The sequence below is a fragment of the Sphingobacterium thalpophilum genome, assembly GCF_038396785.1.
Lineage (GTDB): Bacteria > Bacteroidota > Bacteroidia > Sphingobacteriales > Sphingobacteriaceae > Sphingobacterium > Sphingobacterium thalpophilum_A.
The window spans coordinates 4,152,350-4,210,020 of the sequence record NZ_CP151087.1; the positions used below are offsets into that span (position 1 = coordinate 4,152,350).

The window sequence follows — 57,671 nt, forward strand, 5'->3', positions numbered from 1 at the left end:
TTGTGACAATGTGCGGAAATAATTGCCTGATCGATATTGCGCACATTCTCCTTGAGATACTTGATTTTTGACCCATACTGATCCGGCAAACAATAACCGTTTGTATCAGGAATGTTGACCACCGTAGCACCAGCCGCAATCACCGACTCAACCATTTTAGCTAGAAATTCCAAGTCTGCGCGACCAGCATCTTCTGCATAAAACTCGACATCTTCCACATAGGATTTGGCATGTTTTACAGCCGCAACAGCACGTTCTAAAATTTCTTCTCTTGTGCTGTTGAATTTATATTTGATATGCATGTCCGAAGAACCAATGCCGGTATGGATACGTGGGCGTTTGGCATATTTTAATGCCTCGGCAGCTACGTCAATATCGTTTTGATTGGCACGGGTCAATGCACATATAATAACATCGTTCACCGCTTTAGATAATTCTACCACCGATTGAAAATCACCAGGGCTAGACACTGGGAAACCGGCTTCGATAATATCTACCCCTAGTTTTTCCAAGTCTTTAGCAATCTCAATTTTCTCTGGAGTAGTTAATTGGCAGCCTGGTACCTGTTCGCCATCACGTAAGGTGGTGTCGAAAATGTAAAGATGATTAGGATCGTGTAACATAATTTCTTAATTCAAAAGATTTACAAATTAAAAAGGGTATACTATTTAATAAACTCCAATACTTTTTCACCCATTTCCTGAGTACCTAAGATTTTTGAAGATTCAGTGCTGCTGTTGGCAATATCACCGGTTCTCCAACCAGCTTTTAATGTTTCAGCAACAGCATTGGTAACAGCTTTAGCTTCGTCCTGTAGACCAAAGCTAATATCAAGCATCAAGGCTGCAGATAAAATTGAAGCAAGTGGATTTGCTTTATTTTGACCAGCGATATCGTGTGCTGAGCCGTGGATAGGTTCGAAGAAGCCTGTGCCATCACCTACGGAAGCAGAAGCCAACATACCCATTGAGCCCGCGATCTGTGAGGCTTCGTCTGTCAAGATATCACCAAAAAGATTTGCCGTCAATACCACATCGAATTTCTTCGGATTTTTAACCAATTGCATGGCTGCATTATCGATAAACATGTGCTCAGTTTCAACATCCGGATATTCTTTTGCGATTTCCTGTACCACTTCTCTCCATAGGCGGGATGTTTCCAATACATTGGCTTTATCAACAGAGCATAATCTTTTGTTACGTGTGCGTGCTGCATCATAAGCTTTACGTGCGATACGTTCAACCTCGTAACGGTGGTAGTTCATCAGATCTGACGCAAAGGTGTTGTCCTCATTACGGTTTTTTTCACCAAAATACACATCACCTGTCAATTCACGGAAGAAAAGGATATCTGTACCTTGAAGAATTTCAGGTTTTAAACTCGAAGCATCCAATAACTCGTCGAATAAAAGGATTGGACGAAGATTTGCATAAAGACCTAGTTCTTTACGGATTTTCAACAAGCCTTGTTCAGGTCTTACTTTAGCAGAAGGATCATTATCATACTTGATATGGCCAATGGCGCCGAAAAGGATCGCATCAGAAGCTTTTGCTTTCGCTAATGTTTCATCAGGAAGAGGGTTGCCCGTAGCTTCAATTGCAGTATGGCCCATGATAGCTTCATCAAAGCTGAATTCATGACCATAATTTTCACCGATTTTTTCTAAAACTTTTTTACCCCAAGTTGTTACTTCTTGACCGATGCCATCTCCAGGTATGATTAAAATATTTTTCTTCATTGTATTTTTAGTATTGAGCTATCAGTGATATGTATATTGAAACTTTGGAAGATAGGCCTAAGCCCTATTGTAATGTCTTTATTTTTGACTTTTGATTTCCAGTGTTTTGTCGATAGCTTGATTCTTTTTTTATTTTTTTGTTCTTGTTTTCGAATTAATTGAAGTTATCCACATTTTTTATGTGGATAAAGCTTCTTTTTTGTGGATAACTTCGGATACAGCCTTTACTTCTCCTTTTTCCAACACGATTTTATTGTCAATGCAGGTTGGTAGTTGTGTCTGGAAGTGCCCTACATAAATGAGCGTCTGGCCACTTTTACTGAGGTCATCAATGACATCGTTGAAATACTGGGTCTGCTCTTTATCTAAGCCCTGACAAGGTTCGTCCAAAATCAGCAATTCTGGATGTTTCACGATCGTGCGAGCCAATAGGACCAAACGTTGTTGGCCTAATGGTAACGACCCCAAGGTTTTGTGTTTAACCTCTTTAAGGTCAAAAAAATGGAGAATTTGCTCGAGCTTTTGCTGTTGTTCAAATCCTAATCGCTGGTATAGGCTCATGGAATCAAAAAATCCAGAAGCAATAGTCTGCCCAACGTTGGCATTCATATCATAGTACCAATGCAATTCTGGCGATATAATACCCAAATGTTCTTTGATATCCCAAATGCTTTCTCCAGATCCTCTTTTTTTGCCAAAAAGATGGATGTCGTTGGCATAGGCCTGTGGATGATCGCCGTTGATTAAACTGAGCAACGTGGATTTTCCTGAACCATTATGCCCTTGTAACAACCATTTTTCGCCGGCTTTTACTTCCCAGTCAATATTCTTTAAGACTTGTTTTTCGCCATAGGAGATATTGATCTTGTTCATTTTTACCATGATCGGAGAAGTTACTTCAGGGGCTCGTTGCAGAAAATAGGGGAGTGCCTTTCTTGTGCGGGGCAATCCTCTGGATAACGCATTGCTATTTTGGCGAATAACAATCTTACCATGCTGGATTTCCGCAAAACGATTGATGCAGCTTGGTTGTTCATCATCATTGCTAATGAGCAACAAAGAAACGCCTTTATCTGCAAGCTGATCAAAAATCTGATTGAGATCTTTCCGAGACTGTGCATCTAGTCCTGTATAAGGCTGGTCGATAATGAGCACCTGAGGTTGAAGCCACAGCGCTTTGATCAATTGTAGTCTTTTGTGTTCGCCACTTGAAAGTTCAATCAACTGCTGATCTTTGAAATTTTCGAATCCAAAAATGTTCAGGTAAGAACGTACGTTTTCAAAAGAAAGCTGTTCTTCTTGCGCAAAATGTTTCAACTCAGCAAAAACCGTTAATGTATCGTTTTTTGCAAATTTGTTGTAGCGCTGTTGGTAATAGAAATTGCGATCGCCTTCAAGATTGGTAAACTGAAACCAATTGGAAACGTAGTGAATTTTCGCTGGCAGTGGGCTTGTTGGATTAAGGTGGAATGTGATCTCGCCTTCATACTTCAATTGCCCGGCAATCGCTTTTGCAAGTGTGGTTTTTCCTGTACCGCTAGGACCGCCTAAGATCCATTGTTCGCCAGGAAAAATTTGCCAATTTAAGTCTTGCAGTACGGTATCTTTACCGTACTGAATGGTTAAATTGGCAATATGGACGACAGGATCTACCATTGTCTGTTTGCTTCAAATGCTTCGATTGAATCTTTCTGGTTAAGGATAAAATCAATGTCATCATATCCATTGATCAAACATGATTTTTTGTATGGATTGATTTCAAACTCAAATTGATCACCTGTCTCTGTCAACATGACTGTTTGTTTTTCAAGATCAACGATAATCGCTGTTGTCGGATTTTGGTGCACCAATTCGAAAATTTTTGCCAAAAACTCTTCGGGTACCTGAATCGGTAATACACCATTGTTAAGGGCATTTCCTTTGAATATATCGGCAAAGAATGAGCTGATGACCACATCAAAACCATAGTCTTGAATAGCCCATGCGGCATGTTCGCGGCTTGAACCACAACCAAAATTCTTACCGGCAACCAATATTTTCCCTGTATAGGTCGGATTGTTCAGTACAAAGTCAGTTTTGGGCTGATTGTCTGTATCAAAACGCCAGTCGCGGAATAAATTATCACCAAAACCTTCACGCGTGGTTGCTTTTAGAAAGCGTGCTGGAATAATTTGATCGGTATCAATATTTTCGATAGGTAGAGGGACTACCTGTGACGTTAAAGTTTCAAATTTTTTCATTTTTTTCTGCTTAGATCAACTCTCTTACATCGGTTACTTTACCTGTTACTGCCGCAGCTGCTGCTGTCAAAGGAGATACCAGCATGGTGCGGGCATTCGGTCCCTGACGCCCTTCGAAATTTCTATTTGAAGTCGAAACACAATATTTACCAGCAGGGATTTTATCTTCGTTCATACCTAAACATGCCGAGCATCCGGGTTCACGTAACTGGAATCCTGCCGCTTCAAATATTTTATCCAAGCCTTCTTCTTTAGCTTGTTTTTCTACTTGTTTTGAGCCCGGTACAATCCATACTTCAACGTCTTGTGCTTTTTGCTTGCCTTTAACGAATGAAGCTACTTCACGTAAATCTTCAATACGGGAATTGGTACAACTTCCGATGAACACATAATCAACACGGTTGCCTAAGACTGTTGAGTCATCTTTGAAGCCCATGTAATCCAATGCTTTTTGGTACGATGGTCTTTCTGATTCCGCTTGTGCGCTAGTTGCTGGAATATGCTCAGCGATACCCATACCCATGCCTGGGTTAGTACCATAAGTAATCATTGGCGCAATGTCTGCAGCATCAAAAGTCAACACTTTATCAAAGATGGCATCTTCGTCAGAATACAATGTTTTCCAGTACGCTAGGGCTTTATCCCATTCCTCACCTTTCGGCGCGAATTCACGGCCTTCTACATAGTCGAAAGTGATCTGATCCGGAGCAATTAAGCCTCCACGTGCACCCATTTCGATACTCATGTTACAAATGGTCATACGTGCTTCCATGCTTAATGAACGGATTGCTGAACCGGCATATTCAATAAAGTAACCTGTACCGCCCGCAGCAGAGATTTTGGAGATGATATATAGGATGATATCTTTTGCCCCAACACAGTTTTGAAGGGGACCGTTGACTTCAATTTTCATTGTTTTTGGCTTCGACTGCAATAAACATTGTGTTGCGAAGACCTGTTCAACTTGAGAGGTTCCAATACCAAAAGCAATAGCTCCAAAAGCACCATGTGTTGAGGTATGACTATCGCCACAGACCATCGTTTTACCTGGTAGGGTGATACCCAGCTCCGGACCAATAACGTGTACAATCCCTTGGTATGGATGCCCCAAACCATATAATTCAATACCAAATTCAGCACAATTTTTGGTGAGCATATCAACTTGATAACGGGATAGCTCTTCTTTGATCGGTAAATGTTGATTGAGTGTCGGTACGTTGTGGTCGGCAGTAGCTACCGTTTGCTTTGGACGAAAAACTGGGATTCCTCTTTTACGCAAACCATCGAAAGCTTGAGGTGAAGTAACTTCATGAATCAAGTGGGTGTCGATATATATAATATCCGGAAACCCTTCTTCACGCTTGACGACGTGCGCATCCCAAATCTTTTCTACTAATGTTTTTGACATTTTTTATTCTCTCTTATGTTATTTTTATATGAACCAAGGTGATATTGTAAATGTCTCAATATCACCTTGATTTCAATATACTAAATTACGAAATATTCATGATTTTTGGAGCATGTATAATTTCGTATGAACTTTTAAACAGTTTTGATCGCTTTCATTGCAGTCATCGCTTTACGCAATTTGCGACCAACGATTTCTACAGGGTGATCACGCAAAATTTCATTGATGACAACCAATTGTGCGTTATCAACTGCAGCATCTTTGTTGTCGTTAAAGTTTTTACCGACTAAATCCGTATCAACAGTTTTCATGAAGTCTGCCAACAAAGGTTTACAAGCTTGGTCGAATAGGTAACAACCGTATTCTGCTGTATCAGAGATAACACGGTTCATTTCGAACAACTTCTTGCGAGCGATTGTGTTAGCGATCAATGGTGTTTCGTGCAATGATTCGTAGTATGCTGATTCTGGTTTGATACCTGCTTCAACCATTGTTTCGAATGCCAATTCAACACCTGCACGGATGAAAGCAACCATTAGCGTATAGTTGTCGAAGTATTCTTGTTCGTTGATTTTAACATCACCAGCAGGTGTTTTTTCGAATGCAGTTTCACCTGTTTCGGCTCTCCATTTCAATAAATTTGCATCACCATTTGCCCAATCTTCCATCATGGTCTTGCTAAAGTGACCTGACATGATATCATCTTGGTGTTTTTGGAATAAAGGACGCATGATATCCTTCAATTCTTCTGAGATCTCAAATGCTTTTACTTTTGCAGGGTTGCTCAAACGGTCCATCATTCCGCTTACACCACCATGTTTCAAGGCTTCCGTAATCACTTCTACACCGTATTGTACCAATTTCGATGCGTAACCAGCTTCGATACCTTTCTCGATCATTTTGTCGAAAGACAAGATCGATCCTGTTTGCAACAATCCACAAAGAATTGTTTGCTCACCCATCAAATCTGATTTTACCTCAGCTACGAATGAAGATTTCAATACACCAGCCTTGTGTCCACCTGTCCCTACACAGTACGCTTTTGCTTCAGCCCAGCCTTTTCCTTGTGGATCATTTTCCGGGTGAACAGCGATTAAAGTAGGAACACCAAAACCACGAAGGTACTCTGCACGAACCTCAGAACCTGGACATTTTGGAGCAACCATGATGACAGTAATATCTTTACGGATTTGCATACCTTCTTCAACGATGTTGAAACCGTGTGAATACGATAACGTAGCGCCTTCTTTCATCAAGGGCATTACAGCGTTGATTACTGAAGTATGTTGTTTATCTGGAGTCAAGTTGATAACTAAATCCGCAGATGGGATCAATTCTTCGTAAGTGCCTACGTTAAAGTTGTTGTCCGTAGCGTTTTTCCAAGAATCTCTTTTTTGTTCAATAGCTTCTTTACGCAAAGCATAAGAAACGTCCAGTCCGCTATCTCTTAAGTTTAAACCTTGGTTCAAGCCTTGCGCACCACATCCTACGATTACGATTTTTTTACCTTTTAAAGCATTTACACCATCCGTGAATTCGGTGTTGTCCATGAATTCAGCGTGACTTAATTGTTCTAACTGCTCTCTAAGCGGTAAGGTGTTGAAATAATTTGCCATTGTTTTACTTTCTTTCTGTTATGGGTTGTTGATTATTTATTTTAATTCTTGTACTAATCTGCGTTGTGCCATGGCGTAACCGAAATGAACGTTGTCGTGTCCTGATGTCAGGGCAATGACCTCTTCGATCGTGTCCATCGGATAACCATAGGTCGCCGTTGAAAAGGAGGTGATTTCTCCGAAAACACCGTTCTCATAGTCAGCAGCAATTTGCTCAATACTGCGGATTGCGATTTCTTTCAATTCATCAACCTCTGCTTGTTCAACAAAGCGGGTTGGCTTGGTGTCTTTTTTATAATCTTCGTTATAGTTCACCCAAGTCGTATCGGCCTTGATTCCCGTACGGACATAGACCAAGGTCTGTGTACTGACGACAATGTGCGCAAAATTCCAGATGATATTGTTGTTAAATCCCGCGGGAATTTTGTTAAGCTGTTCAATGGAAAGACCGTCAAGTAATTCAATGAATTTTTGACGTGACTTTAAGATAAATTTAAATGTCTCTTGCATAATACTATTAAAGCTTACATTGTAAATACATCATCTCTTTTGTCGAGATACTCGTTTTCTACAATTTCTATCGATGGTTCCTTGGCTTCAAACTGAACCAATTTGGAATGGAAACCTGCACTATCTTTAATGATAGCGATACGTGCGCCACGGACAAATTCGATCAAACCATATTTGGTCAATTCTTCTGTCAACTTATCGATCTCCTCGCGGTGACCTGCAGTTTCAAAGACAATATAGTCGTTGCGGATCACAACAACATTGGCACCATATTGACGTAATAAACGTTCTACATATACTTTTTCATTGACCACATCCGCAGGTACTTTATACAGCGCCTGTTCTTGCCAGATCACTTCATCATTGGTGTTGTAATAGGCCTTAAGGATATCAATCTGTTTTTCCAGTTGACGACAAAGCTTACGTAGAACATCTTCAGCCTCCGTGATTACGATGGTAAAACGATGTATTCCTTCTACTTCAGAAGGGGAAGTATTCAAGCTTTCAATATTGATTTTTCTTCTTGAAAAAATTGTTGAGATCCGACCGATAAGACCGATTGAATTCTCTGTATATAAGGTGATGGTATATTCTTGTTTTTCCATGTTAAATTCTACTTTAAACGTATCTCAGATACCGATGTTCCTTGTGCAACCATTGGGAATACATTGTTTTCCTTACCTACCATCACTTCCAATAGATATGCTCCGTCGTGATCAATCATGGTTTTCAGGGCATTACGTAAGTCTTTACGTTCCGAAATCTTCTGACCGTCGATGTAATAGCCTTTCGCTACAGCAACAAAGTCAGGACTCGTGATATTCACGAATGAATAACGTCTGTCATGGAACAATTGCTGCCACTGGCGTACCATGCCCAAGAATTCATTGTTGAGGATCATGATTTTGACTTTTGCGCCAAATTGCATAATCGTTCCGAGCTCTTGGATCGTCATTTGTATACCACCATCACCGATGATTGCTACGACAGTTTTTTCTGGCGCGCCATACCAGGCACCGATTGCTGCTGGAAGACCAAAGCCCATTGTACCTAAGCCTCCTGAGGTTACATTCGATTTGCTGTTGTTGAATTTAGCATAGCGACAGGTTACCATTTGGTGTTGACCGACGTCCGTTGTAATGATCGCATCACCGCCTGTCAATTCATTCAACACATGGATGACCTCACCCATGGTCATAATATCGGTTTGTGGGTGAAGTTCATTTTGGATGACTTCTTTGATTTCTTCTTTTTCAAGTTCACGGAATTGTGCAAGCCAGGCGGAATGATCTGTAGCGTTTACCAATTCCGTCAGCATTGGAAGTGACTCTTTACAGTCGCCCCATACAGGTACGGTTGTCTGTACGTTTTTGTCAATCTCTGCTGGGTCTATATCCAAATGGATTACTTTTGCTTGTTTGGCATATTTGTCCAAACGACCTGTTACACGGTCATCGAAACGCATACCAATGGCTATTAAAACATCACATTCATTGGTCATGACATTTGGCGCATAGTTACCATGCATACCCAACATCCCTACGTGAAGTTTATGATCCGTTGGAAGTGCACTTAAGCCCATGACAGTCGATGCCGATGGAATTCCTGTCTTCTCGATAAAAGCTTTGAACTCTTCCTCTGCTTTTCCAAGAATGATGCCTTGTCCAAAAAGAACAAATGGTTTTTTTGCTTTGTTGATTAACTCGGCTGCCTGCTCAACATATTCTTTACGAACTTGTGGTGCAGGTCTATAGCTACGTACGTGGTTGCATTTTTCATAACCGAAGTAATCGAACAATTGTAGCTGTGCATTTTTAGTGATATCGATCAATACCGGTCCTGGACGACCTGTGCTGGCAATATAAAATGCTTTTGCGAGTGCAGCTGGAATTTCAGTTGCGTCGGTGACTTGGTAGTTCCATTTTGTGACTGGTGCCGTGATATTGATGACATCTGTTTCCTGAAAAGCATCTGTTCCCAAGAGTGAAGCAAAGACCTGACCTGTGACACAGACGATAGGGTTACTATCGATCATGGCATCAGCCAGTCCAGTAACTAGGTTTGTTGCTCCAGGACCACTTGTCGCAAAGACGACGCCTGTACGACCTGAAGTTCTTGCATAACCTTGCGCCGCGTGGATTCCACCTTGTTCATGGCGCACTAAAATATGCTTCAGACGATCCGTATAATCATAAAGGGCATCATAGATCGGCATAATTGCGCCTCCAGGATAACCAAATACGGTATCAACTCCTTCGCTCAATAAGGCCTCCAATACAGCTTTCGATCCCGAAATTTGTGTCGGAGTTTGCTGCGCTGTAGCGGCCTTATTTTCTGTTATTTCCAGTGTACTCATTACGTTGATTTTTTTATTGTTGATTATTCAGTCTTTTAGTATTTAGATATTAGATCTGAGACATTAAGCATCGATTGTTTAGGTCTTTATCTGCTTAATGTCTCTGTTTTTTATTTTCTACTGATCCGTTACGCAGCCTTCTGAGGCATCGGCAACAGTTTTAGCGTATTTGTATAAAACGCCTTTGTTAACTTTTAACGCTGGTTGTACCCAAGCGGCACGTCGTTGCGCGATCTCATCATCGGAAAGCAGCACATTGATGCTGTTATTTACCGCATCGATCTCGATAATGTCATCATCATGTACAAGACCAATTAATCCGCCTTTGTAAGATTCTGGTGTGATATGCCCTACGACAAAACCATGTGTTCCACCTGAGAAACGGCCATCGGTAATTAAAGCAACAGATTTACCAAGACCGGCACCAATAATCAAGGAGGTTGGTTTAAGCATTTCAGGCATGCCTGGCGCTCCAACAGGACCTTCATTTTTGATCACGACAACATCTCCTGGTTTGATTCTACCAGATGCAATACCGGCCACTAAATCATGCTCTCCATCGAATACGCGTGCAGGACCAGTGAATTTTTCACCTTCTTTACCGGAGATCTTGGCAACAGAACCTTTCTCTGCTAAGTTCCCGTAAAGAATCTGTAAGTGTCCTGTAGCCTTGATTGGATCGCTCAAGGGTTTGATAATCGGTTGGTCATATTCCATGATTGATTTAACATCCGCCAAGTTCTCAGCGACTGTTTTTCCTGTTACCGTGATACAGTCACCATGCAATAAACCTTCATTTAAAAGATATTTCATGACAGCAGGAGTTCCTCCGAATTGCTGAAGATCTTGCATCAAGTATTTACCGGATGGTTTGAAGTCAGCTAATACAGGAGTTTCGTCACTCATGCGTTGGAAGTCATCTTGCGTGATATCTACGCCTACGGCTTTGCCTATTGCGATAAAGTGAAGTACAGCATTGGTACTACCACCCAAGATAACAATGGTACGTAGTGCGTTCTCAAATGCTTTACGTGTCATGATATCAGAGGGCTTGATATCTTTCTCAAGCAGCGTGCGGATATGTTGACCTGCCTCTAAACATTCATTTTTCTTTTCTTCCGAGATCGCTGGATTGGAAGATGAGTATGGTAAGCTCATTCCCAAGGCTTCAATTGCCGAAGCCATGGTATTTGCTGTATACATTCCGCCACAAGCACCAGCACCAGGGCAGGTATGTTTGATAATGCCTTCATAGTCTTCATCCGAAAGATTTCCGCAGATGCGTTGTCCCAATGCTTCAAATGCAGACACAATGTTTAATTCTTCACCTTTATAGTGGCCTGGAGCGATAGTACCGCCATACACCATTAAAGAAGGACGGTCCAAACGGGCCATTGCCATAATTGCACCGGGCATGTTTTTGTCACAGCCAGGAATAGAGATCAAGCCATCATAATACTGTCCACCACAGATCGTTTCGATACTATCAGCGATCACATCACGACTTACCAGCGAATAACGCATCCCATCGGTACCATTGCTCATACCATCACTGACGCCAATGGTTCCAAAGGTCAAACCTACTAAATCATTGTTCCAAACGCCCTTCTTGACAATTTGTGCCAAATCATTTAAGTGCATATTACACGTATTACCATCATATCCCATGCTGGCAATACCGACCTGTGCTTTGTCCATGTCGGCATCCGTAAGACCGATACCATAAAGCATTGCTTTTGCAGCAGGTTGCGTTTCGTCTTGTGTAAATGTACGGCTGTATTTGTTCATTGCGTTTTCGCCGTTAGATGATGACTTCATAATTTTCGTTCTCTAATACTAAATTTTTATATCTTCTTTGGATTGATGCACCTATGCTGTGTTCCCAGACTTCTTTGTAGATGACATCATCGACTTGTTTGATTCCGATAATTTCTGCCGCAGTCCCGCATAAAAAAGCGCTGTCAGCAGTGTAAATATCTTCTACCGTCAATTGCTTTTCAATGACTTCAAAGTTTAATTTTTTACAGATGTTTTTTACAGTCTGACGTGTAATGCCCGGGAAGATATTCTTCACTGGCGGCGTATAGATTTTGAAATCCTTTTCGATGAAAATATTTTCACTGGATGCTTGGGCGACGTAGCCTTCGTGGTCGAGCATTAACGCTTCGTCGTAACCCTTCCTGATGGCTTCTGTTGTCGCAAGGATGGAGTTTACATATTGCCCAGAGATCTTCGAGTCAATTTTAAACGACTTTGGATTAGGTCTTTTGATATCAGAGATACATACCTTTAATAGGTTTTGACCAAGATATGGCCCCCATTCCCATGCTGCCATCATGATGGTTGCTTCGGTTGATGAGGTTAGGTGCATATTTGAACCGGTCAATACCAATGGACGTATATAAGCTTCTCTTAGGTTGTTGTTGGCCAAGAGCTCATAACAGATGTCGATCAGCTCTCGGTTGCTCCAACGATAGGGAATATTAACGGCTTCACACGATCTCTTTAAGCGATCGAAATGCATGTCAGCTTTAAAGATACGTGGCCCATTGTGGGTATTATACGCACGTAAACCATCGAACACCGCATACCCATAATGCAGTGACTGTGCAAAGGGATCCAATGCAGCTTCGGAAGCTTTTACAAAAGCTCCATCTAAATAGATCAACGTGTTTTTATCGTAATATTTCATAACCCAAAATTTACCGAAGTATAATAGTTCCCCTTGTTGTAATATTGGTGGTAAATCATGCTATCTCAATCTTCTATAAAAACTTTCGATTTTCATTTCCTCAAGGTAGCAGGAATTACAATAATTGGCAATAGGCAAAGTGCTAATTTTGTATTTAGAATAAAATTTCATTAAATCTGTTTTTGTGAAATTTTATTTTTTAATAATTCGTTTTATTCGGTTTTATATTTTGTCAGTCGTATACCATATTTAAAATTGGTCTACAGGTGTAAAATATTATTTTTTGTTACAATGGCCAATTTTCTTCCTAAAATGAAGAAAATGTCAAAAAAACTTTAAAAAAAAGCTTCCGATATTTCTATCGGAAGCTTTTTAGATTTTATAAAATCGATTTGATTTAATCTCCGATAATTCCTTCAGCAAGCACGGTAATGACATTGTCTTTTGCTTCCACAACACCACCTTTAATGAACACTTCTTGTTCACCTTTACCTTGTTGAATAATTACTTTTCCATCTTCCAAAGTAGAAACAATGGCAGCGTGGTCTTTCAAAATTTGAAAAGAACCCGCAGTGCCCGGTACAGTAACAGAAGTTACTTCGCCTTCGAATGCTAATTTGTCTGGAGTGATAATTGTTAATTTCATTATTCTTAGATATAATCTAGATTAAACTGCTTCTGCTAATAATTTTTTACCTTTTTCGATAGCATCATCGATGTTACCTACTAAGTTGAAGGCAGCTTCAGGGTACTCATCTACTTCCCCGTCAATGATCATATTGAACCCTTTAATGGTATCTTTGATGTCTACCAATACACCTTTTAAACCTGTAAATTGTTCTGCAACGTGGAAAGGTTGAGATAAGAAACGTTGTACACGACGTGCGCGGTGTACAGTTTGTTTATCTTCTTCAGATAATTCGTCCATACCTAAGATGGCGATGATATCTTGCAATTCTTTATAACGTTGAAGAATTTCTTTTACACGTTGTGCAGTATTATAGTGTTCGTTACCTAAAACGGCAGGAGAAAGGATACGTGATGTAGAATCCAAAGGATCCACAGCAGGGTAGATACCTAGCTCAGCGATTTTACGAGACAATACTGTAGTTGCGTCCAAGTGAGCGAAAGTTGTCGCTGGAGCAGGGTCAGTTAAGTCATCGGCAGGTACATATACAGCTTGAACCGAAGTGATTGATCCGTTTTTAGTTGAAGTGATACGCTCTTGCATTAAACCCATTTCAGTTGCCAATGTTGGTTGGTAACCTACGGCTGAAGGCATACGACCCAATAGGGCAGATACTTCAGAACCCGCTTGTGTAAAACGGAAGATATTATCGATGAAGAATAATACGTCACGGCCTTGACCTTCGCCATCACCGTCACGGAAGTATTCCGCAACTGTCAAACCTGATAAAGCAACACGCGCACGTGCACCAGGAGGCTCGTTCATTTGACCGAATACGAAAGTACATTTAGAATCTTTCATCAATTCGTGGTCAACAGTATCCAAAGGCCATTCGCCTTTTTCCATGCCTTCCATAAAGTGCTCACCATATTTGATGATACCAGACTCCAACATCTCGCGCAATAAGTCATTACCTTCACGTGTACGTTCACCTACACCGGCGAATACAGAAAGACCACCGTGACCTTTTGCGATATTGTTGATTAATTCTTGGATTAATACAGTTTTACCTACACCGGCACCACCGAATAAACCAATTTTACCACCTTTAGCATATGGCTCTAAAAGGTCAATAACTTTGATACCAGTAAAAAGTACTTCGGATTCAGTTGACAAATCTTCGAATTTAGGAGGTACGTTGTGGATAGGACGACCATTCTCTTTATTCAAATTTTGGATCCCGTCTATGGCATCACCAACTACATTGAATACACGACCTTTGATTTCTTCACCAACAGGCATTTTGATAGGAGCACCAGTATCGACAACTTCCATTCCGCGAACTAAACCTTCAGTTGCGTCCATGGCAATTGTACGTACACGATCCTGACCTAAGTGTTGTTGAACTTCTAATACAACACGTTGTCCATTTTCTTTTTGAATGTACAATGCATCGTAAATTTTAGGTAGATTTTCACTGTCGGCGAAGTTGACGTCAACAACTGGGCCGATAATCTGCGCTATTTTACCAATCTTGGGCATATTATAGGGACTAAATATTTATTAATCAATTTTATATAAGAGACATAAAAGGCCTCTTTTTTGGTCAGCAAAAATAAGGTTATTCGTTTTTAAAAACAAATAGAATTTGCAATTAAATTACAATTTTATTAATGTAGGTCAAAATGTTATCGATTGTAATTCTGTATGTTTCGATTTCTATACCTGCAAATATAGTTTTTCTCTTTTATCCGGCGATGTATTTTTGAAGTTTACAGCTTTACTTCGCTGAATCTTTTATTCGTTTAGGAATGGAACCTGATTAAATAAAATCGACCTGTAACGGAGTGCCTCTAGGATTCGTTACAGGTCGATCGAAATAAATCTGCTATTTTATGAAAAGCAGGACTAGATTTTTTTGTTTAATTCGTCCTGCAACTGGCGCTTGAGCAGTTGTTCCTTTTCCATCGATTTTTTGCGGAAAGTAGCGAATTCCTCTTGCGATTGCTCGGCTGTTTTTTGGAATTCCACCGTGTCCACTTTCGCTTTCCGGTAAGAAAATAAAAAGATAAATGCTGCTACTGCCAATACCGCAATGATCGTCCAGACAACAGTATTGTAAAAAGTTTTAGATGTATTGATTCCCAAGAAAGAGAAACTTTCTGTTTTTTCCTTCTCCTGTGCCAGCTGATCTTTTAAAACCTGAATTGAATCTTGTAAAGTTTTGGTATTGGATGTATAGTTGCTTGAAGATGATTTTAAAGAGCTGATTTCCTTGTGGAGTTTTGCTACGGTATCAATTACATTTCGTTTCACAATATCAAGATTGGTTTTTCGTACCATCTTGAAATCATAGTTGTTTTTCGAAATATAATTCAGGTGGTCAAATTGATTCGCCAAACTTCCTTTTTTTAATCCATCCGGGCTGTATTTGAAGGCATTATCCTGTTGTGCTGCTGTAGTGGCGGGAGCCGCAGCGGGAGTTTGTGCCTTCAATAGCGTATGTGATGAAATAAATAAAATCGTAAAGAATATAAATGCTAATCTCAATTTGCTCATGTTGTTTATTTTATAAAATGCGTTAATCCAGCCTATCCAAATTGCAAAACCAGGATGTACCTGTGATAAATATAAGGAATTATTGAAAAAACGAAAATGTTAAGTGAAATATATTCCAATACATACCTGATTTTCCGTCACTTTATTATGATTCGATCGACCAACTTGGCAAATACCGTAAAAAGGACATGATCTTTTCCTTATAGATTGCCGTATTTAGTTTGAAATAGTAGGCTCCTTTTTTTGAGTTTTCCTTGTCTTTTTCTTCCAGTTTGATGATGAGGTCTGAAGAAAGCAGTTTTCGGCTGAAATTGCGCTTATCCAACTCGATATTGTAAACACCCTCATAGAGTGCTGCAATCTGGGGAATCGTGAATTTCTCAGGCAGCAATTCAAATAATATCGGATACAAAGCTGCTTTCATGCGTAGACGGTGCTGTGCAGAAGCGATCATCTGATCATGATCGAAGATCAGTGTTGGGTGCTCCTGTAACGGAAACCATTGGGCTTCGTAATCGTCACTGAGGATATGTTGATATTGCTGCGTATCGATCAGCGCAAAATAACAGATACTGACAACCCGGTCGCTAGGTTCACGCTTAGGTTCACCGAATACACTACATTGCTCCATGTATACATTTTCAAGCCCTGTTAACTGTTTGAGCACCCGGCTCGCCGCCTCTTCCGGACTTTCGTCAGATTGAACGAAACCACCCATCAGACTCCATTTATTTCGTTCGGGTTCGAAATCACGTTTAATTAAAAGTACTTCAAGGGATTCGCCGTTAAATCCAAATATGATACAGTCTACTGCCAAAAGGATCCCTGAATCTTTTTTATAATATTCCATCGTCTATCGTTTTATCTTTTTTTATCTGACACCACCCCATTTATTCCACGAGCAAAACTATGTAAAAAAGTAAATAGCTAAAAATAAGTATAATAATTGTCTGATACATCCCTTTAAAAGGCTTTTATACGCCTATGTCAGGAATTCGGGTTAACCATAATTTGCTGCTATGAAGTTAGCTCTATTTTTTAAATATGAAAATTTTCTTTCATATTTAAAAAAATAAATGTTTATTTGACACTAATTATTTTTTCAGTGCGAACTTCAGAAAGGGGGGGATTGAAAAATAAGGCGTTAGAGACAATTATAAGTTATAAACCAAATTCAGCAAAAATGAATAAATCGTATGTCATTGGGGTGGACTATGGAAGTGATTCGGTCCGTTCGGTATTGGTTGATGCTAACAATGGCGAGGAGATCGCTTCTTCTGTATTTTACTACCCGCGATGGAAAAGAGGGGCGTATTGTGATGCTGCTTTAAGTCAGTTTAGGCAGCACCCCTTGGATTATATCGAAGGCTTGGAAGCGACAATTAAAGATTGCTTGCTCAAATCGGAAATCGACAATATTGGCAAAGCTGTAAAAGCAATTTCCGTGGATACGACGGGATCTACTCCAGTTGCTGTCAACGCAGCCGGCGTTCCATTGGCGCTGTTGGACGAGTTTAAAGACAACCCCAATGCCATGTTTGTCTTATGGAAAGATCATACAGCCGTTAGAGAGGCCAAAGAAATTAACCTGCACAATCAAAATAGTTCGGTGGATTATTTGAAGTATGTGGGCGGAGTATACTCTTCGGAATGGTTCTGGGCCAAATTACTTCATATTTTTAGAGCAGATGAAAAAGTCCGTGCCGCCACATATAGCTGGGTTGAGCATTGCGATTATATTCCATTTCTATTGACGGGAGGAAAACAGGTGTCTGCGATGAAGCGTGGGGTTTGTTCAGCGGGGCATAAATCGCTTTGGGCCGAAGAATTTGATGGCCTACCGCCAAATTCTTTCTTTTCAACACTTGATCCATTGCTGGATGGTTTGGTTGATCGTTTGTTTTCCGAAACATACACTGCTGATCAATCTGCTGGTCAGCTTTCGGAAGAATGGGCGCAACGATTAGGTCTTACAACCTCGGTCGTTGTCGGAGTAGGTGCATTTGACTGTCATATGGGGGCAGTAGGGGGACAAATAGAGCCATATTATCTGAGTAAGGTAATGGGGACATCGACCTGCGATATGCTAGTTGCCCCAAAGGAGGAGGTTCAGCATACGTTGGTCAGGGGAATCTGTGGTCAGGTAGACGGTTCGATTATACCGGGAATGATCGGTATGGAAGCTGGGCAATCGGCATTTGGAGATGCTTACGCTTGGCTGAAACAGGTGTTACTGTGGCCAACGAAAAATTTGATACAAGATATTGAAGAGATCGAAGCGCATACGCGTGAACAGTTGATGGCAACCCTGGAGGAGAAACTCTTGTTCAGCCTAAGTGAGCAGGCTGCATTACTTCCCGTAACGGCAACATCTGAATTAGCATTGGACTGGCTCAATGGTCGTCGAACTCCGGATGCGGATCAATCCTTGAAAGGAGCTATAACAGGTTTGCACCTCGGAACAGATGCCCCTCGGATCTTCAGAGCAATTGTCGAAGCGACTTGTTTTGGCGCAAAGGCTATTGTTGACCGTTTCGTGGAGCAGGGTATTCCGGTAAAAGGCTTGATCGGTTTAGGTGGAGTTGCAAAGAAATCCCCCTTTATTATGCAAATGATGGCCAATGTGATGAATATGCCTATTCGTATTCATAAAAGTGAACAGACTTGTGCCATTGGCGCAGCAATGTTCGCCGCAACAGCGGCTGGTTTATATGACCGGGTCGAGGATGCCATGAAGGCAATGGGGCAAGGTTTTGAACGAACCTATATACCAGAGGAAAAATGGGTAACCATCTACGCCGAACGCTACGAACATTACAAGGCTTTGGGAGCTTTCATCGAAGGAAAGGAATCGCTCGCCATTACTGTTTAACCATTCAAATTTTAATCATGTATAATTCAATTAAAGAAGAAGCCTACCATTGCAATATGCAATTGCCCCAGCTGGGATTGGTGCTTTTTACATTTGGAAATGTGAGTGTTGTCGATCGCCGTAAGGAAGTGTTTGCGATTAAACCAAGTGGAGTTCCATATGAAGAGCTTTCACCGGAACATATGGTGATTGTAGACTTTGATGGTCAGGTGGTTGAGGGGAATCTTCGGCCATCATCAGATACGAAAACTCACGCGCTACTGTATAAACATTGGAAGGAAATCGGTGGGATCACCCACACGCACTCCACCTATGCGACAGCATGGGCACAGGCGCAACGGGATATTCCCATTTTCGGAACGACACATGCAGATCATTTGACCGTCGATATTCCCTGTGCTCCACCAATGCACGATGAGATGATCGCCGGAAACTACGAGCATGAAACGGGGTTTCAGATTATCAATCACTTTGCCGAAAATAAGCTGGATTATAAAGAGGTGGAAATGATTCTGGTTGGTAACCACGCGCCGTTTGCCTGGGGTAAAACTGGAACAAAGTCTGTTTATAACAGTGCAGTATTGGAACAGGTTGCTAAAATGGCTTGGTTGACAGAACAAATCAATCCGAATGCGCCTCGATTAAAGCCTGCACTGATCAAAAAGCATTACGAAAGGAAGCATGGGGCCAACGCCTATTATGGTCAATAATTTTTAGTAATAAAAAATCTATAGCAAAAACTACAATTTAACATGAATATCAATTTAAAAGAGCTTGAGGTCTGGTTTGTCGTGGGAAGCCAAGACCTATATGGTGAAGAAACCTTGCGACAAGTTGCCCTACATGCTGAGGAAATAGCCAATTATTTAGATACCCAAGCAGCGATTCCAGTAGCGGTAAAATATAAACCGATCGTAAAAAATACGGACGAGATTTATGCAACATTGGCAGCCGCCAACAATGAGAAAAACTGTATTGGCGTTATTACCTGGATGCATACATTTTCACCTGCAAAGATGTGGATCCGAGGATTAAAAGCTTTGCAAAAGCCATTGTTGCATCTGCATACGCAGTATAACCAGGATATTCCATGGAATAGTATCGATATGGATTTTATGAATCTCAACCAGAGTGCGCATGGGGATCGCGAATTTGGACATATCGTTAGCCGCTTAAAAATAGGTCGTAAAGTCGTTACCGGGCATTGGCAAGATGCGGAAGTGTTGGAACGGATTAATGTTTGGGCACGTGCAGCAGCCGGATGGCACGACTGGCAGGGGGCTAAATTTGCACGATTTGGCGATAACATGCGTTATGTGGCTGTTACGGACGGCGATAAAGTAGAGGCAGAGGCGCAATTTGGTTTCGCTGTAAACACCTATGCCATTAGTGATTTGGTAGCGGTTATCAATGCGAGTACGGAAGCGGAAATCGCGGCATTATTAGCGGAGTACGAAGCGACTTATGAACTTGCCGAAAACGTGAAAGCTGACGGTGAATATCGTGCTAACCTCATCGAAGCTGCTAAAATAGAAATTGGCCTACGGAAATTTTTGGAACAAGGAAACTTTAAAGGTTTTACGGATACTTTTGAGGATCTGCATGGGATGGTACAACTTCCGGGCTTGGCAGTACAGCGTTTAATGGCTGAGGGGTATGGTTTTGCCGGCGAAGGGGATTGGAAGACTCCGGCTTTGGTGCGCGCTTGCAAAGTAATGGGTGCAGGATTAGCTGGAACAACCGCATTTATGGAGGACTACACTTACCATTTTGATCCGCAGAATCCCATGGTACTTGGCTCGCATATGTTAGAAGTAGACCCCGCTTTAGCAACTGGAAAACCGCGTATAGAAGTACATCCGCTAGGAATTGGCGGCAAGGCGGATCCTGCCCGTTTGGTTTTCAATGGCCAGAGCGGAGATGCATTGAATGCCTCTTTGGTCGATATGGGAACGCGTTTTCGTTTGATCGTGAATAAAGTACAAGGTGTTGCTGTGGAAGAAGAGTTACCTAAGCTTCCTGTTGCGCGTGTGTTATGGAAACCGCTGCCAGATATGAAAACAGGCTGTAGTTCCTGGATTGTGGCAGGGGGGGCGCACCATACAGCCTACAGCTTGAGCTTAACACCCGAATACCTGGAAGATTTTGCACGTATTGCCGGACTGGAATATGTATTGATTGACGAGGATACTACGGTAGCGAAACTCGAAGATCAATTGAAATGGAATGAACTATATTATTTACTGAGTAAATAATAACCTAAGCCATTTATACCTGCTCTTCGGGTATAAATGGCTTATAGATAATAACCAATTTGGGAAATATGGAAAAATTTGCAACGGTAGATTACATCATCTTCGTAATTTACTTCTTTATTGTAGCCGGTTATGGCTACTGGATTTATCGTAAAAAGACGAATAGTTTAAGCAGTAGCAAGGACTACTTTCTGGCGGAGGGATCATTGACTTGGTGGGCCATAGGTTCTTCGTTGATCGCATCGAATATTTCTGCTGAGCAGTTTATTGGTATGAGCGGTAATGGATTTGAGGTCGGTATTGCTGTAGCCGCTTATGAGCTCATTGCTGCGGTAGCGCTAATTATTGTTGCGGTTTGGTTTATTCCAGTTTATCTGAAAAACAAGATTTTCACGATGCCCCAGTTTTTGAACAACCGATACAATGAAACGACGAGTCTCATTATGGCAATCTTTTGGTTGTTTTTGTACGTTTTTGTCAATCTGACCTCCATTTTGTATCTCGGGGCAATCGCCATTTCGAGTATGGCCGGAGGTGGTGACAGCTTCCACATCATTACAGTTGCTCTAGCCGTATTTGCCGTTATCATCACTTTGGGCGGAATGCGTGTTATTGGCTTTACAGATGTTATTCAGGTTGTTGTATTAATTATTGGTGGTATAGCGACGACCTATGTGGCATTGACCTTGGTCAGTGAACATTTTGGTTTGGGACAAGACGCCTTAGCGGGATTCAATAAACTGATGGAAGATTCGCCGGAGCATTTTAACCTATTTGTCGATAAACCAGGGCCGGGTGCCAGTCAGGAAGATATTAATAAATATCTGATGTTGCCTGGAATAGGGATGTACCTTGCCGGGATCTGGATTGTCAACCTAAATTACTGGGGTTGTAACCAATACATCACACAACGCGCTTTGGGAGCTGATTTAAAGACCGCACGTACAGGGATTCTTTTTGCAGGATTTCTAAAATTGTTTATGCCGATTATCGTCATGCTTCCAGGAATAGCTGCTTATGTGCTTTATAAAAATGGCGCGTTACAACACGAAATGGCTCCTGGAGGGGTGTTTCATGCCGATAATGCGTACTCGGCAATATTGGGCTATCTGCCAAATGGAATGAAAGGATTAGCACTGGCGGCGCTTACGGCGGCTATTGTGGCCGGATTGGCCGGAAAGGCAAATAGTATCGCAACGATCTTTACACTGGATATCTTTAAAAAATACATCAATAAAGATGCGAGCGAAGCAAAAATGGTCTGGGTTGGAAAGATAACAATTGTGATCTCTATTCTACTTTCTGTTTTATTTACCTGGAATGATGCACTGGGCATCGGTGGCGCCGGAGGATTTACTTTTATCCAAAAATATACAGGCTTTATCAGTCCGGGTGTTTTTGCGATGTTTTTGCTCGGTATGTTCTGGAAAAGGACTACGGGTGCAGCCGCCATTACTGGCCTGGTTACGGGATTTGCATTGTCGGTATTTTTCAACGAGTTTGCAACAAAAGTTTTCGGACCAGAAACATGGATCTATACGGCATATCTTAACAAAGCGGGCGTTTATGAAATTCCATTTCAGATATGTATGGGATTAGCATTTGTGTTTACGATGATCGCTATGATTGCTGTCAGCTTATTTGGACCAAAAGTTAATCCAAAAGCTTTTGTATTGGATCGATCGATGTTTAAAGTGGAACCGTCCGTATTGGCATTAATTGTTGTGACTTTATTGTTGGTGACTGCTATCTATGTGCGTTTTTGGTAGAAATGTTGCCATTTGAATAATTAAATGATTATGAACCATTCCTAATTAAAATTAGGAAGCCTCCATCGGACCGATGGGGTAAAACTTAATTGCAGATGAATAAGAAAATTATTATTGGTTTGTTGACTTGTGCTTCATTGGCTTATGGCTGCCAGTCTTCATCAACTCAAAGTAAACAAGCAGCGACCTTGGCTGACTCTACCTCCAACCAAGCTTTTGATAGCCAGATTGATGGTAAAGAAGTTAAACTATTCCAGCTCAAGAATAACAGACTCGCTATTACATTGACAAATTATGGCGCACGCCTGGTAAGTTTAAAAGTGCCAGATAAAGACGGTAAATTGACTGATGTGATTTTGGGCTATGATTCGGCCAAAGAATACAAGGATAACTATAATAATTTTTACGGTGCAATTGTAGGGCGTTATGGGAATCGGATTGGCAAAGCGTCATTTAAACTGAATGGAGAGGTTTATTCTTTAGAAAAGAATGATGGCGAGAATTCACTTCATGGCGGTACCAATGGCGTTTACAATAAAGTGTGGGATGTCGTCGGTAGCACTTCGACATCAATCACATTAGCCTATACCTCACCTGATAAAGAAGCTGGTTATCCGGGAACGGTCAAGATGGAGGTTACCTATACCCTGGAGGACAATGGTGCTTTGGCCATAGCCTATCAGGCGACAACAGATAAAGAGACGGTCTTAAATCTGACCAACCATGCTTATTTTAACCTCAATGGGGCCGGAGATTCTTCTATTTTGGATCATGAACTTCAAATTGATGCAAAGGCAATTACCGAAGTTGACAATACCTTGATTCCAACTGGAAAGAGTTTGCCCGTAGCGGGCACAGCATTCGATTTTACAAAACCTACACGTATTGGCGCTCGTATTGAAGATGAAAATGCACAACTGAAGATCGGAAAAGGCTATGACCATAATTTTGAACTAAACAAGAAGGATGGTTTTCAGAAGATCGCACAGGTGTATGCTGCTAAAACGGGTATTGAAATGGACATCTACACAACCGAACCTGGTTTACAGTTTTACAGTGGTAATTTTATGAAGGATTCGGACCCTAAAGGGAAAGAAGGAAAAGTGTATCCATTCCGTTCTGCTTTCTGTTTGGAGACACAACATTTTCCAGATGCACCAAATCACCCCAATTTTGCATCAACGGTGTTAAAACCTGGAGAAAAATATAGTTCAAAAACAACCTACCAATTCAGTGTGAAATAATAAAATCTATATGATGAAGCTAAGATTAAAATTAGGCGTTGTTTTTACGTTGGCCACTGGATTACTGTATGGACAGAGTAGTGTAAGATTAGAAACGCCGCAGCAGGAGCAGATTATAAGTCGACATATCTATGGACATTTTGCCGAGCACTTGGGACGCTGTATTTATGATGGATTTTATGTCGGGGAGAAAAATGACTCAATTCCCCACGCCGATGGCGTCCGGAAAGATGTTATCGAAGCCCTTAAGAATTTGAACATTCCCAATTTACGTTGGCCGGGTGGATGTTTTGCCGATACATATCATTGGAAGGATGGAGTTGGGCCCAAAGCGCAGCGTCCTGCTATCGTAAACAACTGGTGGGGTGGCGTGACAGAGGATAATTCTTTTGGTACACACGATTTTCTCAACATGTGTGAATTGCTTGGAGCGGAACCTTATCTGGCGGGTAATGTGGGTAGCGGTGAGGTACAGGAGCTTGCCGACTGGGTACAGTATGTGAATTTTAAAGGAGAAAGCCCCATGTCGGATTGGCGACGAAAAAATGGTCGGCAGGAACCTTGGAAGGTAAAATTCTGGGGCGTAGGAAATGAAGCCTGGGGCTGTGGTGGAAATATGACCGCCGATTACTATACCGACATTTATCGCAAATACGCCACTTTTATGTCGGATTGGACCAATGGAAGTGGTTTGTATCGGATAGCATCAGGAGCCAATAGTGCAGATTACAATTGGACGGAGACACTCATGAAGAAAATTCCGAGCGGTTTGATGAAAGGTATGGGACTTCATCACTATGCAGTGATCAACTGGGATAATAAGGGCTCTGCGACCCAATATTCGGAGGAGGAGTATTTTAAAACCATGAAATCAGCTTGGTTTATGAATGAGCTCGTGGAAAAGAATATCGCCATTATGGACAAATACGATCCGAAAGGACTTGTGGATCTGATCGTAGACGAATGGGGGGGCTGGTATGCGGTAGAGCCTGGTACGAATCCGGGTTTTCTCTATCAACAAAATACCATGCGTGATGCCATGATTGCAGGAATGACACTCAATATCTTTAACAATCATGCTCGTCGAGTGAAGATGGCCAATCTAGCGCAGGCTGTGAATGTATTGCAGGCGGTTATTCTAACAGAAGGAAAGAATATGATTTTGACCCCGACTTATCATGTGATGGAAATGTATAAGGTACATCAGGATGCTAAGTTAATTCCTGTTTCCCTTCAATCAACGGATTTTGAATTTAACCAGGAAAAAATTCCGGCCGTTTCGGTTTCAGCGTCACAAGACAAGCAGGGCCGTACTCATATCTCCTTGGTAAATATTGATCCGAAAAAGAATAATAAGGTACGTGTGGATCTCGGTTCAGTGAAAGCTGCAAAAATTTCAGGTCGAATTCTTACCGCGGAGAATCTACGCGATTATAATTCCTTCAAGAAACCCACAACAATTAAACCTGTTGTGTACAATAAGGCAAAGGTAGTGAATGGTGCCATTGAAGTGGACATTCCGGCATTTTCAGTTATTGTATTGGAATTAATATAACAGCCAATTTTGATAGGGTGTCATGTCGTGCTACCCTATTTATGCTGTTAGAGCTGGTGTAAAAACCTGAAATGATAAATTATTGTTGAACAAATACATATAGGGATGAAAAGAGTAGTGTCAATACTGTTACTGTTAGCGAGCTTGGGCTCTTCAGCAATGGCACAGTCACCGATAACATTAAATATAGCATTGGATAAACCTACAGGCAAAATATCGCCACATATGTGGGGTGTCTTTTTTGAAGATATCAATCTTGGTGCCGACGGGGGAATCTATGCTGAATTGGTAAAGAATAGATCATTTGAATTTGATCAGCCTTGGATGGGCTGGAAAAAGCTCGAAAATGGCTCTGAGGGAACCTACCTGCTGCTAAATGATAGCAAACGTAAAGGGAATAAACGTTATTTAAGGATAAACAATGCGACTAATTTGAAATTAGGGCTACAAAATGAAGGCTTTAGAGGAATGGGGGTGAAAGCGGGGGCAGCATATGAGTTCTCTGTACAATATCAAAGTGCAGCTAAGGGGATGAAAATCCATGTTGAGCTGCTCGATCAACAGAATAAGGTTATTGGTGCAGCTGAACTTCCACTTGAACCCGTCGGATCATGGTCTGAAGCTGCAGTCAAATTTCCTGTCAACCAAACGACAGATAAAGCCAAGTTAAATGTTTGGTTTACAGGGGCGGGTACGTTAGACGTAGATATGCTTTCGTTATTTCCAATAGACACCTGGAAAGGAAGACCGAAGGGTTTACGTAAAGATATGGTTCAGATGCTTGCCGATATGAAACCCGGCTTTATCCGTTTTCCTGGAGGCTGTATTGTTGAAGGGAAAGATTTGGCTAATCGCTTTCAATGGAAGAAAACTGTTGGACCAATAACAGAAAGGGAATTGATTATCAACCGCTGGAATACCGAGTTTAGCCATCGGCTGACACCTGATTATTTTCAGACCTTCGGTTTAGGATTTTATGAATACTTTTTACTGGCAGAAGATATTGGAGCATCTCCGGTGCCAATTCTCAATTGCGGTATGGCCTGCCAATTTAATACCGGTGAAGTGGTACCCTTAGATGAGTTAGATACATATGTTCAAGACGCTTTGGATCTGATTGAATTTGCCAATGGCACAACAGCTACAAAATGGGGAAAATTACGAGCGGATATGGGGCATCCTGAGCCTTTCCACCTCAGCATGTTGGGCGTTGGAAATGAAAATTGGGGCCCGCAATATATCGAGCGGTTAACCGTCTTCAAGAAAGCGTTAAACGAGAAACATCCGGAGATCAAAATTATCGCCAGTTCGGGTACCGATCCCGAAGGAGATCGTTTTGACTTCTTAGATGATCAACTGCGGGCGATGAATATCGATATCATTGATGAACATTATTACCGCCCACCATCCTGGTTTCTGTCGAGCGCCAATCGTTATGATAATTACCCTAGAAATGGGGTGAAAATCTTCGCAGGGGAATACGCTTCGCATACCACACGACCAAACGGTCCTGGCAAAAGTACCTGGGAGGCGGCCCTCTCGGAAGCCGCTTTCATGACGGGCCTGGAACGAAATGGCGACGTAGTGGAAATGGCATCTTACGCGCCATTATTCGGTCATGTCGAAGGCTGGCAGTGGTCACCTGATTTAATTTGGGTGGATAACTTGCAGGTATATGGAACACCGAGCTACCAAGTGCAAAAATTATATGCGACCAATAAAGGGACAAGCATTGTTCCGATCAAACGGGATGGTGAATTCGTAGCGGGCAAAGATAGCCTATATGCTTCTGCAGTATTTGATGCCGTTGCGCAACAGCTTATCGTGAAAGTCGTCAATTACAACAGTAAGCCGATGAAAGTGAACCTCGACATAGATTCGAAGAAAAAGCCTGCTGCGACAGCAGAGAAAATCACGTTGGCCAACGCCAACCTAAACCTGAGTAACAGTATTGAGGAACCATTGAACATCCGTCCAAAACAAAATACGGTAACTTATAAGGGAAAGACGATTGTTGAAACATTTGAACCCTATTCCTTGACCTTGATAAAATTGACCGTGAAATAAGATGAATATCCGTAGACTCTTTTTTACTCCCCTGATTCTATTTGCACATAACGTGTTTGCACAGGTAAAGGAATCGGATCTGGCGGCTTACCTGATGGTTTACTTTAAGGATGAAAGCCATGGTCTGTATGTTGCTGTCAGTCAGGATGGCTATGCTTTCACCGATATCAATAAAGGAAAACCGATCATTGCTGGCGATAGCATTGCACAGCAGAAAGGTATTCGGGATCCCTATATCATGCGCGGAAAAGATGGTTATTTTTATATGGTCATGACGGATTTACATATCTACGGACAAAAGCAAGGTTATAGAAATACGGAATGGGAGCGGGACGGAGTCGCATTTGGATGGGGTAACAACCGGGGTATTGTCTTAATGAAATCACTTGATTTAATTCACTGGAACCATACGGAGCTCTACTTGGAGAAAGCCTTTCAAGGTTGGGAAAATGTAGGCTCCTTCTGGGCTCCCGAACTCATCTATGATGATATCGCCCCATAATTTTGGCTTCAGTGAAACAACAGATTTTAAAAATTTTGTTGATCTGGGACACTTTAATGCAGGTAAAATGAAATCCACTAATTTCACTTCGCCTAAACATGGCGCTGTCATCCCAATAACAAAACAAGAGTTGGAGCGATTAGCGAAGCATTGGCAGTTTGATTTGTCTTTGCCAAAAAAATAGAAGCTTTTAGAACAGATCTTCGTAACTTATTGCCTTTATATGGCAATAAGTTACTTAACCAAATAAATTGCTGGTGAATTTCAGCTTAATACCGAGTTGAAAATTATTGATTGTTTTGAATATTTCTTTAATTGTCGCCTTTTCAATATTTGTCAAACTATCTATAGGTACGTAATTGTTGGGCGCCAGTTTAGCGATACGGATCTGGTTAGCCTGATTTTTTAGGCGGATCGACATCAGGTAATAATAAGATTGATTTAATTCCTCGTACTGTTCTTGTGTGAAGATGCCCAACTCAAGAAGCTGTTTTAGCCTACCACCTGTATTTTCCTCATAAATTCTGTTTTTCAGCGCGTAAACCCGGACTAAGTCAACAATGGGCGTCATCGCTTTCTTGATATTGAAGACTTCAGAAGAACCTATTGTTTGCGTTTTTATCGCTTTGAAAAATGTGAGCGGCGGTTCATATTGCAACGCATTCTTTGCAATGAACGTAAAAAAACGCTCGTTGGGTTTTTGTAGCTCAATATTGAGAAATTCTTTGAGTTGATCAATAATACCCTGGTCACCATATAATCGCCTACAGTCGAAGAAGGTCGAAAATTTAATCGCATTCTCGGGGATACTTTCTTCAATCCATTTTTTGTAATTTTTCTTCCAATGTGACAGCGAATGTGTCCATTCGGGATTACTGGCCATATACCCACCGGTACAGTAGCTAAAACCAATTGTATTGAGATGATCCGATACGCGACTGGCAAAGTTAAGGAAATACGTGCGTACAAGCTCACGTTGTTCGTTTGCTTTATCTTCGTAAATAATTGCATTATCCTGGTCGGTCATTAGCGTCTGTTCTTTCCTTCCTTCGCTACCCGTTACCATAAACACAAATTTTGCAGGCGGTTCGCCCATTTCTCCGATCACTTTTTCAATTACTTTAAGTGCAATACTGTCGGCAACGGTGGTAATAACTTGGTTCGCAATCTCGGCATTTACACCCCTACCGAGCAATTGGTGAATAATCTCAGGAACATTATTCCATTTTTCACGCAATTCATCCAATGTTTCTGCAAGTTTAACCGATTGAATAAATACGAGGGGCGACTGCCCTTGTTCACTCAATAACCGATTTCGGCTAAGGAAGCCAATATAATGGCCTGCCTGCTCAACAAGAAGATATCTTGATTTCGTACGGAACATCATCAGTACAGCCTCGTAAAGATAAGCCTGATCCGAAATACTGACAATAGGATTATCCATTACCTGAGCAATAGATTGTGTTGCCGGAATCTGCTGGGCCACGACATTGTCTCTTAAGGTAATATCTGTCGCATAGCCAAGAATATGCTCCCCTTTTTTGATAAATATGCAGCTTACCTTGTGTTTCGCCATGGTTTGCGCAGCCTCAAAGATTGGGGTATCCGGTGTACAGGAAACGATATCTTTGTAGGTGATGTGTTCAATTTTACGCGAATAAAGTTGGTCTGCAGCAAAATAACTTTCCTCGAAGGAGGCTGGCGACTTAACAAAATGAGAAAACTCCTCATCTAACATTCTTTTTCCAAAGGAATTGGTGAAAAAATGGAAAAACTCTTCATTCGCATTACAGAGCTCAATAAAGTCTTTTCGGGGTAAACGATAAATGATCGTACCTTTTTTGGCAATGACGGACTTGAGTGCTTTCGTTCGGTTTAATAAGACCGATATTCCACCAAAACAATACGGTTTATGGTGTATCTCGACCAATCGTTTATTATCGGAAACATCCAGAAAGAATGTTTCATATTCACCTTCGAGGATTAAATCAACACCGTCCATATCGGTAATATTCTGCCGATAAACTAAGGTGTCTTTGGAGAAACGATGTTCATTGAATCTGTCGACAATACTCAATTGTAGGGTTTCGGGCAGAATTTGAAATGGCTGCGTAGATTTCAGCAGGGGTAGGATCGCGTTGGAGTTTTTCATGGAAGTCACATTAACAGATGTTCTCGAATTCAGCTTGCTGATTTTGTATGTCCTGCTCGGATAATTCATCTCTTCGAATCATTTCAAAATAGCATTTAGCAGTAATTTCAGCATCTTTTTCAGCATTGTGCATTTCTGTGGCTGGACTCGCAAATAGAGTCTCATGCAGCGATGAAAGCGGGAGATGCACCATATTCGGATTCCGAACGTATTTTTTGCTATGCAACAAGGTGCAGAAATAAGCTAAGTTATGAAATGGAATAGCCAAGTTGGATCGATAGAATTCGGCCGCTAATACCTGCAGGTCGAATGAAAGAAAATGTCCGATAAGCTGGGGCTTATATTTTTTGATGTCATGACTGAATTTCCGTAATACTTCTTTTTTCTTCTCACCATATTTCATTAGAAAGGGCGGTGTCAATCCATGAATCTGTTCTGATGCAGGACTGATTGGTATTAACGGCTCATAAATATATTTATTGGTTCGTTTAACTTCATGTTGCTCTTCGTCATAAATGATCCAAGCCAGTTGCAAGATGTGGGGCCAATTATCACCGTCCATGTAACTCTTGTTCCACTTTTTCGGTAAACCAGATGTTTCCGTATCTAAGAATAGCAAATATTTTTTCAATGAATTGTCGGTAATTAATAATTAAAAGTAATCAAAATTTGTTGCAGGATAGCGGGCCATATCGAAATAATTTAGCTATAGCGTAACTATTTTGTCGTTACAACATAACAGTACATAACAGTTCCTTTTCTGAAATCATTTACTTTAGATATCTAATACCTAAATACATAGATAATGAATGCTGTTTTCGGAGTAATCTTCCACTTTATAGGCGGTTTTGCGTCTGGAAGTTTTTATGTGCCCTATAAAAAGGTGAAAGGTTGGTCTTGGGAATCCATGTGGATTTTGGGCGGACTTTTTTCGTGGATCATTATACCTCCTATCGCAGCAATGCTCACGATACCCAATTTTATGGAGATTATTAAAGAGACCGATCTATCCATTTTGAGTTATACCTTTTTGTTTGGTATGCTTTGGGGGATAGGCGGTCTGACTTACGGTCTTGGTGTCCGTTACCTTGGCGTATCGTTGGGAAGTAGTATTATTTTGGGACTCAGCATGGTGTTTGGATCCTTGATGCCTAGTATTTATTATTTTTTCAATCGGGCCGAGGGTAAACACGGTATCGATTATTTCTTTACGACACAGCCGGGTGTTTGTATTCTCATTGGACTGTTGGTCTGCTTGGTCGGAGTCTATCTATGTGGCAAGGCTGGTATGTCCAAAGAAAAGCATCTTTCAACATTATCAGCAGAAAGTAAATCTGATTACAACTTCGGCTTAGGTATCGTCGTGGCGATCGTTTCAGGTATACTAAGTGCCTGTTTCAATTTTGGTATAGAGTCTGGGAAACCCATGGCGGATGTAAGCAATGCGGTATGGAAGGCCGCTAACCCCAATCAAGGAGAGTTTCTCTATCAAAATAATGTAACCTATATCGTAATTCTGTGGGGCGGCTTTATGACAAATTTTATTTGGTGTCTTTATCTGCTCGTCAAGAATAAGTCTTTTAAAGATTATACGAAACCAGCAGTGCCGAAGTTGCGGAATTTTCTTTTATGTGCTTCAGCAGGGACAACCTGGTATCTCCAATTTTTCTTTTACGGTATGGGGGAAAGCCGACTGGGCAATGGCGCAAGTTCCTGGATATTACATATGGCTTTCATCATTCTTATTTCAAATGCCTGGGGCGTTGTATTAAAAGAATGGCGAGGGGTGGACCGTGTAACCTATCGTTCCATTATTGCTGGAATTATCACAATTATCATTTCCATTTGCATAGTAGGCTTTGCAAGGACATTAGAAAATTAATACTTAAACAATATAGAAGAGGTGAAAATGTATAAACATGTCAATTACTTATGGGACGATGAGAAAGCACGTACACTAGACGGTGATGAAGTGGCTTTATTATTATATCGTTCGAATATTTTAGGCGCGGATCTAAGAATCACAAATTATGGTGGCGGTAACACCTCCTGCAAAGTTTTTGAAAAAGATCCATTGACCGGAGAGGATGTGGAAGTGATGTGGATAAAGGGCTCAGGAGGAGATATTGGGACGCTTAAGAAATCGGGGTTGGCAGCACTGTATCTTCAACGGCTGCGCAGTTTAGCGCATGTTTATCAAGGCTTGGAGCATGAAGATGAGATGGTTGAACTATTTAACCACTGTATTTACGATCTGGATTCTAAAGCACCATCTATTGATACACCATTACATGGGTTTTTACCATTTAAACATATTGATCATTTACATCCCGATGCTGCTATTGCTATTGCCGCTGCAAAAGATGGGAAGAAGATTACACAAGAATTGTTTAATGGGGCGATCGGCTGGGTAGATTGGCAGCGACCGGGATTTGATCTTGGCCTTAAGTTAAGAGCCTGTTTAGCAGAAAACCCGGGTATTCGGGGTATTATGTTGGGATCACATGGCTTGTTTACATGGGGAGACACCGCACATGAATGTTATGTGAATTCATTGGATGTAATCGAAGCTTGCGCGGAATATCTTGAGCAAAACTATGGTAAAAAAGCACCTGTATTCGGTGGTCAGCAAGTAACTAGCCTGAGCAAGGAAGAAAGAACTGCACAAGCAGCTAAACTTGCGCCGGTTTTAAGAGGTTTCTGTTCTAGTGAGCGTCACATGATCGGACACTTTACAGATGATGAACGTGTATTGGAATTTATAAATTCAAACGATTTACAACGCTTAGCTCCGCTTGGTACCAGCTGCCCGGACCACTTCTTAAGAACTAAAATCCAACCGTTAGTACTAAATTTGGATAAATCAGAAGATTTGGATAATGTTGAAGAGCTAAAAGCGAAATTGGCGCCATTGTTCGAAGCATACCGTGAAATGTATGCACAATATTATGAAAATTGCAAGCATGAAAACAGTCCAGCTGTACGCGATAAAAACCCGGTGATTGTTTTATATCCAGGTGTTGGTATGTTTGCGTTTGCGAAAGACAAACAAACTGCACGTGTAGCGGCAGAATTCTACACCAATGCGATTAACGTAATGAAAGGAGCGGAAGCTGTAAGTGAATATACGGCCTTGCCTCGTCAGGAAGCTTTCGATATCGAATATTGGTTACTTGAGGAGGCTAAATTGCAGCGTATGCCGAAACCAAAAGCACTTTCCGGAAAGATTGCTTTGGTCACTGGAAGCGGTGGCGGAATCGGAAAAGCCATTGCCAAGAAAATGGCACAGGAAGGGGCAGTGGTTGTGCTTAACGATATTAACGCTGAACGTTTGGCGGAATGCGAACAAGAATTCGTGGCACAATTTGGCCAAGATGCAGTGATCTCCGTCCTACTGGATGTGACCGAGGAAGTACAGATCCAAGAAGCCTTGTATAAAACTGTTTTAGCATTTGGCGGGATAGATATCATAGTGAATAATGCCGGATTGTCGATTTCTAAATCTATCGAGGACCATACCCAAAAAGATTGGGACCTATTGTATGATGTATTGGTTAAAGGACAATTTTTGGTCACCCAAGCGATCACGCCAATTTTAAAGGGGCAGAACATCGGTGGTGATATCTTGAATATAGTCAGCAAAAATGCGCTTGTCAGTGGTCCGAATAATGTCGGTTATGGAAGCGCGAAAGGTGCACAATTGCACTTAAGTAGATTATGCGCCGCGGAGCTTGGACCATTCAAAATTCGTGTCAATGTTGTTAACCCCGATGCAGTGATTTCCGATAGCAATATTTGGGCTGGCGGATGGGCAGAGGGACGCGCAAAGGCATATGGTATTCAGATCGAGGAACTGCCTACATTTTATGCTAAACGGACCTTGTTGAATGAAGTGATTCTACCGGAGGATATTGCAAATGCCTGTTTTTGTTTTGTGGGTGGTTTGCTCTCGAAATCTACAGGTAATATACTCAATGTAGACGGTGGCGTAGCAATGGCATTTGTGCGCTAATTTCGCTATCTTCGGTATTGTGTTTTCAATAGATCGAGAAACCACAATACCCTATTTTAATAAACCGAAAACAGTACTATTATGATTTTAGACAAGTGTGCTATCGCGGCACATAATGACCAGTTGCAGGCGAGGCATCAGCGAGCCTTTGATTTTGTTTCTCACGAGATTGTACAAACAGAAGAGATTGTAGAAAAACTACAGCAATTCCAGATTGCTATCCCTAGTTGGGCATTGGGTACAGGTGGAACGCGCTTTGGCCGTTTCTCTGGTGCCGGTGAACCGGCAACACTGGAGCAGAAAATTGCAGATGTAGGCTTGCTGCATGCATTGAATGGATCGAGTGATGCTATTTCATTGCATATTCCCTGGGATATTCCTAAAGATGCTGAAGCATTGAAGCAGTATGCAGCAACCTTTGGAATTCACTTTGATGCGATGAATTCAAATACATTTCAAGATCAGGTCGGGCAGGAGCACAGCTATAAATTTGGGTCTTTGCATCACGTTGATCCACGCGTCCGTCAACAGGCGATAGACCATAATATAGAAGTAATCGACTTTGGAAAACAGTTGGGGTCAACGTGCTTGTCGGTATGGCTGGCTGACGGTTCATCATTCCCTGGGCAGCTTAATTTTAGACAGGCCTTTGAAAATACCCTTGCCAGCCTACAGGAAATCTATGCGCATCTACTACCCGTAGACTGGAGCCTGTTTATAGAGTATAAGGCATTTGAACCTTATTTCTATTCGACGACCATTGGCGATTGGGGACAGTCTTTACTTTTAGCAAATAAGCTGGGACCACAGGCTTTTACCTTGGTGGATTTAGGGCATCATCTACCGAATACAAACATCGAGCAAATCGTATCGCTGCTGTTGATGGAAGGGAAATTGGGCGGCTTTCATTTCAATGATAGCAAATATGGAGACGACGATCTGACGGCCGGTTGTATGAAACCTTATCAATTGTTTTTGATATTCAGTGAATTGATCGATGGGATGGATGCGCGGGGAATGGCTCATGAATCGGCTTTAGGCTGGATGATCGATGCTTCACATAATCTGAAAGACCCATTAGTTGATTTATTACAATCGGTAGAAGCAATTAAAATAGCCTATGCGCAGGCCTTGCTTATCGATCGGAAATCGCTTCGCGATGCGCAAGCTCAAAACGATGTGGTAGCTGCCCAGGAGATTTTGCAACAGGCATTTCGAACCGATGTAAGACCATTGCTTGCTGAGGCGAGACGACGCATCGGTGCGGCATTGGATCCAATAGGGCTCTTTAGAGAACAGGCGTTACGAGATAGATTGGTGGGGGAAAGAGGAAAAAATAGCGTCGCTACAGGCCTCTAAAAGATACACGACATGGAAAACAAAAGTATACCTGTCGTAGCCGTATTTGATGTTGGAAAAACGAATAAAAAACTTCTTTTATTTGATAAAAACTATAGCGTGCTATGGGAACGATCTGCTCGATTTTTAGAAACTGTCGATGAAGATGGGGATCCTTGTGAAAATCTTGAAAGCCTTCGTCTGTCGATTTTTGATGCCTTGCATGAAGTACTCCGGCGGGACGAATTTGATATTCAGGCAATCAATTTTGCAGCCTATGGGGCTAGCTTGGTTTACATTGATGCACAGGGTAAACCTTTGACTCCCTTATACAACTATCTCAAGGATTTTCCTGCGGATATACAGCAACAGTTATATGATGCGTATGGAGGTGTTGTCGCATTTTCATTGGCAACGGCATCACCATCATTGGGTAGTCTGAATTCGGGCTTACAGCTCTTGCGTCTGAAGCGTGAAAAACCTGATTTATTTGGGCAACTTGCCTATGCGGTACACTTACCTCAATATTTAAGCTTTTTGGTTTCAGGCAAGCTGTGTACAGATTTGACTAGCATCGGCTGCCATACTGCACTTTGGGACTTCAAACAACACCATTATCATCAATGGGTAGAAGACGAGGGCCTCGTTGGAGCTTTCCCGCCAATTGTTTCGGGAGATGCAGCCTTTAAAAGTACGTTTCTAGGTAAGTCATATTGGGTTGGAACGGGTTTACATGATAGTTCCGCGGCACTTATTCCTTATCTAATGAGTAATAAAGAACCCTTTGTTTTAATTTCTACAGGCACTTGGTGCATTTCATTAAACCCATTTGCGTCGATCGATTTGACAATAGAGGAGCTGCAGCAGGATTGTTTGTTCTATCTTTCCTATCGCGGTACTCCCGTAAAAGCCTCCCGTTTATTTGCAGGGTATGAACATGAAATTCAATCAAAGCGTATTGCCGATTTCTTTGCGGTGACCACGGCCAAATTTAGAACGCTTGAAATCGACTGGGACATTATCGCGGCTTTGACAGCGCTTGATCTTCCGAACGCGATAGATTTGAAATCTTTTGAAGCCATTGACCTGCATCGTTATCCAGATTATCAAACCGCTTACCACAGCTTAGTCTGGTGTCTTGTCAAGGCACAGGTAGCCGCCACCCAACTTGTTCTTTGCTGTACACAGACTGCACGGATATTTGTCGATGGTGGATTTAGTCGAAATCAGATTTATATGAGTTTGATTGCACGTGAATTTCCAGCTATGGAGGTGTTTGCTGCAGCGATGCCGCAAGCAACAGCTTTGGGTGCCGCACTGTTGATGCATCAGCATTGGAACACAGCAGAGATCCCACAAAACTTGGTGGAATTAAAATTATTTAGGCCACATACTGTTTCGTAAATGATTTTAGAACAGGATAGTACGGTACAGCTGTTCAGTTTGTTTTCTATTACTTCGATATAGAATTATAAACAAATTAAACCAAATTAAATTAAACCTCTAATCAGAATGGAAAGTAAATTAAAACATTACTCATTAATTCTTTGCGTGGCAATGATGATGGGAATGCCGTTTGCGTTAGTTGCTCAGGTGACCAAGACTATACAGGGTCATGTGGTGGGTAGCAAGAGCGGGCGACCTATCGCTGGAGCTTCGATTAAAGAAGTCGGTGGTAAAAATGCTAGTTCAACAAATGAAAATGGTGATTTTACCCTTTCTGTCGCGAGCAACAAAGTTGTTCTTTCAATCCAATATGTAGGGTACATTGCAAAAAATATGGAAGGGACTGTGGGGATCCCACTTCGTGTTGAACTGCAGGAGGACAACACTGTGCTGGATGAAGTTGTTGTCGTTGCTTATGGTGCGACGAAAAAAAAGGATCTGACGGGATCCGTATCCACAATCGACAATAAAGCATTGAATATGCAGTCAAATTCGACGGTCAGTAGGGCCTTGGAAGGGGCTGCACCCGGTATTCAGGTGTCGGCAGTGGATGGACAGCCCGGTATCGACATGGGAATTCGTGTGCGTGGTATAGGATCGGCGAGTCAGAATACCTCAAACGCTCTGGTCGTCATTGATGGTGTTCCCGCACAAAATGATAATCCGCTCGCTACCTTAAATCCAAAAGATATCCAGAGTGTTTCTATCTTGAAGGATGCGGCATCGACGGCCCTATACGGCGCTAGAGGTGCCAATGGTGTCGTCTTGGTGACAACAAAAAAAGGCGTGTCCGGGCAGCCCCGCATTTCATTTGAAGGAAAGCTCGGCGTCAATCAGGTGGGACCGTATCAATTCGATAAAATTTCCAATCCGAAGGATATTTATGAATTCGCCTGGCTCTCTGTGTACAACTCTGTACGCTATGGAGTGGATGGTACCGGTATTTCAAAAAGATATACAACAAATGTGCAGAATCCAAATATGTCGCACGAACAGGCAGCCGAATTTGCCAGTTCGCACCTATTTGACTACATCGGGTCTACGACTAAATTTCAACGAAACAGCTTAGGTAACTGGATGTTGTATGATGTGCCGGGAGCGGTCTATACACCCTCAGGCACAGGAGCTGATGCGAGTTCAACCATGAGTGGCGCATACCTCGTCAATACAGATGGTAAATTGAATCCTGGAGCTCGCCTGTTATACAGCGACAGATATGATGATTATCTACTGGAGAATAGATTACGACAAGATTATGATCTATCGGCCTCCGGTGGTAACGATAAAGTAAATTATTTCCTTTCAGGTGGATACTTGGAAGACCCATCTTATATTCGGGGATCTTCCTTCAAACGCTATAATGGACGTGCCAATTTTGATGCGCAATTGAATGCCTGGCTAAAATTGGGTGCTAATATTGGCTACTCCAATCGGACCACACAATCGCCGGCGACACGCTTCGGCCGTAATCCCGGTAGTTCTACAGCCAATGTTTTCCGGTTTATCAATGGACAGAATCCGCTGGTGCAGCTCTACGCACGCGATAAAAATGGCGCCCTGATTGATGACAATGGGAAAAATAAAGTCCATGTACTTGCCGGAGATACCTACTCTCCACTGGGGTTAACATCGGCTGCACTATCTTCTACCAATGTTTTGACGGTGCTGGACAATGATTTGGATCAACGTGTCTCGGATGATTGGACAACACGGGTCTATGGGCAGGCCAAATTCCTGAAAGACTTTACGTTTACAGCAAATGTCTCGATGGACAAGTTTAATGAGATGCGTACACGTTACTGGAACAGCGAATCGGGACAGGCAGCAGGCATTGGAGCCTTTGGTAAGACCGCATCCAATACAACGATTTTAAACCTGCAACAATTACTGAATTATGCGAAAACAATAGGTTTACACAATATAGAGGCGCTTTTAGGGCATGAATATGATTCATTCAAGAACGAGCAGCTCAACTACCGATCATCTTATGCATTGATTGATGATTTTGCATCTTATATCAACTTTGTCGGACGTTATGACGGTGGAACATTCCCAAATCCGGGGGGCGGTGAGGATAAACGTACCATGGAAAGTTATTTTTCCCGGGTCAATTACAACTACAACGACAGGTACTTTTTTCAAGGATCTGTCCGTCGGGATGGCTCGTCAAAATTCAAGTTGAAAGATAAACGCTGGGGTACGTTTTGGTCCGTTGGTGGCGGTTGGCGTATCGACAGTGAGCAATTTATGGAAAGTAGCAAAGGCTGGCTCGACCTCCTAAAAATACGCGGCAGTTATGGTGTAATCGGTAATCAGAATGGAATATCCAACTATTCGGGATACCAAACATGGAGTTACGCCGCCACGTATACACAGACGACAAATGGAACGGGTATTCCTGCAAATATCACCTTAAATCAAAATGCATATGTCAATGACCAATTAACCTGGGAAAACATACATACATTAGATGGTGGTATTGATTTTAGCTTCTTTGGACGAGTACGTGGATCACTCGATTATTATAACCGCGTCACGGTAAATGCCATCTGGAATCAGCCTATTGCCATATCCAAAGGACAGTCTTCCATTGCGACGAACTCCGCAAAAATCGGAAATAAAGGTTTTGAAATCGACCTATCAGTAGACATCATCAAGAAACCCGATTTCAACTGGACAGTATCGACAAACGGAACACATTATACCACTAAGCTGAAAGCTGTACCAAATGGTGTCGGTTCAGATGCTTTGGGAGGAAATTGGACCGCAGGTACCGATGCTTGGGCTGCCGCGGGAACAAGTGCTGTGGCAAATATTACCTATTTACGTGGAGTCAACAAAGATTTCTTTAACCTCTATATGTTGAAATATGGCGGTGTGGACCAAAATACGGGTTTACCACTTTACTATCATCAGATTAGCAAAGCCGATGTTGACGCAGGTACTTATCCCGGATATAAAGAGGGCGAAAGTATAACAACCACAGACTATTCAAAAGCTAGCCGCTACGAAATGGGGAGCGCGTTACCTAAATGGATAGGCGGATTTAGTACTTCCTTACGTTACAAGAATTTTGATCTGTATTTGGCATTGGCTTATCAATTGGGCGGAAAGTTTTTTAGTACGGAGTACGGAAATAATTTGTATGTAAGTGAAGATCCTGGAAAAGCGCTTTCATCGGAACTCATCGGTAATACCTGGACACCGAACAACACAGGTGCAAAATTCCCTATGGTGATGTATGGTAATACCTATGGCAATGGTGCAACGACAGGAAGCTGGCTCTACAGTGATTTGGGCTTATTCAGTGCTTCCTATCTCAATTTTAAAAATGTGACGATAGGTTATACTTTGCCAGAAAGTATCTTGTCAAAAATGAAAATCAAGCGGCTTCGGATATTCGCTTCTGGTGATAACCTTTTTATGAAAACAGCCCATTCAGGAATAGATCCACGTCAGTCTCTTGTTGGTGGATTTGAAGTGGCGGCATATTCTTATCCGACCATGAGAACATTCTCCGGTGGTGTAAGTTTGGAATTTTAATGTTTAAAAAATCAGTTATGAAAAAGATATTTTTATGTGCATTGGCGGTGACATTATTGTTTTCTTGTAGTAAGGAATTGGACATTGCACCCCCAAATAGTATCACGGATGAACAGATCCGGAAACTACTCGAAAGTGGTGATGAGAAGAAAATTCAGGCTGTATTGGGCGGTATGGCGAACAATATGCCTAAACTGGTCAACTTTGGGGCATTATCATCCGAGTCACGTTATGGAAGCAACCAGGGATTTGATGTGATGCGGAACCTCGAAGGCAATGATATTGTATTCGGCAATAGATTGCTTAATATATTTGGCTCCGACGAGTATAATCTGCTGGATTTTATTTCAGATGCTTCAGACAAGAATACCCCGTATTGGAATTATGCCTGGAATATGGTCAATACAGCAAATAAAATGCTGAACTACCTTAATCCAGAGACTGTCGGGACGAATAAAAAATTACAGGAATACAAAGGCCGCGGACTGATATTGCGTGCCTACGCCTATAATTACCTGATGGAAAACTATCAAAATGCTTACCAGCAGGGAGGAAAAGCAAAATTAGGTATGCCGCTTTATGATACCTATTCCCCGGTTCAGGAAAGCAAGGCCCGATCTACTGCGGATGAGACCTATGCTTTTATCAAAAACGATATCAATGAAGCGATTCGGCTTTTTAAAGAAGCGGGAATTGGCTATACAACTGACCCATCCGATTTTGATCTTGGTGTAGCCTACTTTATGCAGGCAAAAGTGTCGTTATGGACGGGTGACTGGAACACGACGATAAGCGCCAGCAACGAAATACTGACCAAGTATCCAACGTTAATGAGCCAGGCAACCTATGGTGCCACGAATAAAGGAACCCAGACGGCGCCTGAAATGAGACCCGAGCAAAATGGTTTTCTCAATATTACCATTAACCCCGAAGTGATGTTTGGTTTTGCGCTTGGAGAAGCCGTTACCGTACACAATTGGTGGATGAATCCTTTCGCCGAAGGAAACGGCGGAATTGGACAAGGTTTCCAGCGGATTGACAATCGGCTGTATGCCAAAATTGATAACCGGGACTATCGAATAGGTTGCTTTATGGCAGCGGATTGGGGGGATTATACTTACCCGACCAATGGTGATAAACGAACGATTCCGATGTATACCAATCTTAAGTTTGCCGCTACCCATGGCTTGGGAAGTGACGATAAGAAGAATGTGGGACGGGTGAGCTGTTATTATATGCGCAGTTCGGAAGTATTACTGATGAAAGCTGAAGCACAGGCACAGAATAAAGATGACCAAAGTGCAAAACAAACGTTAAACACCTTGCTAGCTGCACGAACGAAAGCCGGACAGGCCACATTGACCTGTGATAACTATACTTCCATGCAGGGTTTATCGACCTTGGAGATGGTGCAATTTCAAACGCGATTGGAGCTCTGGGGTGAGGGCGGACGTGAATTCTATAACAATAAACGCTGGAACATTGCGGTGGGCCGTGCTGGCTCAGCCACACATGTCGATAAATCAACTTATCCTGTTAGTAAAATGACGCTACAGATACCTTTGGATGAGATGTTATATAATAATAAGATGGTTCAGAATTAAACGAACCAACAGATTTAATGATTTCATTTCGCTAAGTACCAGGAAGGATAGTAATCGTCCTTGCTGGTACTTCCTCAAAAATACAGGATAGTTCAGGATACAACTGTAGCTGATCTTGTGTATTTTCAAGTACTATAGATTACTTCGACAAAACCTAAAATTTAATGATATGAAGAACCAATTGACTGAAGAACAGATAGCCTTTTACCAAGAAAATGGTTACATCGTTATAGAAGATTTTTTAAATCCCGAGGAGCTTGAAAGCTGGCGTACAATTGTATTTGAAGCTGTAGAGCAGCGCGCAGGTCAGAAAATGCCCGGAAAGGAAGCCAAAGTTGGCGAAGATGATGGTATCAATAAGGATGCAGACTACTTTGGAAAAGTGTTTGATCAATTGTTAAACCTTTGGCAGACCAGTGAACAGGTGAAGGAGCTGATGGTCGATCAGCGGATTGGAGAAATGGCAGCAAAGCTGGCCGGTGTTGACGGTATCCGTATTTGGCATGACCAAGCCCTATTTAAACGCCCATTTGCGAATCCTACTGCTTGGCATCTGGATACACCTTTTTGGTCATTTGCCGATCGAAACGCACTTTCCATATGGATTGCACTCGATGACTCCACACTGGAAAATGGTTGCATGTATTTTGTTCCGCAATCGTATAAGCAAACCGGATTTGAGAATTTGGGTATCGGAAAAAATATGGGGACAATTTTCGAACACTATCCCGAGCTTGCACGGGTAAATCCGGTGGCTACACCGCTCAAAGCCGGAAGTTGTACTTTCCATAATGGATTGACAATTCATGGGGCAGGACCTAACATGACCAACGGGTTTAGGAGAGCTATGACCTGTGCTTACATGCCTGACGGAAATGTATTCAATGGACAAGCGAATATTTTACCGGAAGATTACCGCGCAACTTTAGCGGTAGGGGATCTCTTGAATAATGACGAACAGAATCCGCTAATCTACCATGCGGGATGGTAAAACTTGACTTTTTTTATCCGCGCTGGGGAAATGAGCATGTTGCATGGGAAGATTTTCTGGATCGTGTAGTGAAGGCTGGTTATGTAGGGGTCGAATGGTTTCCTTTTGGCGAAGATATCGAGCCGGAGAAGGTCGTAAAATTGTTGCAGCAGTATAAGCTCAGCTACACGATTGTTACCTGTGTTCAAAAAAAGGTGAACTCACTCAGCGCGTACTTCGCCCTGTTGGAAGAGCAGTTGAACTACTATGGCATGCTTGCGGAAACTTATTTCGCTCCACTTTTTATATCGGTGCAAATGGGTCGGGAATATTTCTCGTCCGACGATGTGCTAGCAGGACTACAACTTTGTGCCCGTATTGAAACACAATATGGAATCGAAATCTTGCAGGAAACTCACCGTAATAAATGGAGTTATGGACTGCATACCGTGGCGCCGATGGCGGAGTTATTTCCACAGTTGAAACTAACTTTAGATATCTCACATTGGTATTGTGTTTCGGAGAGTTTTCTTGAAGATCGACAGGAGGAAGTGAACCGCCTGTTGCCCCATGTAAAACATGTGCATGCCCGTGTTGGACATAGCCAGGGATCCCAGGTACCTGATGTCCGAAAAAAAATCTATCGGGATATTGTCGCCACACACTGTGCTGTCTGGCAACGCTGGATAGACCTCAATAAACCCGATGCGCGGCTGACCATGACGACTGAATTTGGTCCGCCACCGTATCTCATTCCCTCAGGGAATCAAGTGCTCGATTGTGAGCGCCAATGGAAACAAAACTTATGGATGAAAAACTACCTATCAAGGCACCTTATAACCTAATTTCAGCATGATGAAGCGAAGAATATTTTTACAGCAAAGCAGTTTATTGGGGGCCTCCTTCTTATTTGCTAAGCATTTAAATGCATTTGGCAAGGAATCGGTTGATATGGAAAGCTATTATACACTGTTTCAAAATCCGTCGACCACACAAAGACCTTTTGTGCGCTGGTGGTGGAATGGAAATAAAGTCAATAAAAATGAACTGCTCCGCGAACTGAAGCTTTTAAAGGATGCCGGAATAGGTGGAGTGGAAATCAATCCCATTTCCTTTCCGAAGCGTACCGACGATATGGGTATTCCATCATTAAAATGGCTGAGCAAAGAATGGGTAGAGATGGTGCAGTATACAGCCAATGAAGCAAAAAAGATGGGTATGACCACCGATCTCATCGTTGGGTCCGGCTGGCCCTTTGGTTCGGAAGATCTCCGGGAAGATGAAACCGCTCAGGTAGTTCTGGTACATTGTGAACCTATCGAGGGACCTACAACCTATGTTGTCCGACCCTACCATGTTTTTAATATGATAGACCCTGCAGTAACGGATAAAAATCCATTGCGCAATCCCGAAATCCTCGCCATCAAATTGGTTAAAGATCCGATGCTTTCTATCGATGATGCGGTTGATTATGCGGCAGAAATTGGTAAGGATAAAATTGAAATCCCTGTTCCTCCGGGAAAGCATATCCTCTATTTCTTGGTGAAATTTAAAGCTTTTGCCTCCGTCATCAATGGCGCCCCGGGCGCAGCGGGCTCCATACTCAATCACATGGATAAGGCGACCGTGTCTCGCTACCTGGAGCGCATGGCTACACAAATGCAACAGCAGATAGGACCATTAAAAAACTATGTGCGGGCATTGTTTACCGACAGTATGGAGCTCGAAGGTTGTAATTGGTGTGATGACTTTGCCGTTGAGTTTCAGCGCCGTCGTGGTTATGATATTATGCCTTATTTGCCTTTTATCTTATTTAAGGTCGGGCGCTTGGGAGCTGTGGTCGACGAAAACTATGGTGCAAAGAAAGGAGCGGAGCTTACCGAGATTCTAAACCGTGTACGTTTTGATTATGAATATACCAAAGCCTGTTTATTGAAGGAACGTTTTACGGATACCTATGTTAATTGGTGTCGTTCGCTAGGGGTGAAATCGCGCGCGCAGGCCTATGGAAGAGGTTTTTTTCCATTGGAAAGCAGCTTGGACTACGATATTCCGGAAGGGGAATCGTGGACAACAAATTATTTGCGCCATAAGCTGGGTGAAGAGATGCCTGATGAAGACTATCGTCGGGGACGTGGTTATACCATGATCGATAAATATGTCTCCTCCGCAGCACATCTGAAAGGGAAACGGCTTGTAAGCTGTGAGGAGATGACCAATACGTACCTTGTTTTTAATACGCAGCTCGAATTGTTAAAGCTGGGATCGGATCAGAGTGCAATGACGGGGATTACACATTCTGTTTGGCATGGATTTAATTATTCGCCCTTAGAAGCTCCTTTTCCTGGGTGGATTCAATATGGCTCTTTTTATAATGAACGCAACAACTGGTGGCCCTATTTTAACTATTTAAATAATTACAAAGCCCGCCTTTCATCGCAGCTGCAGCAGGGCGATTACTTCGCTGATATGGCCATTTTACCCGCCAATTATGATCTCTGGACGGAGAACGGCGTGCAAACGGATCCCTTTCCTGAGAAATTGAATGTCCCCTATACCTCCTTACTCTGGGAAGCTATCAGCAAAAATGGTGGGAATGCAGATTATATAACGGAGATGATACTGCAGGATTGTAAGGTAGAGCATGGAAATCTATGTTATGGCAAAAGAAAATATAGCGTGCTTTTTTTGCCCGGTATCAAACGGATGTCGCCGAAGTCAATGGCTCGCCTCCTTGAGTTTGTTCAATCCGGTGGGCGTGTTGTGGCAATTGAAACGTTACCACAGATGAGCTTGGGATTGCAAGATCAGGTAAAAAATGATGCCGAAGTGCAAGCTATACTGCGTAAGCTGCAATCCTATCCAGATCGATTTATTGCCACGTCTAAACCTGAGGACAATAACTTTATGGACTGGTACCATTTGGCCATGCAGCGGTTCAGGTTACCCCATTACCTGCATATCGATCAGCCTAACCGTTATGTGATGCAGATGCGTTCTATTCGGGATGATGGTAGTGAATGCTATTTTATCCAGAATGCGCACCGGGCGAATAGTGCAAGACTAAACATCTCTTTTATTGCTCCCGAAATCAGAAAGAAAACATGCTGGCTATGGGATCTGGATACGGGCAGACGTTCTCGGGTAATCTTGGATCGTGAAAATAGTCTGCTACTGGATATGGGGCCTACAGATGCTTTTCTTTTTGTATTTGACAACCATCGGGAAGGAACGGTTTGGCAGCCTTTGGCAACCACTGGAAGCCATTTCCTGGATTTGAGTACCCAGTGGAAAGTGGAATTAAAACATAAACAGGAAGGTACATCCCAACAACTGGTACTACCGCGGCTGATGGACTTTAAAGAGGATGAACAATTGATGTGGTTTTCAGGAACAGCAATCTATCAGCGTTCATTTAACTGGTCTGCAGCAGGGCAATGCCTGTTGAATCTTGGAAAGGTAGCGGGAGTTTCTGAGGTTTTTGTCAATGGCCAATCACTTGGTGTAAAATGGTATGGAAGGCGGATTTACGACCTCGCTACCGTGTTAAAAAATGGGGAGAACCAGATCGAAGTGCATATTACGACCACCATGGGAAACTATTTGAAAACGTTGAAGGATAATGAAAATGCGCAATATTGGGTCAATAGAAAAGGTCGGGAGCAGGAAATACAATCTATGGGCCTGATCGGTCCAGTCACTTTATATACAAGCTAAATCATGAAAATATTACCTATTTTTCTTTTCATCATCCAGGCTTTAACAGTCAGGCTGGTCGCAGCGCAGGATTATCAAGCTGTAGATTTTGGTATTCGCGGTGATGGTGAAGCACTGAATACACGGTCTATCCAGGCCGCCATTGATTATATTACAGCCAAAGGTGGTGGAAAGCTCATCTTTACTCCAGGCAACTACATCACGGGATCTTTTTATCTGAAGTCCAATGTGACCTTACAACTGGATCAGGGAGCAAATCTCTTGGGCTCCAACAATCCTTTTGATTACCATAAAGATACCGTCGTCAACTGGCAGTCGATGATCTACGCGATTCGACAACACAACATTGGTATTATCGGCAAAGGAACGATCAATGGCCGCGGTTTTCAGACGGCAATGAATGCCGTTCAAAATGTGCATAAGGGAATTGTGCAGGATGAACTTAAATTAGATCGACTGCGGGAGTGGAACCGCCCCGAAAATATTTACTTCCGGGAGTGTAAAAATGTACTGATTAAGGATATTACCTTACGTGATCCCGGTAGTTGGAATCAGACCTACGACCAATGTGAAGACCTCCATGTGGAAGGTATTTATGTAGACAGTAAGTCGTATTGGAATAATGACGGCATCGATGTGGTAGACTGTAAGAATGTCGTGATCCGGAATTGCTATTTCGATGCGGCTGATGATGCCATCTGCTTTAAGTCACACGATGCGAATGCAGTCTGTGAGAATGTGCTGGTCGAAAACTGTACGGCGCGCTCCAGTGCCAGTGCCCTAAAATTTGGGACAGTCTCCCGCGGTGGTTTCCGAAATTTTGTTGTCAGGAACCTCGTAGTCTATGATACATATCGATCAGCAATCACTTTTGCTGCCGTAGATGGTGGATTCGTCGAAAATATCCTGGTGGACGGTGTCAAAAGTATCAATACCGGTAATGTCATTTTCTTGCGTATTGGCGATCGCTGGAGCAAGGGAAAGAAACCGTTTATGAAAGATATAACGATTCGCAATGTATATGCAGAGGTACCCGCCAATAAACCCGATTTGGGATATAGTTATGAGGGACCCGTAGAAGATATGCCCCGGAATATTTCTCCGGCAAGCATCATCGGCTTACCTGATCATAAGATCGAAAATGTTACGCTGGAGAATATAGAGATCGTTTATCCCGGAGGTGGAAATCCGTTATATGCTTACCGCGGGATTGATCCTAAGTCATTGGATGGTATTCCCGAAATGGCTAATGCTTATCCAGAATTTTCACAGTTTAAAGAGTTGCCAGCTTGGGGATTATATATCCGTCATGCCAAACAGATCAATTTAAAAAATGTGACTTTCCGTATTAAAGGTGCAGATTACAGGCCTACGATTGTTGCCGATGACCTCACTGGGGGCGCCTGGGATTTTAAATCCTATTTGGATGGAGATCGGTTAAAGGACAGTTTCCATTTATATCAAACAAAAGATGTCAAAATTAATTAGACAGCGTAACATGAAGAAGTATCTATTTTTGATCGTGTTATGGGCGAGCTGCTTCAAGCTGTTTGCTCAGGACTATAATGCATCGCTTTTCGGTTGTAAGTCCGATGGTGTAACCAATAATATGGGATCTATACAGTATGCCATTGATTATATTGCCAAAAAAGGCGGCGGTAAACTACATTTTTATGTCGGACGTTATCTGACGGGGACATTTAGTTTAAAATCCAATGTATCCATCGAACTGCATGAGGGCGCTGTGTTGGTTGGCAGCAGCAACATATTTGATTACAGCCTTCAGGATGGCAAGAGAGCTCTCATTGTTGCAGTCGGTCAATCTAATATTCAGATTGGTGGGAAAGGCGTCATTGATGGGCAGCAGTCTTTATTGCGTAGCCAGGTCGCAGCGCTAAGACAGAAAGGAAACATTGATCTATCTGAAAAAGTGGAAGACATTAGCCTAATTTATTTGAAAGCTTCTAGAAATATCCAGATCAACGGCATAATGGAATTGAACCTGCTCGGAGCAGCACAATTTATTGATCAGTGTGCGGATGTTACCCTAAGCGCATTGGACATAAATAGTCCGGGCAGCATTGGTGTGTATGTCAGCAATTCCAAAACGGTGCGTCTGTCCAATGTTTTCTTTCAAGCCATTGGCAAGGCATTGGTTGAATCGGAGGGGAGTCAGCAGGTCATCAAAGAAAATAGCCGGTTGGCTAATGGTAAAACATTATAAATGGGATGTTTATGAAAATTAAACTTATTCTTGTCATGATCTTCCTCTATGGTGGTATACTGACATTACAGGCGAAAGAATACAATGCTTCTCTTTTTGGCATTAAATCGAACGGAACAACATTAAATACCACTTCTATACAAAGAGCAATTGATTTTATTCATGAGCAGGGTGGGGGGACGTTACGATTCTACGTTGGACGTTATCTGACGGGAACTGTCGTGCTCAAAGAGAATGTGCATATTCAACTCGAAGAAGGCGCAATCCTGGTCGGCTCAACCAATATTTATGACTATAATATCGATGTCCCGAATTGTGCTTTGATTTATGCAAAGGACGCTAAAAATATCACCATTAAAGGGAAGGGAGTTATTGATGGACAAGGGCGTGAAGTTGCTTATAATTTGCTTGCACAGATCCAGAGCGGCGTGCTCAAAGATCCCTTAGACTATGATCGCCCGCGCAATAGAAGGCCAAAGGCCATTTATATGCGCTCTTGCGAAAATGTCCGTATTCATGGTGTCACCATCAAAAATTCAGCCGACTGGGTTCAGGTCTATGATCAATGTGTCAATACGGTCGTAGATAGCATCACAGTTGATAGCAAGGCTTTTTGGAACAATGATGGTATCGACATTGTCGATTGTCGTAACTTTAAGTTGCTCAACTCTTTTATCGATGCTTCAGACGATGCAATATGCCTAAAGTCGCATGATGCAACGAAGAGCTGTGAAGATGTTGAGATCCGCAACTGTACAGCACGGTCGAGTGCAAATGGTATTAAATTCGGTACTGTTTCCGCTGGCGGTTATAAACGCATTCGTATCATCAACAATAAAGTCTATGATACCTTTCGTTCGGCTTTGACGATTGCAACTCCCGATGGCGGCATAATAGAAGATATTCTTGTCGATAGTCTGACCGCATTTAACACGGGGAACCCTTTTTATTTGCGCATTGGCGCACGCTGGAATAAAGGACGCATCGGCTCCATTAATAATGTTGTGATTCAGAATGTAAAAGTTGAGGTGGCAAAAGAGAAACCAGACCGCGGTTATTCCTACGAAGGGCCTATTGAAGATAATCCGCGCAATCCATCGCCTTCGAGTATTGTAGGACTGAAAAATGCGCCCATCCGAAATGTGACCTTTAGGAATATCGAAATCAGCTACCCGGGTGGCTCGAACCCCCACTATGCCTATCGGGGGACGAGCAGAACGGATCTCGACAGTATTCCCGAAATGGAAGCATCTTATCCCGAATTTTCCCAGTTTAAAGAGCTTCCTGCCTGGGGTTTTTATATTCGACATGCAGAAAACATACATTTTGAAGGGGTCGTCCTCAAATTGAGGGAGCCGGATTATAGACCGATGTTGGTGCTGGATGATGTCAATGGATATGCACTGTCCAGGGTAAAGCAGGAGGGAGCAAAAGGAAAGAAAGAATTGGTAGCGCAGGGATCCAAAAAAATTAAACCTTAACGGAAATACGTAACTTGTTGGCCAAGATATAACCTGTTAAATTGAATGTTATGCGATTACACCTGTTGTTGGCCTTGACAGGCTTGATACTCTCCCTAGGATTGCGCGCTCAAAATACGGCGCAGGATTCTATTTATGTTTATGCGCATTACACAAAACAGGAAATTTATATTCCCATGCGGGATGGAAACAAGCTCTATACAGCAATTTACACCCCAAGAGATACGGCAAAGAGTTATCCGATTATGATGACGCGGACACCCTACAGTATTGCACCTTATGGGGAACAGAATTTTCGAATTCCGATCGGTCCAAGCATGGAATTTGCGAAGGAAAAATTCATTTTCGTTTACCAGGATGTCAGGGGGAAATATAAGTCTGAGGGCGATTTTATTGCCAATCGCCCCTATACGGATACGCCAGGAGCGGTCAATGAATCAACAGATACCTACGACACAATTGATTGGCTCGTGAAACACTTAAAATCGAACGGTAAAGTGGGGATATGGGGTATTTCCTCCCCTGGCATGTACGCATCAATGGCACTGATTGATTCACATCCCGCATTGTGGGCTGTATCGCCGCAGGCACCGGTAACGGATTGGTTTCTAGGGGACGATCGTCATCATAACGGGGCTTTTATGTTGATGGGGAGCTTTTCGTTTCTGTCCTCATTTGGAAAAAAACGCGATTCTATCGGTAGCAAGGGGCCAGCGGGTTTTTCCAATTATGGAACCGATCAAGCGTATTCCTTTTTTCTGAAAGCAGGAGCACTGGCCAATCTCAATGAGCAGTATTTAAAAGGCGAAAGCATCCTTTGGAACGAAATGATGTCTCATCCAAATTATGATGACTACTGGACGTCGCGAGCCTTTCTTTCTCGAATCCGCGAGCTAAAACCGCAGGTACTTGTTGTCGGTGGATGGTTTGACCAGGAAGACTTATATGGGCCATTGAAAACCTACCAGGCACTACAAAAAATTGCACCTGACCGTGTAAAATTAGTGATGGGCCCGTGGTATCATGGTTCATGGTCCAGGGGAAGTGGCCGTCAACTGGATAGCCTGGATTTTGGTCAAAATACAGCCAGCTATTATCGAAAAGAAATTGAACTTCCTTTCTTTGTAAGCCATCTCAAAGGGCAGGGGAAAGATGCACTTGCTGCGGCTACAGTTTTTGTAACAGGCGAGAATAGCTGGTCTTCTCATCAGACATGGCCTGTGGCGGAGGTACGTTCACAACCCTTGTTTTTTACAGCAGATAGAAAGTTGAGTTTAAAGCCAGCCCCCAAATCGGCATCTCCCTATGTCTCCTATATTTCTGATCCCAGCAAACCTGTTCCCTATACACGGGAAAAAACAGTTTTGCGCGGCTATAAATACATGTATGAAGATCAGTTTTTTGCCGCACAGCGACCAGATGTGCTTGTCTTTGAAACTGAAGTCTTAGAACAGGATGTGAAGTTGATGGGGAATATAAAGGCAAACCTGTTTGTCAGCAGCACGGGTAGTGATGCGGATTTTGTCGTAAAACTAATCGATGTGCATCCGTACAAAAAAGGGGATAAACTTTCGGACTGTCAATGTCTGATCCGTGGGGAAGTCATGCGGGCCAAATATCGAAAAAGCTTTGCTCATCCGGAAGCGATGAAACCCAACCGAGTTGAAGAAGTTCGTTTCGATATGCAGGATGCTGCTCATGTATTTAAAAAAGGGCATAAGATTATGGTGCAGATACAAAGCTCCTGGTTTCCTTTGGTCGATCGAAATCCACAGCAGTTTATGAATATTTATGATGCTGCCGACAAGGACTTCAAAACGCAGGAACATCGAATCTATTGTCAGGGGCAATATGCTTCTTTTATTTCATTACCTATTGTTACGTCTCATGAAAATTAAGTATTGTTGTTGTTTTGTTCTTATATGTATTTCCAGCTTTTCGCTTCGGGCGCAGGTCGATTATGCGCGAGCAGTTGTGAAGGAGCTGGCATCAAAGGCCTATGCAGGTCGTGGATATGTCTTCGATGGTGACCGAAAGGCCGCCGCTTTTATAGCCAAGGAGTTTAAAAAGAGTGGACTGCTGCCCTTGAGCGATCATTATTATCAACCTTTTGTGATGCCCGCGAACGTATTTCCTAAGGATGTTAAAATTACGGTAGATGGCCAAAAGCTCCGTATGGGTGAACAGGTGTTGATTGAAGCATCCAGTCCGTCCCTCAAGGGGAAATTTGAACTGACGGAGGTCATGATCTCTTCTAATACAGATGCTTTGGATAAACTGATGCAAAATGCAGCATTTCAACATAAATTTCTGGTACTTGATGAGCGTAAGGCTTTGGAAACGATGAAGCCCGACCAATTTCGATCCGCCTTACTACGACTTGCCCAAGGAGGGTATTACCGTGGGATTCTCGTGCAAACCAAGCAAAAGCTGCTTTGGCGGGGAGCTACCAGTCAGCTCAATCGACCCATTGTTTATGTAAAAAATAATGCTGCTGTAGCGTTGGAAGGGAAGCAGATCAATTTGGCAATCCATGCCCGCTTTCAGCCAGACTATACGACAAATAATGTCTGCGGTATGCTGAAGGGAACCAGTGCATCGGACTCTACGATTGTCATCACGGCGCATTATGATCATGTGGGGGCGATCGGTAGACATACTGTTTTTACCGGTGCCAATGACAATGCCAGTGGTACAGCCTTGATGCTCTATCTAGCACGCTATTATCAGCAGCATCCGCCGCGCTATAACATGGTTTTCTTGGCCTTTTCGGGCGAGGAAAGCGGTTTACTAGGCTCGAGTTTCTTTGCTAAGAATCCACTTATAGACCTCAAAAAAATTAAATTCCTGCTTAATTTTGATATGGCAGGCACAGGCGATGATGGCATTCAAGTGGTGAACGGCACGATATTTAAAGAACAATTCGAACGACTAACGGCAATCAATACGGATAAGAAATACCTACCTCAGGTGAAAGTGCGTGGACCAATGAACCGGAGCGACCATTATCCTTTTTATGAAAAAGGAGTGCCTTCATTTTTCATCTATACCCTGGGTGGCATTGATGCCTATCATGATATTTACGATCGATACGAAACGTTGCCCTTTACGCGGTTTAATGAGTATGTAAGGCTCATCATTGATTTTATCAGCACCATTTAATAAGGGATTATGATCGGTTAAATTTTTCGATATGAAACATCTTAAAAGGGCTTTGACCTTGGCACGGAAGATTTTTTGCTATAGTTTGTTGTACTTCATTCCATTTTGTAGCTATGGTCAACTGCAATTGGTTGTTTCACCTGATGGAAGTGACAATGGAGATGGTACACTGGCGCGCCCTCTGGCGTCGGTCGCTAAAGCGCTAACGTTGTTGCGCGCGCAACGAAGTGAGAAGCCTAAGCATACCGCTTTTGTGCTTCTTCGTGGTGGAACCTATTTCTTTGACTCGGGGATTTCATTGGATGAAAGAGACAGTCACACCATTATTCAGGCTTATGGCAATGAAAGGGTTATTTTTAAAGGCGCTATTCCGCTGTCGGTAACAGGTTTGCTTCAAACACGCGAGGGCGAATCGATCAATTTCTATCAACTGAATTTACGGGAACATGGTGTCAAGGACCTCGGACAATTGCGACAGGTTGGTTTTTCCAGAGCCAGTGGCAATGCTCCGGGTGAATTATTTGTGGATGGCAAAGCTTTTCATCTGGCGCGCTGGCCCAATCAGGGCATGGTGCCCATGGGAAAAGTGATCGATGCAGGTTCCATTCCGCGTAATCGGGATTCGAGCAATCGGGGCGGTGTTTTTCAGTATAAAGAATCACGTATCGATGCCTGGGCAAAGGAAAATGACCCCTGGATCGCGGGTTATTTCAAATGGGGCTACGCCGATGATATGGTCCGTGTCAAAAGCATTGATCCAAACAAAAAAAACATAACAACAAAAGAACCCACATTATATGGCTTTGATTATAAGAAAAAGTACAGGCAGTGGCGGGGTATAAATCTATTGGTGGAATTGGATACTGTAGGTGAGTTCTATCTCGATAGAAAAAGCGGCTTGCTGTCATTTGCTGTTGATAAGTCCATAAAGACATTAAGCTATTCTGTATTGGAAGAACCATTTTTTAGTCTGATCGGTACGCAGTATACACAGATTAAGGGCATTGAGTTTGAAGAATCCAGAGGAATGGGGATTTACCTGCGGGATACCTATGCTGTCGAGATTGATGCGTGTAGGTTTAATAATTTGGGGAGCCTGGGTGTTGCGGTTGGGTATGGAATAAAACCTTTTGAGCGTTTGCAGCACGAAGGTACGGGAGAGGTGCTGGACAACAGTATCGGAGATTTACATCAGCACCTGTATAGTCATCCGACATTTGATCAGAAAGGAGGTGAACAGAATGTCATTCGCCATTGTCATTTTTCTCATCTAGGAGCCGGCGGGATTTCGTTGTCGGGAGGAGACCGTAGCAAATTGACGAAAGGGAATAATCGAATTGAGAACTGTATCTTTTTTGATCTGAACCGTTTGGAGCGGTCCTATCGGCCGGCGATAGCACTCTACGGTGTGGGCAATACAGTCAAAAATTGTGAGATATCAGATTTGCCGAGTATGGCTATTCTCATTCATGGCAACGCGCATAAAATTGAATATAATTACATTCACAAGGTTGCACAGGAAGTTGATGATCAGGGGGCGATTTATATCGGACGGGATCCTTCGGAGCGGCACAATCTGATTCAATATAACCTACTCGCAAATATCCCCAAAACATTGAGGACTTCGGGTATATATCACGATGATGCATCAAGTGGGACCAAAGTATTCGGCAATATTTTCGTTAATGCCGGAGAGCGATCGGCATTTATTGGTGGAGGCTCGGATAATTGGTATGTGAATAACCTATTTGTAGGTGCTGGAAGGTGGGCGGTACGTGTGGACAATCGTTTGGAAAATTGGCTTAAAAATCTGAATGTGTACCAATCGGGGCATCTGTTTTATGATCGTTTGGTTGGCGTTAATTATCTAATAAGTCCTTATCGCGAGGCTTATCCTGAATTGGCATTGCAGTTCAGTCGAAATGGAAAACCTACAGGAAATGTATTTCAGGATAATCGGTTTTACAATTGTAAGCACATTTTAAAGGGTAAAAGAAAATGGCTTGCCTGGGATCAAAGTAACAGAGAAGGTTTTCTACCGGATTTCCGTCGCGATTTTCAGAAAATGAATTTAAAGGAACTCCAAGTTGTTCTAGGGACGAAAGCCCTAGAACAACAGATTCCCATAGACAATATTGGCCCTCAATAAGAGTTCTATTTCTCCGTTTGCTGTTTTATCCAGTTGAACCATTCGTTCTTTTGATCCGGATGGGTCCAGTGTCCTGTCTCCTTGTAGATGCGCAATGTTTTTGGTGCGTTGATGCCATTATAGCTAGCATACATGGAAGTCGGTGGGCAAATTATATCGTTGAATCCCCAGGAATAGAATCCCGGTACTGTAATGCGTTTGGCAAAGTTGACCACATCGTAATACGATAACGTTGTTTCGATATCACGGATGCCTTTTAAGGCACTGTAATTTGCTGGAGCAAAATAGTGGGGCCATCCACCAGCACGTTGATGCAGGTAGCCCGTCACGTCCGACAGCGCAGGATAGAGTGCCGCAACTGCGGTCACACGTTTATCCAATGCTGTGGTTGCGATACTCAGCGCACCGCCCTGACTACCACCCATAACAACGAGGTTTTTTCCATCCCATTCAGGTAGTGAAGTGAGATAGTCGTTGGCTCGCAGACAACCTAAGTAGACACGCTTATAATAAAACTGATCTTTATCCTGCAGATTATAGTTATAATATGCCTTCAAAGCACCTGCTGCTAGGTCTTTGTAGACCGCGGAGTCCAGGTCAACCGGAATGCCATGTATGCCAATGCTTAATACAATCATCCCTTTGGCGGCCAATTCAATCTCAGGGCCATAAGGGCGAACGCCAGCACCGGGCACACGCAATACAGCTGGATATTTACCCGGATCTGATGGCATGCTTAAAATACCATATATTTTGCTATTTCCAACGTTGTTAAATGATACGCGATAGACGTCGACCTCTACAGTACTTTTGTCAGGAAGCAAAGTTTTGCTGGCCTCGATGGGAACAGCCTGAAGTACTTTGACCGCCTTATCCCAGAACGAATTAAAATCCACCGGATTTTGTTGTGTAGCAATGATTTTTTCGGGTGAAAATCCGATTGTGCATAGCTTTTTGGTCTGCTTTCCATTTTTAGTCACAATAACAGTACAACGCAGAAAGCCTGGTTTCTTCAGTGTGAAAGGAGCACTTTTAAAATGCCCCTGAAAGGACGGTATCTGTGCACTGACAAAAGGGCTGACCATTTCGGGACCTATTTCGTAATACACACTATCGCTATGGAAAGCTTGTCCCCCCGCATTGACCTGAATATCAAAACTAACTTGATCGCCGGGTTTTGCGAGCCAGTTGTCGTACGCTGTATTAATCTGTATGTCTAATTTTTCGGTTTGCCCTTTACTGTTTATGGCACAGAACAGAAGCAAGGTTAGGAAAAGAAATTTGTTGATTTTTTGCATAGTAGTAGAATGAATCTAAATGGATTATTTCCCTGCTTCAATGAGCAGCAGCAATCCGAGAATAAATAAGCAAAACATAAATCCGAGCCACAGCATGGTCTGTTTGCTGGCGCCTTTGAATTCGCGCCAGATAAACACCCCCCATAAGGCCGCAACCAAAGTTGCACCCTGACCTAATCCATAGGATATTGCTGGCCCGGCTTTACCCGCAGCAATTAGATTAAGGGAATTGCCTATTCCCCAAATGATACCGCCGAGAATACCGACAAGGTGTACACTGAAATTACCTTTAAAATAATCGCTATAACGAAGAGGTGATCCCGCTAGTGGCCTTTTCATGAGTAAGGTGTTGAAAATAAAATTGCTCAATAAGATACCGCATGAAAAGATAAATACTGCCGTATAGGGCGTCATTTTTCCGATTGCTGGCGACTCAAAATTATTCAGGTCCATGGCGGATGCTATAAATCGATAAAATAACGACATCAACAGCCCTGCGAGCAGGCTAAGAAAAATTCCTTTCGAGGAAAGTTTCTGCTGATTTTTCATCATTCTTTTATAGGC

Annotated in this window: 42 protein-coding genes (2 of these 42 running past the window's edge); 23 read left to right on the forward strand and 19 right to left on the reverse strand. The window is 42.4% G+C overall.

Annotation, left to right across the window (positions count from 1 at the left end; genetic code table 11):
• The 15 genes from AACH28_RS18320 to AACH28_RS18390 form a co-directional block, all read right to left on the reverse strand.
• Window positions 1–623 carry the 5' portion of a 2-isopropylmalate synthase gene (locus tag AACH28_RS18320; protein WP_286832229.1) on the reverse strand. 541 nt of this gene lie to the left of the window's left edge, so the window shows 623 of its 1,164 coding nt (coding positions 1–623); the start codon lies at window positions 621–623; its stop codon lies beyond the left edge, outside the window.
• 41 nt (window positions 624–664) lie between these two features.
• Window positions 665–1,738: a 3-isopropylmalate dehydrogenase gene (leuB, locus tag AACH28_RS18325; protein ID WP_120335009.1), complete on the reverse strand. Its 1,074-nt coding sequence runs from the start codon at window positions 1,736–1,738 to the stop codon at window positions 665–667.
• Window positions 1,739–1,915: 177 nt separating this feature from the next.
• Window positions 1,916–3,394, reverse strand: coding sequence for an ATP-binding cassette domain-containing protein (locus AACH28_RS18330; protein ID WP_286832227.1), 1,479 nt, complete (start codon window positions 3,392–3,394; stop codon window positions 1,916–1,918).
• Complete coding sequence (gene leuD / locus AACH28_RS18335; RefSeq protein WP_075994369.1) at window positions 3,388–3,978, reverse strand: 3-isopropylmalate dehydratase small subunit; 591 nt, start codon at window positions 3,976–3,978, stop codon at window positions 3,388–3,390. Before leuD ends, AACH28_RS18330 begins: the two co-directional genes overlap by 7 nt.
• Window positions 3,979–3,988: 10 nt before the next feature.
• Window positions 3,989–5,386: a 3-isopropylmalate dehydratase large subunit gene (gene leuC / locus AACH28_RS18340; protein ID WP_341831185.1), complete on the reverse strand. Its 1,398-nt coding sequence runs from the start codon at window positions 5,384–5,386 to the stop codon at window positions 3,989–3,991.
• A 134-nt stretch (window positions 5,387–5,520) separates the two neighbouring features.
• On the reverse strand, window positions 5,521–7,002 hold the full coding sequence (gene ilvC / locus AACH28_RS18345; protein ID WP_088163107.1) for a ketol-acid reductoisomerase: 1,482 nt from the start codon (window positions 7,000–7,002) through the stop codon (window positions 5,521–5,523).
• A 36-nt stretch (window positions 7,003–7,038) separates the two neighbouring features.
• Complete coding sequence (locus tag AACH28_RS18350; RefSeq protein ID WP_286832216.1) at window positions 7,039–7,512, reverse strand: DinB family protein; 474 nt, start codon at window positions 7,510–7,512, stop codon at window positions 7,039–7,041.
• Window positions 7,513–7,526: 14 nt separating this feature from the next.
• Window positions 7,527–8,117, reverse strand: coding sequence for an acetolactate synthase small subunit (gene ilvN, locus AACH28_RS18355; protein ID WP_070570155.1), 591 nt, complete (start codon window positions 8,115–8,117; stop codon window positions 7,527–7,529).
• An 8-nt stretch (window positions 8,118–8,125) separates the two neighbouring features.
• Entirely contained in the window at window positions 8,126–9,868 is a 1,743-nt protein-coding gene (gene ilvB / locus AACH28_RS18360; protein WP_286832214.1) for a biosynthetic-type acetolactate synthase large subunit, read from the reverse strand.
• Between the two features lie 117 nt (window positions 9,869–9,985).
• Window positions 9,986–11,686, reverse strand: coding sequence for a dihydroxy-acid dehydratase (gene ilvD, locus AACH28_RS18365; protein WP_286832212.1), 1,701 nt, complete (start codon window positions 11,684–11,686; stop codon window positions 9,986–9,988).
• Entirely contained in the window at window positions 11,670–12,560 is an 891-nt protein-coding gene (locus tag AACH28_RS18370) for a branched-chain amino acid transaminase (protein ID WP_286832210.1), read from the reverse strand. The genes ilvD and AACH28_RS18370 overlap by 17 nt, the downstream gene beginning before the upstream one ends.
• Before the next feature lie 397 nt (window positions 12,561–12,957).
• Window positions 12,958–13,206 carry an ATP synthase F1 subunit epsilon gene (gene atpC, locus AACH28_RS18375; RefSeq protein WP_046673737.1) on the reverse strand — a complete coding sequence of 83 codons (249 nt, stop codon included), beginning with the start codon at window positions 13,204–13,206 and terminating at the stop codon, window positions 12,958–12,960.
• Window positions 13,207–13,227: 21 nt separating this feature from the next.
• Window positions 13,228–14,730, reverse strand: coding sequence for a F0F1 ATP synthase subunit beta (atpD, locus tag AACH28_RS18380; protein WP_075994361.1), 1,503 nt, complete (start codon window positions 14,728–14,730; stop codon window positions 13,228–13,230).
• A 366-nt stretch (window positions 14,731–15,096) separates the two neighbouring features.
• Window positions 15,097–15,747 carry a hypothetical protein gene (locus AACH28_RS18385; RefSeq protein WP_088163102.1) on the reverse strand — a complete coding sequence of 217 codons (651 nt, stop codon included), beginning with the start codon at window positions 15,745–15,747 and terminating at the stop codon, window positions 15,097–15,099.
• A gap of 145 nt (window positions 15,748–15,892) precedes the next feature.
• Complete coding sequence (locus tag AACH28_RS18390; protein WP_201669665.1) at window positions 15,893–16,597, reverse strand: NrtR DNA-binding winged helix domain-containing protein; 705 nt, start codon at window positions 16,595–16,597, stop codon at window positions 15,893–15,895.
• A gap of 333 nt (window positions 16,598–16,930) precedes the next feature.
• On the opposite strand from AACH28_RS18390, the gene AACH28_RS18395 reads away from it, so the two are divergent.
• The 8 genes from AACH28_RS18395 to AACH28_RS18430 all read left to right on the forward strand — a co-directional run bounded on the left by AACH28_RS18395 (window position 16,931) and on the right by AACH28_RS18430 (window position 28,011).
• Entirely contained in the window at window positions 16,931–18,619 is a 1,689-nt protein-coding gene (locus AACH28_RS18395; protein WP_341831186.1) for a ribulokinase, read from the forward strand.
• A 17-nt stretch (window positions 18,620–18,636) separates the two neighbouring features.
• Entirely contained in the window at window positions 18,637–19,329 is a 693-nt protein-coding gene (locus AACH28_RS18400; protein WP_286734537.1) for an L-ribulose-5-phosphate 4-epimerase, read from the forward strand.
• A gap of 42 nt (window positions 19,330–19,371) precedes the next feature.
• Complete coding sequence (gene araA / locus AACH28_RS18405) at window positions 19,372–20,874, forward strand: L-arabinose isomerase (protein ID WP_341831187.1); 1,503 nt, start codon at window positions 19,372–19,374, stop codon at window positions 20,872–20,874.
• Window positions 20,875–20,942: 68 nt separating this feature from the next.
• The gene (locus AACH28_RS18410; RefSeq protein WP_286852080.1) at window positions 20,943–22,643 is read left to right on the forward strand and encodes a sodium:solute symporter family transporter; all 1,701 of its coding nucleotides are present in this window, start codon (window positions 20,943–20,945) and stop codon (window positions 22,641–22,643) included.
• 95 nt (window positions 22,644–22,738) lie between these two features.
• Complete coding sequence (locus AACH28_RS18415; protein WP_341831188.1) at window positions 22,739–23,887, forward strand: aldose epimerase family protein; 1,149 nt, start codon at window positions 22,739–22,741, stop codon at window positions 23,885–23,887.
• A 10-nt stretch (window positions 23,888–23,897) separates the two neighbouring features.
• On the forward strand, window positions 23,898–25,442 hold the full coding sequence (locus AACH28_RS18420; protein ID WP_341831189.1) for an alpha-L-arabinofuranosidase C-terminal domain-containing protein: 1,545 nt from the start codon (window positions 23,898–23,900) through the stop codon (window positions 25,440–25,442).
• Window positions 25,443–25,547: 105 nt separating this feature from the next.
• Window positions 25,548–27,509, forward strand: a complete 1,962-nt coding sequence (locus AACH28_RS18425) for an alpha-L-arabinofuranosidase C-terminal domain-containing protein (RefSeq protein ID WP_341831190.1) — start codon at window positions 25,548–25,550, stop codon at window positions 27,507–27,509.
• Between the two features lies 1 nt (window position 27,510).
• A complete protein-coding gene (locus AACH28_RS18430) occupies window positions 27,511–28,011 on the forward strand; it encodes a hypothetical protein (protein ID WP_341831191.1) in 501 nt (166 codons plus the stop codon).
• A 238-nt stretch (window positions 28,012–28,249) separates the two neighbouring features.
• Here AACH28_RS18430 and AACH28_RS18435 read toward each other — a convergent pair whose 3' ends face one another.
• Both AACH28_RS18435 and AACH28_RS18440 read right to left on the reverse strand, forming a co-directional pair.
• Entirely contained in the window at window positions 28,250–30,163 is a 1,914-nt protein-coding gene (locus tag AACH28_RS18435) for a DUF294 nucleotidyltransferase-like domain-containing protein (protein WP_336835283.1), read from the reverse strand.
• A 10-nt stretch (window positions 30,164–30,173) separates the two neighbouring features.
• Window positions 30,174–30,794 carry a 3'-5' exonuclease gene (locus AACH28_RS18440; RefSeq protein WP_336830271.1) on the reverse strand — a complete coding sequence of 207 codons (621 nt, stop codon included), beginning with the start codon at window positions 30,792–30,794 and terminating at the stop codon, window positions 30,174–30,176.
• A 174-nt stretch (window positions 30,795–30,968) separates the two neighbouring features.
• Here AACH28_RS18440 and rhaT point away from each other — a divergent pair, with 174 nt between their 5' ends.
• The 15 genes from rhaT (at window position 30,969) to AACH28_RS18515 (ending at window position 55,809) form a co-directional block, all read left to right on the forward strand.
• Window positions 30,969–32,045, forward strand: a complete 1,077-nt coding sequence (gene rhaT, locus AACH28_RS18445; RefSeq protein WP_286852069.1) for an L-rhamnose/proton symporter RhaT — start codon at window positions 30,969–30,971, stop codon at window positions 32,043–32,045.
• Between the two features lie 27 nt (window positions 32,046–32,072).
• A complete protein-coding gene (locus tag AACH28_RS18450; RefSeq protein ID WP_341833130.1) occupies window positions 32,073–34,175 on the forward strand; it encodes a bifunctional aldolase/short-chain dehydrogenase in 2,103 nt (700 codons plus the stop codon).
• 81 nt (window positions 34,176–34,256) lie between these two features.
• The gene (locus AACH28_RS18455; RefSeq protein WP_341831192.1) at window positions 34,257–35,534 is read left to right on the forward strand and encodes a TIM barrel protein; all 1,278 of its coding nucleotides are present in this window, start codon (window positions 34,257–34,259) and stop codon (window positions 35,532–35,534) included.
• A gap of 12 nt (window positions 35,535–35,546) precedes the next feature.
• The gene (locus AACH28_RS18460) at window positions 35,547–36,917 is read left to right on the forward strand and encodes an FGGY-family carbohydrate kinase (protein ID WP_286852063.1); all 1,371 of its coding nucleotides are present in this window, start codon (window positions 35,547–35,549) and stop codon (window positions 36,915–36,917) included.
• 108 nt (window positions 36,918–37,025) lie between these two features.
• On the forward strand, window positions 37,026–40,502 hold the full coding sequence (locus AACH28_RS18465) for a SusC/RagA family TonB-linked outer membrane protein (protein WP_341831193.1): 3,477 nt from the start codon (window positions 37,026–37,028) through the stop codon (window positions 40,500–40,502).
• Between the two features lie 17 nt (window positions 40,503–40,519).
• Window positions 40,520–42,106 carry a RagB/SusD family nutrient uptake outer membrane protein gene (locus tag AACH28_RS18470; RefSeq protein WP_341831194.1) on the forward strand — a complete coding sequence of 529 codons (1,587 nt, stop codon included), beginning with the start codon at window positions 40,520–40,522 and terminating at the stop codon, window positions 42,104–42,106.
• A gap of 169 nt (window positions 42,107–42,275) precedes the next feature.
• Window positions 42,276–43,097, forward strand: a complete 822-nt coding sequence (locus tag AACH28_RS18475; protein WP_201667145.1) for a phytanoyl-CoA dioxygenase family protein — start codon at window positions 42,276–42,278, stop codon at window positions 43,095–43,097.
• 194 nt (window positions 43,098–43,291) lie between these two features.
• On the forward strand, window positions 43,292–43,921 hold the full coding sequence (locus AACH28_RS18480; protein ID WP_341831195.1) for a sugar phosphate isomerase/epimerase: 630 nt from the start codon (window positions 43,292–43,294) through the stop codon (window positions 43,919–43,921).
• Between the two features lie 7 nt (window positions 43,922–43,928).
• Window positions 43,929–46,793: a glycosyl hydrolase gene (locus AACH28_RS18485; RefSeq protein WP_341831196.1), complete on the forward strand. Its 2,865-nt coding sequence runs from the start codon at window positions 43,929–43,931 to the stop codon at window positions 46,791–46,793.
• A 3-nt stretch (window positions 46,794–46,796) separates the two neighbouring features.
• A complete protein-coding gene (locus AACH28_RS18490; protein WP_341831197.1) occupies window positions 46,797–48,281 on the forward strand; it encodes a glycosyl hydrolase family 28 protein in 1,485 nt (494 codons plus the stop codon).
• Window positions 48,265–49,017, forward strand: a complete 753-nt coding sequence (locus AACH28_RS18495; RefSeq protein WP_341831198.1) for a glycosyl hydrolase family 28 protein — start codon at window positions 48,265–48,267, stop codon at window positions 49,015–49,017. Before AACH28_RS18490 ends, AACH28_RS18495 begins: the two co-directional genes overlap by 17 nt.
• A gap of 11 nt (window positions 49,018–49,028) precedes the next feature.
• Window positions 49,029–50,498: a glycosyl hydrolase family 28 protein gene (locus AACH28_RS18500; RefSeq protein WP_341831199.1), complete on the forward strand. Its 1,470-nt coding sequence runs from the start codon at window positions 49,029–49,031 to the stop codon at window positions 50,496–50,498.
• A 50-nt stretch (window positions 50,499–50,548) separates the two neighbouring features.
• Window positions 50,549–52,396, forward strand: coding sequence for a CocE/NonD family hydrolase (locus tag AACH28_RS18505; RefSeq protein WP_336830276.1), 1,848 nt, complete (start codon window positions 50,549–50,551; stop codon window positions 52,394–52,396).
• Complete coding sequence (locus tag AACH28_RS18510) at window positions 52,386–53,660, forward strand: M28 family metallopeptidase (protein WP_286767719.1); 1,275 nt, start codon at window positions 52,386–52,388, stop codon at window positions 53,658–53,660. The genes AACH28_RS18505 and AACH28_RS18510 overlap by 11 nt, the downstream gene beginning before the upstream one ends.
• 31 nt (window positions 53,661–53,691) lie before the next feature.
• A complete protein-coding gene (locus AACH28_RS18515; RefSeq protein ID WP_341831200.1) occupies window positions 53,692–55,809 on the forward strand; it encodes a right-handed parallel beta-helix repeat-containing protein in 2,118 nt (705 codons plus the stop codon).
• A 5-nt stretch (window positions 55,810–55,814) separates the two neighbouring features.
• On the opposite strand, the gene AACH28_RS18520 is transcribed toward AACH28_RS18515, so the two are convergent.
• Together AACH28_RS18520 and AACH28_RS18525 are read right to left on the reverse strand one after the other, a co-directional pair.
• Entirely contained in the window at window positions 55,815–57,107 is a 1,293-nt protein-coding gene (locus AACH28_RS18520; RefSeq protein ID WP_341831201.1) for an acetylxylan esterase, read from the reverse strand.
• 24 nt (window positions 57,108–57,131) lie between these two features.
• Window positions 57,132–57,671: the 3' portion of a GRP family sugar transporter gene (locus AACH28_RS18525; RefSeq protein ID WP_341831202.1), read on the reverse strand. Its footprint extends 462 nt past the window's final position; the window shows 540 of its 1,002 coding nt (coding positions 463–1,002); its start codon lies off the right edge, out of view; the stop codon is at window positions 57,132–57,134.

What these genes read in the sequence shown, in the direction of transcription:
- leuB (WP_120335009.1), bottom strand. Translation starts at nt 1,738, where the DNA reads ATGAAGAAAAATATTTTAATCATACCTGGAGATGGCATCGGTCAAGAA.
- AACH28_RS18330 (WP_286832227.1), bottom strand. Translation starts at nt 3,394, where the DNA reads ATGGTAGATCCTGTCGTCCATATTGCCAATTTAACCATTCAGTACGGT.
- leuD (WP_075994369.1), bottom strand. Translation starts at nt 3,978, where the DNA reads ATGAAAAAATTTGAAACTTTAACGTCACAGGTAGTCCCTCTACCTATC.
- leuC (WP_341831185.1), bottom strand. Translation starts at nt 5,386, where the DNA reads ATGTCAAAAACATTAGTAGAAAAGATTTGGGATGCGCACGTCGTCAAG.
- ilvC (WP_088163107.1), bottom strand. Translation starts at nt 7,002, where the DNA reads ATGGCAAATTATTTCAACACCTTACCGCTTAGAGAGCAGTTAGAACAA.
- AACH28_RS18350 (WP_286832216.1), bottom strand. Translation starts at nt 7,512, where the DNA reads ATGCAAGAGACATTTAAATTTATCTTAAAGTCACGTCAAAAATTCATT.
- ilvN (WP_070570155.1), bottom strand. Translation starts at nt 8,117, where the DNA reads ATGGAAAAACAAGAATATACCATCACCTTATATACAGAGAATTCAATC.
- ilvB (WP_286832214.1), bottom strand. Translation starts at nt 9,868, where the DNA reads ATGAGTACACTGGAAATAACAGAAAATAAGGCCGCTACAGCGCAGCAA.
- ilvD (WP_286832212.1), bottom strand. Translation starts at nt 11,686, where the DNA reads ATGAAGTCATCATCTAACGGCGAAAACGCAATGAACAAATACAGCCGT.
- AACH28_RS18370 (WP_286832210.1), bottom strand. Translation starts at nt 12,560, where the DNA reads ATGAAATATTACGATAAAAACACGTTGATCTATTTAGATGGAGCTTTT.
- atpC (WP_046673737.1), bottom strand. Translation starts at nt 13,206, where the DNA reads ATGAAATTAACAATTATCACTCCAGACAAATTAGCATTCGAAGGCGAA.
- atpD (WP_075994361.1), bottom strand. Translation starts at nt 14,730, where the DNA reads ATGCCCAAGATTGGTAAAATAGCGCAGATTATCGGCCCAGTTGTTGAC.
- AACH28_RS18385 (WP_088163102.1), bottom strand. Translation starts at nt 15,747, where the DNA reads ATGAGCAAATTGAGATTAGCATTTATATTCTTTACGATTTTATTTATT.
- AACH28_RS18390 (WP_201669665.1), bottom strand. Translation starts at nt 16,597, where the DNA reads ATGGAATATTATAAAAAAGATTCAGGGATCCTTTTGGCAGTAGACTGT.
- AACH28_RS18395 (WP_341831186.1), top strand. Translation starts at nt 16,931, where the DNA reads ATGAATAAATCGTATGTCATTGGGGTGGACTATGGAAGTGATTCGGTC.
- AACH28_RS18400 (WP_286734537.1), top strand. Translation starts at nt 18,637, where the DNA reads ATGTATAATTCAATTAAAGAAGAAGCCTACCATTGCAATATGCAATTG.
- araA (WP_341831187.1), top strand. Translation starts at nt 19,372, where the DNA reads ATGAATATCAATTTAAAAGAGCTTGAGGTCTGGTTTGTCGTGGGAAGC.
- AACH28_RS18410 (WP_286852080.1), top strand. Translation starts at nt 20,943, where the DNA reads ATGGAAAAATTTGCAACGGTAGATTACATCATCTTCGTAATTTACTTC.
- AACH28_RS18415 (WP_341831188.1), top strand. Translation starts at nt 22,739, where the DNA reads ATGAATAAGAAAATTATTATTGGTTTGTTGACTTGTGCTTCATTGGCT.
- AACH28_RS18420 (WP_341831189.1), top strand. Translation starts at nt 23,898, where the DNA reads ATGATGAAGCTAAGATTAAAATTAGGCGTTGTTTTTACGTTGGCCACT.
- AACH28_RS18425 (WP_341831190.1), top strand. Translation starts at nt 25,548, where the DNA reads ATGAAAAGAGTAGTGTCAATACTGTTACTGTTAGCGAGCTTGGGCTCT.
- AACH28_RS18430 (WP_341831191.1), top strand. Translation starts at nt 27,511, where the DNA reads ATGAATATCCGTAGACTCTTTTTTACTCCCCTGATTCTATTTGCACAT.
- AACH28_RS18435 (WP_336835283.1), bottom strand. Translation starts at nt 30,163, where the DNA reads ATGAAAAACTCCAACGCGATCCTACCCCTGCTGAAATCTACGCAGCCA.
- rhaT (WP_286852069.1), top strand. Translation starts at nt 30,969, where the DNA reads ATGAATGCTGTTTTCGGAGTAATCTTCCACTTTATAGGCGGTTTTGCG.
- AACH28_RS18450 (WP_341833130.1), top strand. Translation starts at nt 32,073, where the DNA reads ATGTATAAACATGTCAATTACTTATGGGACGATGAGAAAGCACGTACA.
- AACH28_RS18455 (WP_341831192.1), top strand. Translation starts at nt 34,257, where the DNA reads ATGATTTTAGACAAGTGTGCTATCGCGGCACATAATGACCAGTTGCAG.
- AACH28_RS18460 (WP_286852063.1), top strand. Translation starts at nt 35,547, where the DNA reads ATGGAAAACAAAAGTATACCTGTCGTAGCCGTATTTGATGTTGGAAAA.
- AACH28_RS18465 (WP_341831193.1), top strand. Translation starts at nt 37,026, where the DNA reads ATGGAAAGTAAATTAAAACATTACTCATTAATTCTTTGCGTGGCAATG.
- AACH28_RS18470 (WP_341831194.1), top strand. Translation starts at nt 40,520, where the DNA reads ATGAAAAAGATATTTTTATGTGCATTGGCGGTGACATTATTGTTTTCT.
- AACH28_RS18475 (WP_201667145.1), top strand. Translation starts at nt 42,276, where the DNA reads ATGAAGAACCAATTGACTGAAGAACAGATAGCCTTTTACCAAGAAAAT.
- AACH28_RS18485 (WP_341831196.1), top strand. Translation starts at nt 43,929, where the DNA reads ATGATGAAGCGAAGAATATTTTTACAGCAAAGCAGTTTATTGGGGGCC.
- AACH28_RS18490 (WP_341831197.1), top strand. Translation starts at nt 46,797, where the DNA reads ATGAAAATATTACCTATTTTTCTTTTCATCATCCAGGCTTTAACAGTC.
- AACH28_RS18495 (WP_341831198.1), top strand. Translation starts at nt 48,265, where the DNA reads ATGTCAAAATTAATTAGACAGCGTAACATGAAGAAGTATCTATTTTTG.
- AACH28_RS18500 (WP_341831199.1), top strand. Translation starts at nt 49,029, where the DNA reads ATGAAAATTAAACTTATTCTTGTCATGATCTTCCTCTATGGTGGTATA.
- AACH28_RS18505 (WP_336830276.1), top strand. Translation starts at nt 50,549, where the DNA reads ATGCGATTACACCTGTTGTTGGCCTTGACAGGCTTGATACTCTCCCTA.
- AACH28_RS18510 (WP_286767719.1), top strand. Translation starts at nt 52,386, where the DNA reads ATGAAAATTAAGTATTGTTGTTGTTTTGTTCTTATATGTATTTCCAGC.
- AACH28_RS18515 (WP_341831200.1), top strand. Translation starts at nt 53,692, where the DNA reads ATGAAACATCTTAAAAGGGCTTTGACCTTGGCACGGAAGATTTTTTGC.
- AACH28_RS18520 (WP_341831201.1), bottom strand. Translation starts at nt 57,107, where the DNA reads ATGCAAAAAATCAACAAATTTCTTTTCCTAACCTTGCTTCTGTTCTGT.